This window comes from Pseudomonas sp. LS-2 (assembly GCF_003605735.1).
Classification (GTDB): Bacteria; Pseudomonadota; Gammaproteobacteria; order Pseudomonadales; family Pseudomonadaceae; genus Aquipseudomonas.
Genome location: NZ_QXTJ01000003.1, coordinates 277585 through 335095, shown reverse-complemented (window position 1 = coordinate 335095; position 57511 = coordinate 277585). Strand labels below are relative to the sequence as shown.

At 59.4% G+C, this 57511-nt stretch carries 48 protein-coding genes, 1 tRNA gene and 3 pseudogenes (1 of these 52 cut by a window edge); 27 read left to right on the top strand and 25 right to left on the bottom strand.

The genetic code is table 11. The features are described 5' to 3' along the window. Positions 1-417: 417 nt before the first annotated feature. Positions 418-1347, top strand: a complete 930-nt coding sequence (gene tagQ, locus D3M70_RS03495) for a type VI secretion system-associated lipoprotein TagQ (protein ID WP_120124361.1) — start codon at positions 418-420, stop codon at positions 1345-1347. Positions 1348-1612: 265 nt separating this feature from the next. Then, a complete protein-coding gene (locus D3M70_RS03490; RefSeq protein WP_120124360.1) occupies positions 1613-2338 on the top strand; it encodes a DUF4431 domain-containing protein in 726 nt (241 codons plus the stop codon). Between the two features lie 118 nt (positions 2339-2456). Here D3M70_RS03490 and D3M70_RS03485 read toward each other — a convergent pair. Beyond that, a tRNA-Arg gene (locus tag D3M70_RS03485) sits at positions 2457-2533 on the bottom strand. 340 nt (positions 2534-2873) lie between these two features. On the opposite strand from D3M70_RS03485, the gene gabD reads away from it, so the two are divergent. The 3 genes from gabD to D3M70_RS03470 all read left to right on the top strand — a co-directional run bounded on the left by gabD (position 2874) and on the right by D3M70_RS03470 (position 7151). Continuing rightward, positions 2874-4316: an NADP-dependent succinate-semialdehyde dehydrogenase gene (gene gabD / locus D3M70_RS03480; RefSeq protein WP_120124358.1), complete on the top strand. Its 1443-nt coding sequence runs from the start codon at positions 2874-2876 to the stop codon at positions 4314-4316. A 176-nt stretch (positions 4317-4492) separates the two neighbouring features. Beyond that, complete coding sequence (gene gabT / locus D3M70_RS03475) at positions 4493-5773, top strand: 4-aminobutyrate--2-oxoglutarate transaminase (RefSeq protein WP_120124356.1); 1281 nt, start codon at positions 4493-4495, stop codon at positions 5771-5773. A 157-nt stretch (positions 5774-5930) separates the two neighbouring features. Next, a complete protein-coding gene (locus D3M70_RS03470) occupies positions 5931-7151 on the top strand; it encodes an HDOD domain-containing protein (RefSeq protein ID WP_120124355.1) in 1221 nt (406 codons plus the stop codon). A gap of 127 nt (positions 7152-7278) precedes the next feature. Here D3M70_RS03470 and D3M70_RS03465 read toward each other — a convergent pair whose 3' ends face one another. Both D3M70_RS03465 and desA read right to left on the bottom strand, forming a co-directional pair. Beyond that, positions 7279-8256: a sensor domain-containing diguanylate cyclase gene (locus D3M70_RS03465; RefSeq protein ID WP_120124353.1), complete on the bottom strand. Its 978-nt coding sequence runs from the start codon at positions 8254-8256 to the stop codon at positions 7279-7281. A 141-nt stretch (positions 8257-8397) separates the two neighbouring features. Beyond that, positions 8398-9582: a delta-9 fatty acid desaturase DesA gene (desA, locus tag D3M70_RS03460; RefSeq protein WP_120124351.1), complete on the bottom strand. Its 1185-nt coding sequence runs from the start codon at positions 9580-9582 to the stop codon at positions 8398-8400. Positions 9583-9762: 180 nt separating this feature from the next. On the opposite strand from desA, the gene dibA reads away from it, so the two are divergent. From dibA to D3M70_RS03430, 7 genes and pseudogenes are all read left to right on the top strand, one after another. Continuing rightward, positions 9763-11685, top strand: coding sequence for a phosphodiesterase DibA (gene dibA, locus D3M70_RS03455; RefSeq protein WP_120124350.1), 1923 nt, complete (start codon positions 9763-9765; stop codon positions 11683-11685). Positions 11686-11933: 248 nt separating this feature from the next. Then, the gene (gene oscA / locus D3M70_RS03450; RefSeq protein ID WP_081565193.1) at positions 11934-12116 is read left to right on the top strand and encodes a sulfur starvation response protein OscA; all 183 of its coding nucleotides are present in this window, start codon (positions 11934-11936) and stop codon (positions 12114-12116) included. A 69-nt stretch (positions 12117-12185) separates the two neighbouring features. Further along, positions 12186-12815: pseudogene (locus D3M70_RS03445) on the top strand (sulfate ABC transporter substrate-binding protein); the annotation flags it as partial. Between the two features lies 1 nt (position 12816). Further along, a pseudogene (locus D3M70_RS32570) lies at positions 12817-13151 on the top strand (sulfate ABC transporter substrate-binding protein); the annotation flags it as partial. Between the two features lie 166 nt (positions 13152-13317). Further along, a complete protein-coding gene (gene cysT, locus D3M70_RS03440; protein ID WP_120124347.1) occupies positions 13318-14139 on the top strand; it encodes a sulfate ABC transporter permease subunit CysT in 822 nt (273 codons plus the stop codon). A gap of 10 nt (positions 14140-14149) precedes the next feature. Beyond that, on the top strand, positions 14150-15022 hold the full coding sequence (gene cysW / locus D3M70_RS03435) for a sulfate ABC transporter permease subunit CysW (RefSeq protein ID WP_120124345.1): 873 nt from the start codon (positions 14150-14152) through the stop codon (positions 15020-15022). A 3-nt stretch (positions 15023-15025) separates the two neighbouring features. Beyond that, positions 15026-16015, top strand: a complete 990-nt coding sequence (locus D3M70_RS03430) for a sulfate/molybdate ABC transporter ATP-binding protein (protein WP_120124343.1) — start codon at positions 15026-15028, stop codon at positions 16013-16015. A gap of 213 nt (positions 16016-16228) precedes the next feature. On the opposite strand, the gene D3M70_RS03425 is transcribed toward D3M70_RS03430, so the two are convergent. Continuing rightward, a complete protein-coding gene (locus tag D3M70_RS03425) occupies positions 16229-16765 on the bottom strand; it encodes a DUF962 domain-containing protein (protein WP_120124342.1) in 537 nt (178 codons plus the stop codon). 106 nt (positions 16766-16871) lie between these two features. Between D3M70_RS03425 and D3M70_RS03420 the strand changes: the two genes are divergently transcribed. Next, positions 16872-17582, top strand: a complete 711-nt coding sequence (locus tag D3M70_RS03420) for a Crp/Fnr family transcriptional regulator (RefSeq protein WP_120124340.1) — start codon at positions 16872-16874, stop codon at positions 17580-17582. 10 nt (positions 17583-17592) lie between these two features. On the opposite strand, the gene D3M70_RS03415 is transcribed toward D3M70_RS03420, so the two are convergent. Further along, on the bottom strand, positions 17593-18600 hold the full coding sequence (locus D3M70_RS03415; RefSeq protein ID WP_120124339.1) for an AraC family transcriptional regulator: 1008 nt from the start codon (positions 18598-18600) through the stop codon (positions 17593-17595). Positions 18601-18724: 124 nt separating this feature from the next. Here D3M70_RS03415 and D3M70_RS03410 point away from each other — a divergent pair, with 124 nt between their 5' ends. The 4 genes and pseudogenes from D3M70_RS03410 (at position 18725) to D3M70_RS03395 (ending at position 22781) form a co-directional block, all read left to right on the top strand. Continuing rightward, a complete protein-coding gene (locus D3M70_RS03410; RefSeq protein ID WP_120124337.1) occupies positions 18725-19801 on the top strand; it encodes a fatty acid desaturase in 1077 nt (358 codons plus the stop codon). Positions 19802-20150: 349 nt separating this feature from the next. After that, positions 20151-20732 (top strand): alpha/beta hydrolase, encoded by a 582-nt coding sequence (locus tag D3M70_RS03405; RefSeq protein WP_120124445.1) that lies wholly within the window; start codon positions 20151-20153, stop codon positions 20730-20732. A 132-nt stretch (positions 20733-20864) separates the two neighbouring features. Next, positions 20865-21692, top strand: a pseudogene (locus D3M70_RS03400) (sigma 54-interacting transcriptional regulator); the annotation flags it as partial. A gap of 303 nt (positions 21693-21995) precedes the next feature. After that, positions 21996-22781, top strand: a complete 786-nt coding sequence (locus tag D3M70_RS03395) for a MetQ/NlpA family ABC transporter substrate-binding protein (RefSeq protein ID WP_081565183.1) — start codon at positions 21996-21998, stop codon at positions 22779-22781. Positions 22782-22911: 130 nt separating this feature from the next. Here the strand turns inward: D3M70_RS03395 and D3M70_RS31870 are convergent, their stop codons facing one another. Further along, positions 22912-23064 (bottom strand): hypothetical protein, encoded by a 153-nt coding sequence (locus D3M70_RS31870; protein WP_165869727.1) that lies wholly within the window; start codon positions 23062-23064, stop codon positions 22912-22914. Positions 23065-23330: 266 nt separating this feature from the next. Between D3M70_RS31870 and D3M70_RS03390 the strand changes: the two genes are divergently transcribed. The 7 genes from D3M70_RS03390 (at position 23331) to D3M70_RS03360 (ending at position 32952) form a co-directional block, all read left to right on the top strand. Then, positions 23331-24227 (top strand): TauD/TfdA family dioxygenase, encoded by an 897-nt coding sequence (locus D3M70_RS03390; protein WP_120124335.1) that lies wholly within the window; start codon positions 23331-23333, stop codon positions 24225-24227. A gap of 39 nt (positions 24228-24266) precedes the next feature. After that, positions 24267-25148, top strand: coding sequence for an ABC transporter ATP-binding protein (locus D3M70_RS03385; RefSeq protein ID WP_120124334.1), 882 nt, complete (start codon positions 24267-24269; stop codon positions 25146-25148). A gap of 128 nt (positions 25149-25276) precedes the next feature. Further along, positions 25277-26143, top strand: coding sequence for an ABC transporter permease (locus D3M70_RS03380; RefSeq protein WP_120124332.1), 867 nt, complete (start codon positions 25277-25279; stop codon positions 26141-26143). 160 nt (positions 26144-26303) lie between these two features. Beyond that, positions 26304-27323, top strand: a complete 1020-nt coding sequence (locus tag D3M70_RS03375) for an ABC transporter substrate-binding protein (RefSeq protein ID WP_120124331.1) — start codon at positions 26304-26306, stop codon at positions 27321-27323. A gap of 309 nt (positions 27324-27632) precedes the next feature. Then, entirely contained in the window at positions 27633-28760 is a 1128-nt protein-coding gene (locus D3M70_RS03370) for an efflux RND transporter periplasmic adaptor subunit (protein ID WP_120124329.1), read from the top strand. After that, complete coding sequence (locus D3M70_RS03365) at positions 28757-29827, top strand: efflux RND transporter periplasmic adaptor subunit (RefSeq protein ID WP_120124328.1); 1071 nt, start codon at positions 28757-28759, stop codon at positions 29825-29827. Before D3M70_RS03370 ends, D3M70_RS03365 begins: the two co-directional genes overlap by 4 nt. Then, positions 29824-32952 (top strand): efflux RND transporter permease subunit, encoded by a 3129-nt coding sequence (locus tag D3M70_RS03360; protein ID WP_120124326.1) that lies wholly within the window; start codon positions 29824-29826, stop codon positions 32950-32952. The genes D3M70_RS03365 and D3M70_RS03360 overlap by 4 nt, the downstream gene beginning before the upstream one ends. Before the next feature lie 185 nt (positions 32953-33137). Here the strand turns inward: D3M70_RS03360 and D3M70_RS03355 are convergent, their stop codons facing one another. The 12 genes from D3M70_RS03355 to D3M70_RS03300 form a co-directional block, all read right to left on the bottom strand. Beyond that, positions 33138-33764 carry a bifunctional 2-polyprenyl-6-hydroxyphenol methylase/3-demethylubiquinol 3-O-methyltransferase UbiG gene (locus D3M70_RS03355; RefSeq protein WP_120124325.1) on the bottom strand — a complete coding sequence of 209 codons (627 nt, stop codon included), beginning with the start codon at positions 33762-33764 and terminating at the stop codon, positions 33138-33140. 271 nt (positions 33765-34035) lie between these two features. Continuing rightward, the gene (locus D3M70_RS03350) at positions 34036-34680 is read right to left on the bottom strand and encodes a methionine ABC transporter permease (RefSeq protein ID WP_120124323.1); all 645 of its coding nucleotides are present in this window, start codon (positions 34678-34680) and stop codon (positions 34036-34038) included. After that, positions 34670-35797 carry a methionine ABC transporter ATP-binding protein gene (locus D3M70_RS03345; RefSeq protein ID WP_120124321.1) on the bottom strand — a complete coding sequence of 376 codons (1128 nt, stop codon included), beginning with the start codon at positions 35795-35797 and terminating at the stop codon, positions 34670-34672. Before D3M70_RS03345 ends, D3M70_RS03350 begins: the two co-directional genes overlap by 11 nt. 1 nt (position 35798) lies before the next feature. Next, on the bottom strand, positions 35799-36593 hold the full coding sequence (locus D3M70_RS03340; protein WP_120124320.1) for a MetQ/NlpA family ABC transporter substrate-binding protein: 795 nt from the start codon (positions 36591-36593) through the stop codon (positions 35799-35801). A gap of 157 nt (positions 36594-36750) precedes the next feature. Further along, the gene (locus D3M70_RS03335; RefSeq protein ID WP_120124318.1) at positions 36751-38112 is read right to left on the bottom strand and encodes an LLM class flavin-dependent oxidoreductase; all 1362 of its coding nucleotides are present in this window, start codon (positions 38110-38112) and stop codon (positions 36751-36753) included. Continuing rightward, positions 38112-39332, bottom strand: coding sequence for an SfnB family sulfur acquisition oxidoreductase (locus D3M70_RS03330; protein WP_120124316.1), 1221 nt, complete (start codon positions 39330-39332; stop codon positions 38112-38114). The genes D3M70_RS03335 and D3M70_RS03330 overlap by 1 nt, the downstream gene beginning before the upstream one ends. A gap of 23 nt (positions 39333-39355) precedes the next feature. Beyond that, the gene (locus D3M70_RS03325; RefSeq protein WP_120124444.1) at positions 39356-40597 is read right to left on the bottom strand and encodes an SfnB family sulfur acquisition oxidoreductase; all 1242 of its coding nucleotides are present in this window, start codon (positions 40595-40597) and stop codon (positions 39356-39358) included. Positions 40598-41076: 479 nt separating this feature from the next. Continuing rightward, on the bottom strand, positions 41077-41811 hold the full coding sequence (locus D3M70_RS03320; protein WP_120124315.1) for a hypothetical protein: 735 nt from the start codon (positions 41809-41811) through the stop codon (positions 41077-41079). A gap of 567 nt (positions 41812-42378) precedes the next feature. Then, the gene (tcyN, locus tag D3M70_RS03315) at positions 42379-43122 is read right to left on the bottom strand and encodes an L-cystine ABC transporter ATP-binding protein TcyN (RefSeq protein WP_120124313.1); all 744 of its coding nucleotides are present in this window, start codon (positions 43120-43122) and stop codon (positions 42379-42381) included. Positions 43123-43125: 3 nt separating this feature from the next. Then, on the bottom strand, positions 43126-43794 hold the full coding sequence (gene tcyL, locus D3M70_RS03310; protein WP_120124311.1) for a cystine ABC transporter permease: 669 nt from the start codon (positions 43792-43794) through the stop codon (positions 43126-43128). Next, a complete protein-coding gene (gene tcyJ, locus D3M70_RS03305) occupies positions 43791-44588 on the bottom strand; it encodes a cystine ABC transporter substrate-binding protein (RefSeq protein WP_120124310.1) in 798 nt (265 codons plus the stop codon). The genes tcyL and tcyJ overlap by 4 nt, the downstream gene beginning before the upstream one ends. Before the next feature lie 409 nt (positions 44589-44997). After that, a complete protein-coding gene (locus tag D3M70_RS03300; protein ID WP_120124309.1) occupies positions 44998-45999 on the bottom strand; it encodes a D-cysteine desulfhydrase in 1002 nt (333 codons plus the stop codon). Positions 46000-46216: 217 nt separating this feature from the next. Between D3M70_RS03300 and epsC the strand changes: the two genes are divergently transcribed. Further along, positions 46217-47161 carry a serine O-acetyltransferase EpsC gene (epsC, locus tag D3M70_RS03295; RefSeq protein ID WP_375232914.1) on the top strand — a complete coding sequence of 315 codons (945 nt, stop codon included), beginning with the start codon at positions 46217-46219 and terminating at the stop codon, positions 47159-47161. A gap of 333 nt (positions 47162-47494) precedes the next feature. Continuing rightward, entirely contained in the window at positions 47495-49489 is a 1995-nt protein-coding gene (gene betT, locus D3M70_RS03290) for a choline transporter BetT (protein WP_120124306.1), read from the top strand. Positions 49490-49573: 84 nt separating this feature from the next. On the opposite strand, the gene D3M70_RS03285 is transcribed toward betT, so the two are convergent. Beyond that, positions 49574-50422: a LysR family transcriptional regulator gene (locus D3M70_RS03285; RefSeq protein ID WP_120124304.1), complete on the bottom strand. Its 849-nt coding sequence runs from the start codon at positions 50420-50422 to the stop codon at positions 49574-49576. A 132-nt stretch (positions 50423-50554) separates the two neighbouring features. Here D3M70_RS03285 and mgrA point away from each other — a divergent pair, with 132 nt between their 5' ends. After that, a complete protein-coding gene (gene mgrA, locus D3M70_RS03280; protein WP_120124303.1) occupies positions 50555-51592 on the top strand; it encodes an L-glyceraldehyde 3-phosphate reductase in 1038 nt (345 codons plus the stop codon). Between the two features lie 137 nt (positions 51593-51729). Here the strand turns inward: mgrA and ntrC are convergent, their stop codons facing one another. The 6 genes from ntrC to glnA all read right to left on the bottom strand — a co-directional run. Next, positions 51730-53166 carry a nitrogen regulation protein NR(I) gene (gene ntrC, locus D3M70_RS03275; RefSeq protein WP_120124301.1) on the bottom strand — a complete coding sequence of 479 codons (1437 nt, stop codon included), beginning with the start codon at positions 53164-53166 and terminating at the stop codon, positions 51730-51732. Next, entirely contained in the window at positions 53163-54248 is a 1086-nt protein-coding gene (gene glnL, locus D3M70_RS03270) for a nitrogen regulation protein NR(II) (protein ID WP_120124299.1), read from the bottom strand. Before glnL ends, ntrC begins: the two co-directional genes overlap by 4 nt. Positions 54249-54555: 307 nt before the next feature. Continuing rightward, on the bottom strand, positions 54556-55212 hold the full coding sequence (locus D3M70_RS03260; protein ID WP_120124296.1) for a DUF4124 domain-containing protein: 657 nt from the start codon (positions 55210-55212) through the stop codon (positions 54556-54558). Next, entirely contained in the window at positions 55196-55723 is a 528-nt protein-coding gene (locus D3M70_RS03255; protein ID WP_120124294.1) for a DUF4124 domain-containing protein, read from the bottom strand. Before D3M70_RS03255 ends, D3M70_RS03260 begins: the two co-directional genes overlap by 17 nt. A 122-nt stretch (positions 55724-55845) precedes the next feature. Continuing rightward, positions 55846-56415 carry a chorismate mutase gene (locus D3M70_RS03250; protein ID WP_120124293.1) on the bottom strand — a complete coding sequence of 190 codons (570 nt, stop codon included), beginning with the start codon at positions 56413-56415 and terminating at the stop codon, positions 55846-55848. Positions 56416-56600: 185 nt separating this feature from the next. Beyond that, a protein-coding gene (gene glnA, locus D3M70_RS03245; protein WP_120124291.1) for a glutamate--ammonia ligase crosses the window boundary here: on the bottom strand, positions 56601-57511 show its 3' portion. The gene runs 496 nt beyond the window's last position; only the last 911 of its 1407 coding nucleotides appear in the window; its start codon lies off the right edge, out of view; it ends in the stop codon at positions 56601-56603.

Genomic DNA, 57511 nt, shown 5'->3' with positions numbered 1-57511 from the left:
TGCGTCTGACCAATCTCAGACACACCCACAAGCAGGCGATCGAAGCCGAGGATGAAGCGGCCGCCAGGCTTTTCGCGTCGGCGATCGAGAAAGGCACCCGGGCGCTGGAAGGGACGTTGGCGATCTATATCGACAATCTTGCGATGGGCGCTCGCTATACCGATTCAGTAATCCAGACGCAGCTTCAGCGAGTCGAGGAGGAACTCGGTCATAACCCGACGTTAGTCAGTCGGGCCGCAGTATTCGTTCGTCATGTGGGGACATACCGCCAGCAGAAGCGTGTAGATCCACAGACGATTCTTAAGGAGTTACTCGCTTCGGTCACTCAGCCATGACGGCGGTGTCCAGCGAGCTTCAAGGGAGTCCGGACGGCCAATGCCGGTCCGGTGTTGTAAAACCAGGAAAGTGAGCATCACCATGCAGTTATTTCGTAACCCCGTTCAATCGACTTCCCGGTGCCGTAAGGCACTGTGGCTGGCCGCAGGCTTCAGCGCGGTGATGATGGCCGGTTGCAGCACCTCGCCGGTTACCAGACTCGGCGCCAGTACCCATGTCGAGTATTACCCGACCTGCTACGAGCCTGTGAAGCATTTGCGTGAAACCGACGCGGACGTGTCGAAGTCGGCAGTAGGCGGAGCAGCCGTAGGAGCATTGGGGGGTGCCCTGACGGGGGCGCTGGTTGGAAGCTCCAAAGACCGTGCGCGCAATGTCGCGATCGGCGCAGCCGGTGGAGCGTTGGTCGGAGGTGCGGCGGGTTACTACACCGAAAAGCAAAAGCAGATCACCGACGACAGGCAGCGCCTCGGTTCCTACGCCGTCGACATCAACAGAAGCGTCGGTGACATGGATCGCAGCACGGCATATGCCAAGGCTTCGCAGGCCTGCTACCAAGGTGAGTTCACCAGGCTGATCTCGGCGCGCAAGAACCAAACCATGAATGACACCGAAGGCCGCAAGCGCCTGGCTGAGATCGTCGCTGGCTTGAAAGAGTCCAACGATCTGATCGTTGCAGTAAACGGTCGAGCCGATGAAGACGTGAAAAATTACACCCAGGCGTATGAACAAGATCTGCAGAACGTAGGCGTTCAGCGGGCTGATGTCACCAGGGTTGCAGCGGCTCAAACCCCGCCTGCTCAAGCCACGGCACGTAAGAAGAAGGCGCCCACGAAGAAAAAGCTGCCCACTGTGCCGCAAGAAGCGGTCAGCACCGAGAAGACTTTGCTGCAAGCCAAAGCGAGGCAGGCAGAAAGTCAGCAGATTGCGGCGAGCGGCCAATCCCGCGTCAACGCCATGTGCAACCACCCGGATCTCGGCGATTGGGCCCCGGTACCTTGCCCGAATGTCTGATTGAACCAGATCTGATGTTGAAGCAATCGGCCCTGCTTACTCGGCAGAGCCGATTGTTTCTCACAACTTCATATTCATCGTAATCGGCGCCGAGGATACCTTCGTCCCCTCGGTATCGAACGCCTCCACCGACACAGCCTCATCAGCCGAAGCAACATGGCTCCCGGTCTCGGCGAGACAATCTTTTGTGAGAACGCTGGCGACTGCCTGAGTTTTCTCTAACCTTCTGCTACGTCTCTTTAGCGTGTTGCCGGATGTTGCTCACATGGATCTTTTCTCGCGCCTTCGCCATTCGCTTTTTGTCGGCCTCTGCCTGTCGCCGCTCGCTGGGGCGCAAGCCAGCGACTGCAATCAGTACGAGCCAGCGGATGCAAACCTGAGCGGAACGCTGACGCGTCAGGTCTTTCCCGGGCCGCCGGGTTTCGAGGACGTGGTGACCGGTGATGAGCCGCAGGTGGGCTTCTACCTCTCACTGGCGGAGCCCCTGTGCATGAAAGGCAACGAGAACGAGGCCGACATCGACGTCGAAGACAACGAAACCCTCGTGCAACTGGTCTTGCAGCCCACCGATTACGACAACCTGCGCCCTTATCTCGACCAGCCCGTCGTACTCAAAGGCACTCTTTTCGGCGCGGTCACCGGCTTTCATCACACCCAAGTGCTGATGCAGCAGGTGCAACTGGTCAGCGGCATGGCGGGAGCGCCTGTCGACTGCGAATTGCTCAACCAGAAAGTCGGCATGCATGAGGAAGCCTACAGCCCTTCGCTGCAAGGCAAGATCATCGGTGGCAAGGCGTGGATTTATCAAGCACCGAACCCGACCTGCACCAGCAAACACGAGTTTCTGCCGCAGGGCACGGCAGTGAGCGTCACCTCGATTGCCAGCGGCGGATGGGTGCGCGCCGAGTTCGCGGGCGCTGGGGGAAAGCCGCAATCTGTCTGGCTGGATCAGGCGCAGGTGGTGTTGGGATTGGGGGATGCGGAGGAGTAGCGTGTTCAACGCACGCCACACAGCAAAATAAATAGCAGAAACAAAAAAGCCCACACATCGGCGGGCTTCTTCATATCTGGCAGATTGTCAGAACGTATCGCACGACCTGAAATCAAAATGGCGCACCTGGCGGGATTCGAACCCACGACCCCTGCCTTCGGAGGGCAGTACTCTATCCAGCTGAGCTACAGGTGCAACGCGGGCGCCATGATACTCATCTGGCCTGCGTGCGTCCATGCTGGCGAGTGACTGTTGTCGATTTCACACATCTGCGGATGTAAAAGGGTGTGTTAAGCGGGATTTTTTGCCAAGGCGACGGCGTGCGTTCTTTTTTTCGAACGGACTATTGTCCTTTACCCCTGTTGTCCCTAGGATTCGTTTGAGATTTCAAACGCTCCCGTGCGATCACCCGCGCTTTTCGCGATCCGTGCGTGCGGGGCCCGGCGAATGTTTTCCTGACGGCAGCCTCGGCCGAGGCGCCTTTGAATAATCAATAATTCGCTCCGCCATGCGCGGTGCTGTTTAGGAGGCCGACATGCAGCTCAAAGATTCGAAGTTGTTCCGCCAACAGGCGTACATCAATGGCACCTGGGCCGATGCCGACAGCGGCCAGACCATCAAGGTCAACAATCCGTCCAACAACGAGACTCTTGGCACCGTTCCTAAAATGGGCGCTGCCGAAACCCGCCGTGCCATCGAAGCCGCCGACAAGGCTCTGCCGGCCTGGCGTGCGCTGACCGCCAAAGAGCGTGGCAGCAAGCTGCGTCGCTGGTTCGAGCTGATGATTGAAAACCAGGATGACCTCGGCCGCCTGATGACCCTGGAGCAGGGCAAACCGCTGGCTGAAGCCAAGGGCGAAATCGCTTACGCCGCGTCCTTCATCGAGTGGTTCTCTGAAGAAGCCAAGCGCGTCTACGGCGATGTCATTCCGGGCCACCAGCCGGACAAGCGCCTGATCGTGCTCAAGCAGCCAATCGGCGTGACCGCTGCGATCACCCCGTGGAACTTCCCGGCCGCGATGATCACCCGTAAAGCGGGCCCAGCACTGGCTGCCGGCTGCACCATGGTCCTCAAGCCTGCTTCGCAAACGCCTTACTCTGCCTTGGCGCTGGCTGAACTGGCCGAGCGCGCAGGCATCCCGGCTGGCGTGTTCAGCGTGGTGACCGGCAGCGCTGGCGACATCGGCAGCGAGCTGACCAGCAACCCGATCGTGCGCAAGCTGTCCTTCACCGGCTCGACCGAAATCGGTCGCCAGTTGATGGCCGAATGTGCCCACGACATCAAGAAAGTCTCCCTTGAACTGGGTGGCAACGCTCCGTTCATCGTGTTCGATGACGCAGACCTGGATAAGGCCGTCGAGGGTGCGATCATCTCCAAGTACCGCAACAACGGTCAGACGTGCGTCTGCGCCAACCGGATCTATGTGCAGGATTCGGTGTACGACGCTTTCGCCGAGAAGTTGAAAGCCGCCGTCGCCAAGTTGAAGGTCGGCGACGGTATGGCTGAAGGGACCACCACCGGTCCGCTGATCGACGAGAAGGCGGTCGCCAAGGTCAAGGAACACATCGCTGATGCGCTGGGCAAAGGCGCGAAAGTGCTGAGCGGCGGCAACAGCATGGAAGGCAACTTCTTCGAGCCGACTATTCTGGTGAACGTGTCGAAAGACGCAGCCGTTGCCAAGGAAGAAACCTTCGGCCCGCTGGCGCCCCTGTTCCGCTTCAAAGACGAAGCTGAAGTCATCGCGATGGCCAACGACACCGAGTTCGGTCTGGCGTCGTATTTCTACGCACAGAACATGAGCCGCGTGTTCCGCGTGGCCGAGGCGCTGGAGTACGGCATGGTGGGTATTAACACCGGTCTGATCTCCAACGAAGTCGCACCGTTCGGCGGCGTTAAGGCTTCCGGTCTGGGTCGCGAAGGCTCGAAGTACGGCATCGAAGATTATCTGGAAATCAAATACCTCTGCCTCTCTGTATAAGGCAGCAGTATTCAGCCTGCGTGGCGCGAGAGCGACGCTGCGCAGGCGCTTTGCAGCACCCGAACCCTATTGGTGGCTGGGAGGCCGCGGCAGTCGATCATCGTATGCTGCCGCTGTTGACCCCCGCCGCTTGATCCTTGAACCACGCCGCCCGATGAGCGGCGAATGAGGAAACCATGAGCAAAACAAACGCATCCTTGATGAAACGCCGCGAAGCCGCTGTCCCGCGTGGCGTTGGTCAGATTCACCCGATCTTCGCCGAGTCCGCGAAGAACGCTACGGTCACCGACGTCGAAGGTCGTGAGTTCATCGACTTCGCAGGCGGTATCGCGGTACTGAACACCGGTCACTTGCACCCGAAAATCGTCGCTGCGGTACAAGAGCAACTGACCAAGCTGACGCACACCTGCTTCCAGGTGCTGGCTTACGAGCCTTACGTCGAGCTGTGCGAGAAAATCAACGCCAAGGTCCCGGGCAACTTCGACAAGAAAACCTTGTTGGTTACCACGGGTTCCGAAGCCGTTGAAAACGCCGTCAAGATCGCTCGCGCCGCCACTGGCCGTGCGGGTGTGATTGCGTTCACCGGCGCTTATCACGGCCGTACCATGATGACCCTGGGGCTGACCGGTAAAGTCGTGCCTTACTCGGCCGGCATGGGCCTGATGCCGGGCGGCATCTTCCGCGCGCTGTACCCGAACGAGCTGCACGGGGTGAGCGTTGACGACTCCATCGCCAGCATCGAGCGCATCTTCAAGAACGACGCCGAGCCTAAAGACATCGCTGCGATCATCATCGAACCGGTGCAGGGCGAGGGTGGTTTCTATGTGGCGCCGAAAGCGTTCATGGCTCGCTTGCGCGAACTGTGCGACCAGCACGGCATTTTGCTGATCGCTGACGAAGTACAGACCGGCGCAGGCCGTACCGGTACGTTCTTCGCCATGGAACAGATGGGCGTCACTGCCGACCTGACTACGTTCGCCAAATCCATCGCTGGCGGCTTCCCGCTGGCCGGTGTTTGCGGCAAGGCCGAATACATGGACGCTATCGCGCCGGGCGGCCTGGGCGGCACTTACGCCGGTAGCCCAATCGCTTGCGCAGCGGCCCTGGCCGTCATGGAAGTATTCGAAGAAGAGCACCTGCTGGACCGTTGCAAGGCTGTCGGCGAGCGTCTGGTCACTGGCCTGCGCGCGATTCAGGCCAAGCACCCGGTCATCGGCGAAGTGCGTGCGCTGGGCGCGATGATTGCGCTCGAATGCTTCGAGAACGGTGACACCCACAAGCCAAACGCCGCTGCGGTATCGCAGGTGGTTGCCAAGGCGCGTGAGAAGGGTCTGATCCTGCTGTCCTGCGGGACCTACGGCAACGTCCTGCGTGTGCTGGTTCCGTTGACCTCGCCCGACGAGCAGCTGGACAAGGGCCTGAAGATCATCGAAGAGTGCTTCGCTGAAATCGCTTGATGGCGGTTATTCACAGCTGATCAAATTGTGATCAGATCGTCAGAAAAAACCTGCTTCGGCAGGTTTTTTCGTTTATTGACGTCAGAAAATTCGCTTTTAGCCTGTCTCCAGCGCCGCTCTTTGACTAATGTACGAAGACTGATGCCGGAGAGTCACGATGACCGTTGTAGAGGCGCCTGCTGTTCCTCGCGTATTGATTGCCGAATCAGATCCCTGGGCGCGGGAGATGCTCAGCGAGCTGGTGCTGGATGTGCGTTGCGATGCGCAACTGGAGGTGTGCCCGGATGGCAAGCAAGCGGTTGAACTGATGCGCGGGTTTATTCCCGATCTGGTGATTGCCTCCCGCGAGTTGGCCGGCGTCGATGGTCTGAGCCTGTTGCGTGGTGTGCGGATGCTAAAACGCCAGCCTCCGGTCCGTTTCATTCTGCTCAGCAACCGCAATGACAGCGCCAGCGTGCGAGAGGCCGTGCAACTTGCGCCGACCGCTTACCTGACCAAACCCCTGAATATCGATAGCCTGCGGCAGCGCTTGGTGACCTTGCTGTCCCCGGACGGTGCGCAGGTCGCTTGCGCGGTGCCTGCGCTGGCGCCTGGCGTGGGGCTCGATGCCTTTCTGGACAAGCGCCGCGAGCTGGCGGACGGCGGGCCGCTGTTCGTCGACGTGCGAGACGTCCTCGCCCGCAGTCGAGGGCCCGCGGGGGTTGACCTCAAGAAGCTGGAGCAGGAGCTAATCAACGACCCCCACGTCACGGCGGTATTGATCGCCGCCGCCAACAGCGCGTCTCAACATCAGGGCAAGCCGCAGCAGACCCTTGCTCAGGCGCTGACGACGCTGGGTGCCACACAAAGCGCCAATCTGGTTCAGGGGCTGGCCCTCAAGCGCGGTGCGATGCTCACCGACCCCTCGTTGATTTTGCAGGCGAGCCAGATATGGGATGTTTCACGGCGCACGGCAGGTTATGCGCGGATTCTGGCGCGCACGCTGGACCTGGATCACGAGCGTTGCTATTGCGCCGGGCTGCTCAGGGGACTCGGCGATCTCTCGGTGATCCGGTGTCTGCAGGAGTGGCTACAGGCAGGCGGTACGCTGGACGAAACCATCACCGCTCGCGCGCTGGAACAGTACGCTGCGGCCTTTGGCTCGGCGCTGCGCACTCGCTGGCGCCTGCCGCTTGAACTGCGAGAGCTGATCGCTGCGGTCTATCAGTACAACACTGGGGTCTACACCCGCGAAGTGCTGGCGATGAATCTGGCCGGGCAAATGGGGCGCTTGGGGCAGGAGGATCCGCTGGAGGCGCTGGCCAAGAGCAAGTCAGCACGACTCTTGAAGGTCAATGCGTCGGATCTGGAGCGGGTGCGCAACAAACTGGTGGCGTGATTTGCGTTGTCGACGACACTTGCAGCACGGCTAGCCGGCGATGGCGGCCGGGAAATCGCTACCGTCGGCAAGCCGGACGGCTACAGGACGGGGCGTTTGTCGCCGATCAGATCTTCGGCGGCTGGATTCAGACCAACACAATCTGATTCTTGCCCTGGCGCTTGGCTTGGTACATCGCCGCGTCAGCGCGGGCGAAGAGGGCCTCGAGGCTCTGATCGTCCTTGCCCAGATTGGTCAGGCCTTGACTGGCGGTGATGCCGAAGGTCTTGTCGTCGCGCTGGAAGGTCAGTCGCTGAATCTCCCTTTGCAGCCGCTCGGCGATCTGTTTGGCCATGTCGGGCGCGCATCCAGGAAACACCGCCGCGAACTCTTCACCACCGATGCGTCCGAACAGATCGCCCCGGCGTAGCGTCTTGCGCCCGCACTCTGCGATGCGTTGCAGGACCACGTCGCCCTCCTGGTGCCCGTAGGTGTCGTTGACCAGTTTGAAGTCATCGACATCCAGTAACAGAAAGGCCATGGGAGTATCTTGCAAGCGGGCTTGCTCGAACTCGCGCTGGGCGCATTCGAAGAAATGCCGGCGGTTGCTGCTCTGTGTGAGTACGTCGGTGGTGGCAAGGCGTTGCAGTTCGTCTTCGAGCTGCTTCTTTTCAGTGATGTCTTCCGCGATGCCCACCACGATCAGGCGCTGGCCATGCTCGGCCTGATGGCTGACGAAGCATTTGTCGCTCAACCAGCGAACCTGGCCGTCGGCGCGGATGATGCGGTACTCGCGGTCTTCGATCGAGCCCTTCTCCAGCACTTCACTGAGGCTGCGCTCCGCATAATCGAGATCGTCCGGATAGATACTGTCGCGCCACTCGTTGTAGTCGGCCAGCAACAAACCCGCCGAACGCCCGAAGATACGCTCGTAGGCGGGGCTGACGTAGATCATGCGCTGGGTTTGCCAGTCGAACGCCCAAAGCACGGCGTTTACGCTGACCAGAAGCGAGCTGAACAGTTGTTCCCGTTCGCTCAAACGGGCGACTTCAGCCTGGGCGTGCATCAAGGCCAACAGGGTTTCTGCTGCTGCCGGGATCGCGGGAGGGGCGGTCTGATTATCCATGAGCACTGCATCTCAAAATAAGGTGCGGCGCACAGCCACAACGTCTCACACAGCATAGTGCGAAGGTGCTAATGAGATTGATGTAGTGGCACTAAGTTCCGACAGGCGCACATTCAACAGAATGTGCGCCGATCAACGGCGTCAGCCGTGGTGAGGGCGTAGCGAGTAGGTTTTCAGCTGGTCGGCGAAGTCTCGCAGGGACTGGATGCCACTGGCTTCGGCTTCATGTACCCAGTCTTTGATCGCAGCGAGCATGTCATGGCCATTACTGCTGGTCTTGGCCCAGATCTGTTGCAGCGCCAGACGCTTTTCGTAAATCACTTTCAGCGCCTGACTGTGTTCCAGCATGTTCTGGATGCGCACCTGATGCTTGTCTTCCAGCAGGCTGGTTTCCCGCGAAAGCAGGCGTTTGGCGCGGCGGAACTGATGACGGACCGACTCGTCGGCTTTGGCCAGTTCCTGGGCCACCAGCGGCGCGATCACCAATTTGCGGTATTGCGCCATGATCTGGAAGCGGTTGTTGAGGATTGCCATGGCGGTGTCCATGTCCACATGGCCCTTGCCTTCGACGCGGTGCGCAATGGGCGCCACCCGCTGCACCTTGGCCAGACGCAGCCAGGTAAACAGTTTGATCCACGCCCAGCCCATGTCGAACTCCCAGCGTTTAACCGACAGCTTGGCCGAGTTGGGGTAGGTGTGATGGTTGTTGTGCAGCTCTTCACCGCCGATCAGGATGCCCCATGGCACCAGATTGGTCGCAGCGTCGCGGCATTCGAAGTTGCGATAGCCGACTGCATGGCCCAGCCCGTTGACCACGCCTGCGGCCCACACCGGAATCCACATCATCTGGATGGCCCAGACGGTGATGCCAATGACGCCAAACAGCGCCAGATCGATCACCCCCATGATCATCACGCCCAGACGCGGGTAGCGCGAGTACAGGTTGCGCTCGATCCAGTCTTCCGGGCAGTTCTTGCCGTAGATGCGCAGTGTTTCCGAATTCTCGGCTTCGGCGCGATACAGTTCGGCGCCTTTGCGCAGCACGGTCGACAAGCCCTTGATGACCGGACTGTGCGGGTCATCGACGGTTTCGCATTTGGCGTGATGCTTGCGGTGGATGGCGGTCCACTCGCGGGTGTTCTGCGCCGTGGTCAGCCACAGCCAGAAACGGAAAAAGTGCTTGAGCCCGGCGTTCAATTCCAGCGAGCGGTGAGCTGAATAGCGATGGAGATAGACCGTGACGCTGACGATGGTGATATGTGTCATCGCCAGGGTGACTGCGACCAATTGCCAGACGGAAAGGTCGAGCAGACCGTTGTTCCACATAGGCTGAGTTGCCCTCGGTTGTAACGTGAACAGATAGGGAGGTTACTTTTTGTACAGATTCAGTGAAGCAGCGCGCATTATCACTTAGCCACCAGATAAAACCAGTCGCTGTTTCAGATAAGCGTCGCAGGATGTTTCTTGTTTTATAATCCCGTCCTTTCGTAAGGTTTTTCCATTTCTATGTCGGCTATTACTCGCGATGCGCTGAAAACCGCGCTGTTGTATGGGCTGCTGTCGATTTTCTGGCTGGTGCTCAGCGACTACGTGCTGCCTCTGCTGATCGATGATCCGATTCAGCTGACGCATGCTCAACTGATGAGCGGCTATGTATGGCTGGCGATCAGCGCATTTGCGATATATCTGGCTCGTTCGCGACTGCTGGCATTCATGAGCGTCAAAGCCAACGCACGACGTGATCAGGATATGCAACATCTGCGCCTGGCCGCGGCTGTGTTCGACAGCACACTTGAAGGCGTACTGGTAACCGACGCCGGTGGCGTGATCGTGCATGTAAATCGAGCGTTCATGGAGATCACCGGTTATCAGCAGGATGAAGTGCTGGGCATGCGGCCGAGCAAATTCAAATCCGGACGTCACGGGCCTGACTTTTACGAGCGCATGTACAAAAACATTCTCAGCGCCGGGCAGTGGAGCGGCGAGATCTGGAACCGTCGGAAAAATGGCGAAATCTACCCGCAGTGGCAAAGCATCCGCTGCATCAAGGACGACAAAGGTGCGATCACCCACTTCGTCGCGGTTTTTTCCGATATTTCCTCGGTCAAGCGCTCCGAGCGTGAACTGGCACATCTGGCCCATCACGACGCCCTGACCGGTTTGCCGAATCGGCTGTTGTTCACGGACCGTGCCGAGCAGGCGCAAACCCATGCGCGGCGCAACAAACAGACGTTGGCGTTGTTACTGATCGATCTGGACCACTTCAAGCACATCAATGACAGCATGGGTCACAACGTGGGCGATGAGGTGCTCAAGGCGATCAGTCAGCGGTTGACCGGCCTGTTGGAGAAGGGCGTGACCGTGGCGCGGCTGGGAGGTGATGAGTTCGCCGTTCTGGTGGAAAACCCACAACAGGCCATGCAGGCTGCGGAGCTGGCGCAGGGTGTGCTCGATGGCGTGCGCGAGCCTTTGGTGCTTGACGGCCAATCGCTGTTTCTCACGGCTAGCATCGGCATCAGTCTGTTCCCCAACGATGCGTTGAGTGCGGAGCAGTTGCTGCGTAACGCCGATGCGGCGTTGTTTCAGGCGAAGAACCAAGGGCGTGAAAGCTATGCGCTCTACACGACGGAGTTGACGTCTCACGCCCAGCGCCGGGTTGAACTGACTGCGGAGTTGCGACGCGCCATCGCGCAGGACGAGCTGCGGGTGTTCTATCAGCCGATTCACAATCTTCGGACCCGTCGCATTGAGGGCGTAGAAGCACTTGTGCGCTGGCAGCATCCGCAGCGTGGCCTGATTTCGCCGGGGGAGTTCATTCCGATTGCCGAGCAGAGCGGGCTGATCGCCGATATCGATAACCGTGTGCTGACCCAGGCTTGCCGACAAATGTGCCAATGGCTGAAGGACGGCGTACAGCTGTCGTTCGTGGCGGTCAACGTCTCCAGTCGCCTGTTCAGCCGGGGCGATCTTGATCACCGAGTCGCCCAGGTCCTTGCCGAGACGGGCTTGGCGCCCGAGCATCTGGAACTGGAAGTGACTGAAAGCGCGGTCATGGATGATCCCGAGCACGCCATTGAGCAGATGCACCGGCTGCGCGAACTGGGCCTGAAGCTGTCCATCGATGATTTCGGAACGGGCTACTCGTCGTTGCTGCGGCTCAAGCGCATGCCGGTACAGAAACTGAAGATCGATCAGGGGTTCGTGGCAGGCTTGCCAGACGACGAAGACGACATCGCCATCGTTCGGGCGATCATCGCGCTGGCTCAGGCGATGGGCATGCGAGTGTTGGCCGAGGGCATCGAGCAGCCCGATCAGGCGAAGTTTCTGCTGCACAATGAATGTGAATTGGGGCAGGGCTACTGGTTTGCGCGGCCGATGCCTGCCGAGCAGATCGACTGGCAGCACGCGCCAGTGTTTGTGCCGGTTTAGCCGCACCTCCGCCCTCTGTAGCAGCATGGCTTGCCAGCGGGGACGGCCTCAGGATCGCTACCGCTGGCAAGCCATGCTGCTACAGATCGAAATCAATCGACGCCAAAACATGCCAAATTCTTTTTGGTTATATCTGCATTCTTAAATAGTATTTTTAAGAATAACCGCGTCTCTCTAATATCGCTCCCACGCCACAAGCAGCCGCCTTTCCCACGCCGCTGCGGGCACCCCCATCAAGGAGCACGATCATGAGCGCATCTCTACGTAGCGTCGACGGCCAGGACGAAGCAAGCATTCTGAGGGAGATTCAGAGCGCTTTGCGTGACCTGCGTTTTGGCGCGGTTGAAATCACGGTGCACAACGCGCAAGTGGTGCAGATCGAACGCAAAGAGAAATTCCGTTTGCAGAATCCGGGCAAACAGCAGGGCTGAGTGATCTTTCGCCACACCCCAAATCAAAACTAAAAAAAGCCAACAACACAAATTCCAGGAGCTTGATTCATGTCCATTCGCCGTTACGCGCTGGCGGCACTCGCCAGCGCCGTGTTTGCCGGATCCGCCGTCGCCAAGGATTACGAACTGCTCAACGTGTCATACGATCCGACACGCGAGCTGTATCAGGATTACAACGCCGAGTTCGTCAATTTCTGGAAGAAATCCCATCCGGACGACAAGGTCGAGATCAAGCAATCCCACGGCGGCTCGGGCAAGCAAGGGCGTTCGGTGATCGACGGGCTGCGCGCTGACGTCGTCACCCTGGCGCTGGCCGGTGACATCGACGAAATCGCCAAACTGGGCAAGACCCTGCCGGAAGACTGGCAAACCCGCCTGCCGGATGCGAGCACCCCTTACACCTCGACCATCGTGTTTCTGGTGCGCAAGGGCAATCCCAAAGGCATCAAGGACTGGGGCGACCTGATCAAGAAAGACGTCTCCGTCATCACCCCGAATCCGAAAACCTCCGGCGGTGCGCGCTGGAACTTCCTGGCCGCTTACGGCTACGGTCTGAAAACCGGTGGCAGTGAGGCCAAGGCCAACGAATACGTGAAAGAGCTGTTCAAGCACGTGCCTGTGCTGGACACCGGTGCGCGCGGTTCGACCATCACCTTCGTCAACAACGGTCAGGGCGATNAAGACGGCGGTGCGGACAAGTTCGACATCGTCGTACCTTCGCTGTCGATCCTGGCCGAGCCTCCTGTCGCGGTCGTCGACAAAAACGCCGAGAAAAAAGGCAACACCGAAATCGCCACCGAGTACCTGAAGCACCTGTACAGCAAGGAAGGCCAGGAAATCGCGGCGAAGAACTTCTATCGTCCTCGCAACGCTGAAGTGGCGGCCAAGTACGAGAAGCAATTCCCGAAGCTGAACCTTTTGACCATCGACAAGGATTTCGGCGGCTGGAAGTCGGCACAGCCTAAATTCTTCAATGATGGCGGCGTGTTCGACCAGATTTATCAGGCGCAGTAACCTGCACCGACTGTAGGAGCGCGCTTGCCCGCGATTGATATGTCAGACGACAGAGATCCATCGCACGGACAGACCCAATCGCGGGCAAGCGCGCTCCTACAGGGGACTTAGGCAAATAAAAGACCCGGATTTGTTTCCGGGTCACGTGTGTTAACCAAGGACACTTATGTCGCGACGCATCTCCCCCGTCATACCCGGCTTCGGGCTGACGCTGGGTTACACCCTGGTGTACCTCAGTCTGATTGTGTTGATTCCCCTGGCGGCGATGTTCGTTCACGCCGCGCAGCTGACCTGGGATCAGTTCTGGACCATTGTCACCGCGCCCCGTGTGCTGGCGGCCTTGAAACTGAGCTTCGGCACCGCGTTCTACGCGGCGATCATCAATGGCATCATCGGCACCCTGCTGGCCTGGATTCTGGTGCGCTACACCTTCCCGGGACGCAAGATCATCGATGCGATGATCGATCTGCCGTTCGCCCTGCCAACCGCTGTGGCCGGTATTGCACTCACTGCGCTGTATACGCCGACCGGTCTGGTGGGGCAGTTCGCCGCTGACCTGGGCTTCAAGATCGCCTACACACCTCTGGGGATAACGCTGGCGCTGACGTTCGTCACGTTGCCGTTCGTGGTGCGCACCGTGCAGCCGGTGCTGGCGGACATCCCTCGTGAAGTCGAAGAAGCCGCAGCCTGTCTCGGTGCACGGCCGATTCAGGTGTTCCGCTACATTCTGGTTCCTGCGCTGCTGCCCGCCTGGTTGACCGGCTTCGCTCTGGCCTTTGCCCGTGGCGTCGGCGAATACGGCTCGGTGATCTTCATCGCCGGCAACATGCCGATGAAGACCGAAATCCTGCCGCTGCTGATCATGGTCAAGCTCGACCAGTACGACTACACCGGCGCCACCGCCATTGGCGTGATGATGCTGGTGGTGTCTTTCATCCTGTTGCTGCTGATCAACTTGCTACAGCGGCGCATCGAAACCCCGAACTGAGGAGGCAGATATGTCCGGTCCATCGCTCATCGCTGCATCCTCCGCCAACGCTGCCCGTCGCGGCAGTGCGGTTTCTCGGCGCGTCCTGATCGGCCTCGGCTGGCTGGTGTTTTTCCTGTTTCTGCTGTTGCCGTTGTTCATCGTGGTTTCACAGGGCCTGAAGTCCGGGCTCGGCGCGTTCTTCACGGCGATCTTCGAGCCTGACGCGCTGTCGGCTCTGAAGCTGACAGTGATTGCCGTGCTGATTTCAGTACCGCTCAATCTGGTGTTCGGGGTCAGCGCCGCCTGGTGCGTGAGCAAATATTCGTTCCGGGGCAAAAGCTTTCTGGTGACGCTGATCGACCTGCCGTTTTCGGTCTCACCGGTCATCGCCGGTCTGGTCTATGTGCTGATGTTCGGCGCCCAGGGCTTGTTTGGCCCATGGCTGCAGGATCACGACATCCAGATCGTCTTCGCCCTGCCGGGTATCGTGCTGGCCACCATCTTCGTGACGGTGCCGTTCGTGGCCCGCGAGCTGATCCCGCTGATGCAGGAGCAAGGCACGCAGGAAGAAGAGGCGGCACGCTTGCTGGGCGCCAACGGCTGGCAGATGTTCTGGCATGTGACCGTGCCGAACATCAAATGGGGCCTGATCTACGGCGTGGTGCTGTGTACCGCACGGGCCATGGGTGAGTTCGGCGCCGTGTCAGTGGTTTCCGGCCATATTCGCGGCGTGACCAACACCTTGCCGCTGCATGTCGAGATTCTCTACAACGAGTACAACCACGTGGCTGCATTTGCCGTGGCGAGCCTGTTATTGATCCTTGCGTTGTTCATCCTGCTGCTCAAGCAGTGGAGCGAAGCGCGCATTAGCCGTCTGCGCCAAAGCGCGGCGGAGGAATAATTCATGTCGATCGAAGTCCGTAACGTCAGCAAGAACTTCAACGCCTTCAAGGCCCTCAACAGCATTAATCTGGACATCCAGAGTGGCGAGCTGGTGGCGTTGCTTGGCCCGTCGGGCTGTGGCAAGACCACGCTGCTGCGCATCATTGCCGGGCTGGAAACGCCGGATCAGGGCAGCATCGTATTCCACGGCGAAGACGTCTCCGAACACGATGTGCGTGATCGCAACGTCGGTTTCGTGTTCCAGCATTACGCGCTGTTCCGCCACATGACGGTGTTCGATAACGTCGCCTTCGGGCTGCGCATGAAGCCGAAGAACCAGCGCCCGAGCGAAAGCCAGATTGCGGCGAAGGTTCATGAGTTGCTCAACATGGTGCAACTGGACTGGCTCAATGACCGGTATCCAGAGCAATTGTCCGGAGGCCAGCGCCAGCGTATCGCCCTGGCCCGCGCCCTTGCGGTAGAGCCCAAGGTACTGCTGCTCGATGAACCGTTCGGTGCGCTGGATGCCAAGGTGCGTAAAGAACTGCGTCGCTGGCTGGCGCGCCTTCACGAGGACATCAACCTGACCTCGGTATTCGTGACTCACGACCAGGAAGAGGCCATGGAAGTCGCCGACCGCATCGTGGTGATGAACAAGGGCGTGATCGAGCAGATCGGCTCGCCGGGCGAGGTGTACGAGAATCCGGCCAGCGATTTTGTCTATCACTTCCTCGGCGACTCGAACCGACTGCACCTGGGCGAGGACAACCATGTGCTGTTCCGTCCTCATGAGGTGTCGCTGTCGCGTCATGAAGTCGAGGGGCATCACGCTGCGCAAGTCCGCGATATCCGCCCGTTGGGGGCAACGACACGCGTAACGCTGAAGGTCGAGGGTCAGTCTGAGCTGATCGAGGCTGAAGTGGTGAAGGATCACGACAGCCTGATCGGCCTGGCACGGGGCGAGACGTTGTTCTTCAAACCCAAGGTCTGGCAGAAAGTCGCAAATATCTGAAGCTGCAAAGGCGACCGCAGACTGGCTGCGGTCGTTTTTTATTCTGCCCGGAGGGCGTAGGAGCAAGCTTGCTCGCGATCTGCCAGGTACTGGCAGCAAACCCTGTAATTCCGGTGTGTCTGACAAAACCGAGGCGCTTGATTTTACTGCCGCTTTGCGCCAGTTCGCTTGCAAGCAGAGCTCCTACGCCTTCGGCAGAAGCGAGCGTTTGCCTTAAACCGCCGCCCTCTTCAAATCCCGCTTGTGCGTACGCCCCACCTTGCCTTCGATGTTGTTCTGCAACTTCCTGCGCATTCCCATCAGAAAAGCGGCCTCGGCCACCACAAACAATGGGCCGATGATCAGTCCTGTGACGTCGTCGACGAACGCCGGTTTGCGGCCTTCGTAATAATGACCGACGAACTGGATCACCCAGCCCATGACGAACAGCCCGATCCCTGAGCCGAGCCAGACCAGCGTGCTCTGTTGCGCCAGATGGGCACCGATCCACAGAAAGAGCGCCAGCACGATGCCCATGGCGATGCCGAAAGGGCGATCCAGTCGAAAGTAGAACAGTGTGGCCGCTGCGGTGGCCAGCAGGGCTGGCGACAGCCAGAGTTCGCCCAGCGACCAACTGCTCCAGCCCGGCCGTGACAACAGCACGGCCACGGCCAGCACGATCAGCGGGACACCGACAAAGTGAGTGGCGATATTGCGGGTGTCGCGATGATAGGCCGCGTATTGGCTGAGATGATCGACGAGGTTTTTCATTGTTATTCCTCCGTTGGAGCGGGGATCATGCCGCTGTTTTTTATCGGCCTGGCCCACCAGAAGGCTCAGCCTGCAATACAACGCCTACAACAAAAAGGAGATTCACATGACGAATGGAGCGCAATGGTACTCGTGGTTGATCCATGACTACTGGTTCAACGAATTGCCCGCCTCACTGCAGAATAGTCTGTTGGAAGGCATGCGGCAGCGACGGGTGACTCCCGGCAGACTGATCTTTGGGCAGGGCGAACCTGCCTGCGGTTTCTACGCGCTGCTCAGCGGTTCGATTCGCTTCAATGACGTCAGGGATCAGCAAGAGTGGCTGCCGCCTGCCCCTCTACAACGACCTTACTGGTTCGGCGAGGTTTCGTTGTTCGACGACCGGCCTCGTCGCCACGACGTGTACGCCGAAGATCACGTCATCCTGCTGCAGATGCCTCAGCGCCTCCTGGCCGAGCAGCTTCAGGACCACCCCCGCCATTGGCGCCCGTTTCGCAAGCTGCTCGAGAAAAAACTGGGGGTCGCGGTTCCGCCCGTCGAAGAAGTGACATTGCTGCCCACCAACGAGCGCGTCGCGTTTCGGCTGCTGCTGCTCGCAGAAGGCTACGGACCTGTGGATCGCTCGTCACGGATCTTTCCGGAGTCCGACGTCATGTCCGCGCGGGGATTGGGGCTGACGGCGGACGTCGTCGAGCGCGTCCTCGGGGAGTTCGCAAGGCGTGGAATCATTGAGCGCGGTGACGGCTTCATTTCGGTGTTCGATGTCGAACGGCTGCGCAAGGCTGCATGGCACCGCCTTACGGAGTCGACACTGTGATTGTGCGGCGTCAGCGGGGCATGGCGTCGCGATACTGGCTGGGGGTCATGCCGGTCCAGCGTTTGAAGGCGCGGCTGAAACTGCTGGTGTCGGCGAATCCGAGCAAATAAGCGATTTCACTGAGCGAGGTTCCAGGCTCGCGCATGTGTTGCAGCGCAAGATTCTGCCGGCTTTGATTGAGCAAAAGGTCATAGCTGCAACCTTCATCGGCCAGATGCCGTTGCAGGCTGCGAAGACTCAAGTGCAAATGCTGGGCGATGCGCTCCGCAGAGGGTTCGCCCTCGGGAAGCTGTATTTCGATGGCGCCGCGTACCTTGCGCTCCCAGGTCAGCGGGCTGAGCTTTTCCAGCGCGCGGTTGAGGACGGTTTCGTTGTGTTCGGCCAGCTCCGGATTGGCGTCGTCCAGATGGCTGTCGAAGTCAGCGCAGTCGAACGCCAGAAGGTTTTCCGAGGCACCGAAAAACAGCGGCGCGCGAAACACATCATGCCAGGGCTTCGGATCTTCTGGCTGCGGTCGCACGAGATGCACGGCCAGAGGCGCGTAATGCCGCCCCAACCGGTTGCGACAGGTCCGCACGTAGATTGCGGCGAAAGCATCCATGGCCTCATTGGCCGGCATCGGACCGCCGTCGGGGACACGAAAGCGAAACTCGTAGCGGTCGCCGACCCGCGTAAAGCTCAAGTCCAGCGCATCGCTGACCACCGGGTGATAGCGCACGATACGTTCGAACACCTCACGCAACGACCCGCTGGCAACCAGTGCGTATCCCAGCGCATGAAAGGTGGTCGGGCTCACGAAGCGCGACACTCGCAAGCCCAATGCCGGATCGCCACTGGCCTCGACCGCCAGTTGCCAAAGGCGCGTGGTCACCGTGACCGGATAGCGCGCGTTGGGATCGTCCATCAGTTGCGGGTCGAGGCCCGCAGCCCGGCTCAGCGCGAGACTGTCGAGGCCAAGGGCATCGAGTTGCTTGCGCAGGGCGCGGGTCCAGCTGGCGAGAATGCTCGGCTCAGGCATACAGATTGGCGCTTCCGGTCAACAGGTTGGCGTTCACGGCAGGGCGACTTCCGATAACACACGGCACAGTGAGGATGGGATTTCCCTGAAACATATTTCAATAATAAAACCGGAGAATGGAAGCATGCACGACACTTCTGCAAGCGCAGCCGGACTGAATGCACAGCAGCGATCAGCGCATATTCGCGCGGTGGTGATGGCACATGGTGCAGCCCTGCGCGAACGTTATCCGGTCCTCGCGCATCAGGATGCTATCGGTGTCGGGATTCTGGCTTTCGCGCTGACTGGCATGATCGGCAGCGCGGTGCTCTATCTCGTGGGCTTCATGAGCTGGTGGGTATGCCTTTTGCTCAATGCCTTCTTCGCCTCGCTGACCCATGAGCTGGAGCACGATCTGATCCACAGCATGTATTTCCGCAAGCAAAGGGTGCCGCATAACGTGATGCTGGCGCTGGTGTGGATGGCCCGCCCGAGCACCATCAACCCGTGGATCCGCCGACATCTGCATCTGAACCATCACAAGGTTTCCGGCACCGAAGCGGACATGGAAGAGCGTGCCATCACCAACGGCGAGCCTTGGGGCATCGCCCGTTTGTTGATGGTGGGCGATAACGTCATGTCGTCGGTTATCCGCATGCTGCGGGCGAAAACCTGGGCGCACAAATTCAGCATCCTCAAGCGAACGTTGCGTGTCTATGCGCCGTTGGCCCTGCTCAACTGGGGCGCCTGGTATGTGTATCTCGGTTTTCACGCAGCTAATGGCATCGCAAGCCTGATGGGAGCCTCTATCGACTGGTCGGCGAACACGCTGGCGGTCATGCACCTCATCGACATCGCGGTGGTGGTGATCGTGGGGCCGAACGTGCTGCGGACCTTCTGTCTGCATTTCGTCAGCTCCAACATGCATTACTACGGTGACGTCGAGTCCGGCAATGTGATGCAGCAGACGCAGGTGCTGAACCCATGGTGGCTGTGGCCGATGCAGGCATTCTGCTTCAACTTTGGCAGCACCCACGGTATCCATCATTTCGTGGTGAAGGAGCCGTTCTACATCCGCCAGATGACCGCGCCCGCCGCCCATCGGGTCATGGCCGAGATGGGTGTGCGCTTCAATGATTTCGGAACGTTTGCGCGAGCTAATCGGTTTAAGCCGCGAGTCGATGGCGAATCGGTTGTTGTTCCCGATCCTGCGCACGGCTGACCCTCGTAGCAGTCCGGCTTGCCGGCGGTGGCGATCTCAGAAGCGTCACCGCCGGCAAGCCGGACTGCTACAGATCGTTACCTTACATCCCTATTTTTCGCGTTAAAAAATTCTGTAACAACTCCCCCGTATTCTTTACTCATCCCCGGCGAGCTTGGGGGCAGACAGCGTGATTCTCAGGGCCACTCCTTAAGGCAGGGGGTGGCCCTCTTTTTTTGTCACGCGTTTGCCCGTGATTACGGCATATATTTTTAAGCTATTAATAAATATCTTCTTATTCTTTTTCGAATATATGTCGCGTCCCTATACTCGCCGCCATGAACGCAGAAAAATGCAGGAGGCGAAGGCCATGCATAACGAATCGATCCGTTACCTGATCGTGCCAGGCTGGCAGGGATCTGCTGATGACCATTGGCAAACTCACTGGCAGAACAGCCTGCCCAACAGCGTGCGCGTAGAACAGGCCGACTGGCTCAAACCTCGCCGTGAAGACTGGGTAGGCGAATTGCAGCGCGCTATCGCTGCCGACAGTTCTCCGGTGATCCTCATCGCCCACAGCCTGGGTTGCGTGACCGTTGCCCATTGGGCTCAGTTGGCACCGTTGGAGACGCTGCGTCAGGTGCGTGGTGCCTTGCTGGTAGCGCCTGCCGATGTCGAGCGTCCTAACTGCCCGCCTGCGATTCGCAATTTCGCGCCGATTCCCGAACACCTGTTGCCGTTCCCGACTCAAGTGGTCAGTTCCGACAACGATTCAGCCGTCAGCGCCCTGCGCGCGATGGAGATGGCTCGTGACTGGGGTGCTGAAATCGGCATTCTCAGCGGTGCCGGCCATATCAACGTTAAATCCGGCCATCACCGCTGGGAACAGGGATTTGCCTACCTGTACCGCCTGCAAGGCCGCATCGAACAACTTACCCGACGTCGCGCATGACTCCGTGCCGCACGACGTTCGACGGGTTTGATAACCCGTCGACACCCATCATTTTGGCCGCAGCGAACGCACAGGCGCTGCGGTCTTTTTTTTAACGCTCGGGTCCATGGACGGCTTGGGCGGGAGACTGCCATGAGCCATTCCATCATTCACAATCAACCCGCCACTCAACCCCTGCTGACCTTCCCCGATGCTGAAAAGAGTCCGCTGAGCATTCGTGCCAAGGCGCTGGTCTTCTTCGACCCGCGCTCGCGACGTCTGCGCGAAGAAATGGAGCAACTCGCGCCACTTGATCTGCCTGTTTTGATTCGCGGCGAGTCAGGGACCGGCAAGGAGTTGCTGGCGCGCCATATTCATCGCGGCAGCGACCGTTCAGGTCTTTTCGTTTCGGTGAACTGCGGCGCGATCAGTCCGACCTATGCCGATGCCGAGTTGTTCGGTTATGCGGCGGGCGCGCACAGCGGTTCGGCCAGCAGTCGTGCGGGCTGGTTCGGTTCGGCGACGGGGGGCACGTTGTACCTTGATGAAATTGGCGATTTGCCGCAAGCCATACAAATCAAGCTGCTGTCGGCGCTGGAGAACCATGAGGTGACGCGCGTTGGCGCACAGCAGCCCAGTCCTGTTGATGTTCGCCTGGTCGCGGCGACCAGCATTGACCTCAGTCGGGCAGTCGCGGCCGGCAAGTTTCACGAGCGGCTGTATCGGTATTTAAGTGAAGGGCGTCTGGATCTACCGGCGCTGCGTGAGCAGCCCGGCAACATTCTGCCGCTGGCCGAGTACTTCTTGGGGATTTACAGCCAGCGTCTGGATTTCCCGATGCCGCTGATCAGCGAAGATGCGCAGCGGGTGCTTGAGGAGCATTACTGGCCGGGGAACACGCGGGAGCTGGAAAACGTCATTCACTTTGCGTTGCTGGTCAGCAGCGGTGAGGAGATTCTCCCGGAGCATCTCAGTTTGCCAGGCAGGCGTTGATTTTACGGGGGAGCCTGTAGGATCACACCGGGGGCTGATAAATCGCAATCGCGGGCAAGCGCGCTCCTACGCGTCGAAATCCGCGGTTTAGCCACCTCTGTGCGAACCCGGTACTAGCAATTTGCTTCTTGAGATCGAAAAAGCATAAGCCCGCGATTAAAAAGTATTGTCTCGGCATAAAAAATCTCGGTAATGTCCGCTCCAGCCGCCACCCTGCCAAGGGTCGTACCCGCGGCACTATCGAGACAGAGTTGCCCACAAGGCGACCGGATTTTTTCTAAGGAACATCGCATGAAGAAGACGTTGTTGTTCACCGCACTGGCGGCTGCCCTATCCTTTGTCGGCGCGGCGCAAGCTGGCGAGAAACTCGTGGTCGGCGCAACCCCGGTCCCGCACGCCGAAATTCTCGAGCTGATCAAGCCCGAGCTGGCCAAAGAAGGCGTGGATCTGGAAATCAAGGTCTTCACCGACTACGTGCAGCCGAACGTTCAGCTGAACGAAAAACGCCTGGACGCCAACTACTTCCAGACCAAGCCCTACCTGGACGGCTTCAACAAAGGCAAGGGTGCAACCCTGGTGACCGGCGTTGGCGTACACGTCGAACCGTTCGGTGGCTACTCGAAGAAGTACAAGTCTTTGGCTGAACTGCCGGAAGGCGCAACCATCGCCATTCCGAACGAAGGCAGCAATGCCGGTCGTGCTCTGCTGCTGCTACAGAAAGCCGGTCTGATCACCTTGAAAAACCCGACCGACGCGCTGGCGACTCCGAAAGACATCGCCACCAACCCGAAGAAATTCAAGTTCCGCGAGCTGGAATCCGCTGTTCTGCCGCGTGTTCTGGATCAGGTCGACCTGGACATGATCAACACCAACTACGCGCTTGAAGCCAAGCTGAGCCCGAAAAAGGACGCGCTGATTCTGGAAGGCGCAGATTCGCCTTACGTGAACTACCTGGTCACCCGTACCGACAACGCCCATACCGACGCTATCGAGAAGCTGTCCAAGGCGCTGACCAGCCAGCAGGTGAAAGACTTCATCAACAAGAAGTACGACGGCGCGGTATTGCCAGCGTTTTGATGACTTGAATGCGTCGGCATGGCGCCTTCACCGTAGGAGCCCGCTTGCCCGCGATGGGATGTGTCGTCAACGAATGTTTGATGATCCAGCGAAAGCGCGGGCAAGCGCGCTCCTGCAAGATTGCGTGTAATCAATGCTGCAAGTTTTTCACGCCGACGGCTCGTACATGCGTCGGCGTTTTTGCGTGTGTGCCCAACGCACGGCGTAAGGCGATCAGCAGCTTCACGTTGTCGTCGGGCGCTTTATCATGGGGATGGTCGTTGTCGTTTCCGCGTACCGGCATGGTCGGTCTCCTCTGTTCTTATCCCTGATATCGGCTCAATTGCAGCAGTACCCCGCTGCGAGGTGCGCGATAGACACTTATCTTGTCCTCTGAGTTCGCACCCGGTGATAGAACTTTGGTATCCATCCGGTTACGGACACTGGCGTTGCAGTGGCGCTAGTTCTTTCAGCGCTATTCATATTCCCTAACGATATTTAAATTTCTGTTCTTATACCTATAAAGTTTCCGACACCTAAGCCCTATGCCTTTTTGGAGTCGGAGTTCTCATGCCAGCAGCCTCCCAAGCTTCCTTGTCCGCGCAAGCGCCGGATCAGCAGTTCGATGTGCGTCCATTCGCCGAAAAGGTGGGCGCGGAAATCGTCGGCCTGGATCTGTCCCGCCCGCTCAACGACGCAGACTTTGCTCGTGTACACCGCGCGCATCTGGACTACCACGTCGTGGTGTTCCGCGACCAACAGATCACCCCGCAACAACAGATCGACTTCAGCCGCCGGTTCGGCGTGCTGCAGATTCACGTACTCAAGCAATTTCTGCTCGCCAATCATCCGGAAATCCTGATCGTCTCCAACATCGTCGAGAACGGCCAGCCAGTCGGACTGGGTGACGCAGGCAAATACTGGCACTCGGATCTGTCTTACAAAGAACTGCCAAGCCTTGGCTCGATGCTCTACGCCCAGGAGTTGCCGAGCGAAGGCGGCGACACGCTGTTCGCAGACATGCACCAAGCCTGGGACACGCTGCCTGAGCATCTGCGCAAGGCTGTCGAAGGCCGCAACGCCGTTCACAGCTACACCTCGCGTTATCGCGACGGCCACAACGCCCAGAACTGGCGTCCGACCCTCAGCGCCGAGCAGTTGGCGCAGGTTACGGTGGTCAGTCACCCCATCGTGCGCACCCACCCGGAGAACGGCCGCAAGGCGCTGTTCGTCAGCGAAGGATTCACCACTCACATCGTCGGGCTGCCTGAAGACGAAAGCCGCGCGATTCTCGACGAGCTCTACGCCCATAGCGTGCGACCGGAGAATGTCCTGCGTCACAAGTGGCAGGAAAACGACATGGTGTTCTGGGACAACCGTTCACTGATTCACCTGGCGGGCGGCACTCCGGATCATCTGCGTCGTCGTCTGCATCGCACCACCATTCAGGGCGATGCGCCGTTCTGATTCGCGCTTGACCCTTCCCGATACGAGGAGCCCCGTTCCATGAACGCTGTTCTGCAAAGCCACACGGCTAGCGATCGCTTGACCGGGCAACAGGCCAATCAGCCTACCGCTGAAGCGCTGTTGCAAGTCCAGGGCGTAAGCCTTGAATACCGCACGCCGGAACGCGTCGTGCGTGCCACTCATCAAGTCAGTTTCGAGGTCGATCCCGCCGACCGGTTCGTGCTGCTCGGTCCTTCGGGTTGCGGCAAATCCACGTTGCTCAAAGCGGTTGCGGGTTTTATTGCGCCCAGCGAAGGGCAGATTCGTCTCGCCGGCCAGCCGGTCAAGGAGCCGGGCCCGGATCGCATCGTCGTATTTCAGGAGTTCGACCAGCTTCCGCCGTGGAAGACAGTAATCGAGAACGTCATGTTTCCGCTGTTGGCCTCGCGCACGCTCAAGCGTCGTGAAGCCGAGGAGCGTGCGCGGCATTATTTGGAAAAGGTTGGGCTGAGTGCTTTTGCCAATGCCTATCCGCACACCCTGTCGGGAGGCATGAAAGCTCGCGTGGCAATTGCCCGCGCGCTGGCGATGCAGCCAAAAATCCTGCTGATGGACGAACCCTTCGCGGCGCTCGATGCATTGACCCGTCGCAAGATGCAGGAAGAGCTGCTGGAGCTGTGGGAAGAGGTGCGGTTCACACTGTTGTTCGTCACGCATTCCATCGAGGAAGCGCTGGTGGTCGGTAACCGGATTCTGCTGCTGTCGCCGCATCCGGGGCGTGTTCGCGCCGAGATCAACAGCCACCAATACGACCTGAAAAGCCTGGGCGGCGTGGAGTTCCAGCGCTCGGCGCAACGCATCCACAACCTGTTGTTCGACGAGGGTGACGTGCCTGCGGTCGATCAGGATTTGCGGTTTCAGGATATTCGTATCGCCTATTAACACGTGCTTCCCCGTGTAGGAGCGCGCTTGCCCGCGATTGCAGAGTGACAGCCGATCTCAATGTCACAGGCACACCGCAATCGCGGGCAAGCGCGCTCCTACACTGGGGGGCCTGATGAGACACCACCATGAGCCTTTCACCTTCGATTCGCGAGGAGTACGAAGTCGCGCTGGAGCCTTTCACCCAGGAAGATCTGGCCCGCGACATTCCTCTGGCACAACGCATCTGGCAACTGAGCTGGGTGCGCAAGAGTGTGATCCTGATTGCCCTGGCGGTGATCTGGGAATTTGCTGCGCGCATTCAGGGCAATGACCTGTTGCTGCCAAGCTTTCTACAAACCTCTCAGGCTTTTATCGATGGCATCGTCACCGGGGAACTGTTGGCCAAGGTCTGGATTTCGCTGACCGTGCTGGTCAAGGGTTACCTGATCGGTATTGTTCTGGCGTTCGGCCTGACCACGCTGGCGGTGTCCACGCAACTGGGTCGTGACCTGCTTGGCACGCTCACCGCGATGTTCAATCCACTGCCCGCCATCGCGCTGCTGCCGCTGTCGTTGCTGTGGTTCGGACTTGGCGAAAACAGCCTGATCTTCGTGCTGGTGCACTCAGTGTTGTGGGCCTTGGCCCTGAACACTTACGCCGGGTTTCTCGGCGTCTCGGAAACCCAGCGCATGGCCGGTCGTAACTATGGCCTCAAGGGCTTGCGCTTCGTCTGGTACATCCTGATTCCGGCGGCGCTGCCGTCGATTCTGGCGGGCCTGAAAATCGGCTGGGCATTCGCCTGGCGCACATTGATCGCCGCCGAGCTGGTGTTCGGCGCGTCCTCGGGCAAGGGCGGTCTGGGCTGGTACATCTTCCAGAACCGCAACGAGCTATACACCGACAAGGTGTTTGCGGGCTTGGCAGCCGTGATCATCATCGGTCTGCTCGTGGAAAACCTGCTGTTCAGCAACGTTGAGCGCCTGACCGTCAAACGCTGGGGCATGCAGCGCTGAGACCAGCTCTGCAGCCGAGCGGCTTGCCGGTGGTGACGTACTTGAGATCGCCACCGCCGGCGAGCCGGACTGCTACACAACATTCCAGATAAACGCCGAGTGGACCGGGTTGCCGGACATGAAGCCAGCCAACACTTTTTGCTTCTTTTGTGAGGATTTTATGGGGACTTCAATCAAACATCCGGTGCTCACCGCACTGGCAGCCACGGTCGGCCTGGTCGGCGCACTGTTGAGCAGTAGCGCTCATGCCGAAGGCAAGATCAGCATCGCTCAGCAGTTTGGCATCGGTTACCTGATTCTGGATGTGGTGCAGCAGCAGAAACTGATCGAGAAACACGGCAAGGAGCAGGGCATCGACATCAAGGTCGACTGGAACAGCATTTCCGGTGCCACGGCGATGAACGAAGCGCTGCTGGCCGGTGCGCTGGACGTGGTATCCGCTGGGGTGCCGCCGATGTTGACGATTTGGGATCGCACCAAAGGCAAGCAGAACGTCAAGGCCATCGCCTCGCTGGGATCAATGCCCAATTACCTGCTCAGCAACAAGCCTGAAGTGAAGACGCTCAACGACTTCACCGACAAGGACCGCATCGCGGTTCCGGCCGCTGGCGTGGGCTTCCAGTCGCGCACCCTGCAGATCGAAACCGCCAAGTTGTTCGGTAACGACAACTACAAGAAATTCGACAATATTTCCGTCAGCCTGCCGCACCCGGATGCCACGTCGGCGTTGATCGCGGGCGGTTCGGAAATCAGCGCGCACTTCTCCAGCCCGCCGTTCCAGTATCAAGAGCTGGAAAATCCGAACGTGCATAAAGTATTGAGTTCGTACGATGTGCTGGGTGGTCAGGCGACGTTCAACGTGCTGTACACCACGCAGAAATTCCACGACGAAAACCCGAAAACCTACAAAGCGTTCTATGACGCGCTGGCCGAGGCCGAGAAGATCATCAAGGCCGACAAGCCTGCGGCGGCGAAGACCTACATCGAAGTCGAAAAATCCAAACTGCCGCTGCCGTTGGTGGAGAAGATCGTTTCCGATCCTGAGATCGATTTTACTGTCGTGCCTCAGCGCACATACATCTACGCCGAGAAGCTGCATGAGATCGGCGTACTGAAGAACAAGGCTGACAGCTGGAAGGATTTCTTCTTTGAAGAGGCACACGGTGGGGCGGGTAGCTGATTTGCGAACCTGACTCCCACGGCCTCCGGCCAGAATCAAAAGCGGACCTGCCTGACTCCCTGCCTTCGGCCAGAACACCGAGAGTTGATACAGCGACCCGGCCCAAATGCACACGCGTTTACCTCAAAACCGGCCCGGAAAGTGGGCGACAGGTCTTCCTCTCTTGCCCATGCGCTGATCCCCGCCAAAAACATGTTTTGGCGGCGTTTAGCGGTGAGAGGAACCCTGATCTACGCTCACAGTCGCATGATCACAGCACGACGACGCTCAGCCGTCTGGTGTGCAAAGGCATTGGCACAAGGAGCTTGCATGCCCGCCCAACCCTCGTTTTTTTGCAAAAGCCTGACTGCTTTCGGGCTGGGCCTGTGCCTCACGCTTCTGGCCGGGTGCGGCAAGGAAAAACCCACCGATCCTGTTCGTCCGCGCGTGCAGGTGCAGGAGGTCAAGACCGCCGACTTCGCCGCTGCCGTGACCCTGACAGGTGACATTCAGGCCCGCGTGCAGACGCAACTGTCGTTTCGTGTCGGCGGCAAGATCATTCAGCGCATGGTCGATGTCGGTGACCGCATCACGGCCAAACAGGTCCTGGCCAAACTTGATCCCAAGGATCTGCAGACCAATGTCGATTCGGCCATTGCCGCCGAAGCCGCCGAGCAGGCGCGGGTGAAGCAGACCGCCGCCGCCTTTGTGCGTCAGCAAAAACTCCTGCCCAAGGGTTACACCAGCAAGAGTGAATACGACTCCGCGCAAGCACAACTGCGCAGCAGCCAGAGCGCGCTGAAGGCCGCACAGGCACAACTGGCCAATGCTCGCGAGCAGTTGGGTTACACCTCGTTGATCGCCGATGCGCCCGGAATCATTACCGCTCGCCAGGCTGAGGTGGGTCAGGTGGTGCAGGCAACCATGCCGATATTCAGCCTGGCCCGCGCCGGCGAGCGCGATGCCGTTTTCAACGTCTACGAATCACTGTTCGTCCAGCCTCCCACCGATCAGCCGATCGAAGTCACCTTGCTCGACAACCCCAACATCAAAGCCACCGGCAAGGTGCGCGAAGTGACGCCGGCGGTTTCTGCGCAGACCGGAACACTGCAGGTGAAGATCGCCCTGAGCTCCCTGCCGGAAGGCATGGATCTGGGCTCGGTGGTCAGTGCTGCGCTGACGGTGCCCGCCAAACAAAGTGTCGAGCTGCCGTGGTCGGCGCTGACCAAGGGGCTGGGCGATGACCTTGGCAAGCCTGCTGTCTGGGTGGTCGATGACCAGAAAAAGGCCAACCTGCGCGCAGTGACGGTGGGGCGCTACCTAACGGGCAAAGTGGTCATCGTCGATGGCTTGAAGAACGGCGAGAAAGTGGTGGTTGCCGGTAACCAGTTGCTGCACCCTGACATGCAGGTCGAACTGGCCGACGTGTACAAGAACCTGACGGGGGACTCGCAATGAAGCGTCTGTCAGCGATTGTGCTCGCCGGGTTGATGCTGGCCGCGTGCAGCAAGGAGGAGCCGCCGCCGGAACCGGTGCGACCGGTGCTGTACATGGAGGTTAAACCCCAGGCCACGGAAAATCTGGGTCGTTTTGCCGGCAATATCGAAGCGCGCTATGAAAGTACGCTGGGGTTTCGGGTCGGGGGCCGTATCGCGCAACGTAGCGTGGACGTAGGCAGTGAGGTCGAAAAAGGCCAGTTACTTGCCACGCTCGACCCTACCGATCTGCAGAACCAGTTGCGCTCCAACCAGGGTGATCTGGCTCGCGTTGAAGCGCAGTACATCAACGCCCAGGCCAACGCCCGACGTCAGCAGGAACTGTTCGACAGAGGCGTCGGTGCGCAGGCGGCGCTGGACGTCGCCGTGACCGACCTCAAGACTACCAAGTCCTCTTTCGATCAGGCCAAGGCGTCTGTGCAGCAGTCTCAGGACCAGTTGAGCTACAGCGAGCTTCGCACCGATCACGCGGCGGTGGTCACCGAATGGAAAGCCGAAGCCGGGCAAGTGGTCAGTGCCGGTGAGCAAGTCGTGACCCTGGCGCGTCCGGACATCAAGGAAGCGGTGATCGACTTGCCGGCGCCGCTCGCCGAACAGTTACCGCAGGATGTGGTGTTCAAGGTCGCCAGCCAGCTGGAGCCCGAGATTAATACCACCGCCACCCTGCGCGAACTCGAGCCCCAGGCCGAAAGCTCGACCCGCACACGTCGTGCCCGCCTGTCCCTGGCCGATACGCCTGCGGCATTTCGCCTGGGCACGGCGATCAGCGTCACCCTCAGCTCGGCCATCGAGCCGCGCATCGAACTGCCCGCCAACGCATTGCAGGAGGTCGACGGCAAGACGCAGCTCTGGATCGTCGACATGCAGAACCAGACCGTTTCGCCGCGTCCAGTGAAAGTCGTCAGCCGCGACAACAATATGATTGTCGTGGCGGGGGGCGTCAAAGGCGGCGAGCGTGTCGTCACTGCTGGTGTGAACAGCCTCAAGCCGGGGCAGAAAGTCAAAGTCGATAAGGACAGCCCACGATGAAAGGGAATTTCAACCTCTCCGATTGGGCGCTCAAGCATCAGTCATTCGTCTGGTACCTGATGTTCGTCGGCTTGCTGATGGGCGTGTTCTCGTACATGAATCTGGGGCGCGAAGAAGACCCTTCGTTCACCATCAAAACCATGGTCATCCAGACCCGCTGGCCTGGCGCGACCGTCGATGAAACCCTGGAGCAGGTCACCGACCGCATCGAGAAAAAGCTCGAAGAACTGGACTCCCTCGATTACGTGAAAAGCTATACCCGTCCAGGGGAGTCGACGGTCTACGTTTACCTGCGCGACACCACCAGCGCCGAGGCGATTCCGGACATCTGGTATCAGGTGCGCAAGAAAATCGATGACATCCGCGGCACGTTTCCCCAAGGCATCCAGGGCCCGGCGTTCAACGATGAGTTCGGCGACGTGTTCGGCTCCATTTATGCTTTCACCGCCGATGGTCTGACGCTGCGACAGTTGCGCGATTACGTCGAGCAGGTGCGGGTGCAGATCCGCGACGTGCCGGGGCTGGGCAAGGTCCAGATGATCGGCCAGCAGGACGAAGTGATTTACCTCAACTTCTCAACCCGCAAACTGGCGGCGCTGGGGCTGGACCAGCGCCAGGTCGTGCAAAGCCTCCAATCGCAGAACGCCGTGACACCTGCGGGCGTGATCGAAGCGGGACCGGAGCGGATTTCCGTGCGCACTTCCGGACAGTTCGAGTCGGAAAAGGACCTTGAGACGGTCAACCTTCGGCTGAACGACCGTTTCTATCGGTTGAGTGACATCGCTGAGATAAGCCGGGGCTACGTTGACCCCGCCAAGCCGCAATTCCGCTACAACGGTAAGTCGGCCATCGGCCTTGCGATTGCGATGAAGAAGGGCGGCAACGTTCAGGCGTTCGGCAAGGACCTGCACGCGCGCATGGATCAGGCCACGGCGGACCTGCCCATCGGTGTGGGCGTGCATAACGTTTCCGATCAGGCGCAGGTGGTCGAGAAGGCCGTTGGCGGCTTCACCAGTGCGTTGTTCGAGGCGGTGATCATCGTGCTCGTGGTCAGCTTCATCAGCCTTGGGGTGAGGGCCGGGCTGGTGGTGGCCTGTTCGATTCCGCTGGTGCTGGCGATGGTCTTCGTGTTCATGGAATACAGCGGCATCACCATGCAGCGGATCTCGCTGGGGGCGTTGATCATTGCGCTCGGCCTGCTGGTGGACGACGCGATGATCACCGTGGAGATGATGGTCACGCGTCTGGAGTTGGGTGATACCAAGGAACAGGCAGCGACCTTTGCCTACACCTCGACCGCCTTCCCGATGCTGACCGGTACGCTGGTGACCGTGGCCGGTTTCGTGCCCATCGGCCTCAATGGCAGTTCGGCCGGTGAGTACACCTTCACCCTGTTTGCGGTGATTGCTGTCGCGATGCTGGTGTCCTGGGTCGTCGCGGTGTTGTTCGCCCCGGTGATCGGCGTTCATATCCTCAGCGACAACATCAAGAAACACGAACAGAAGCCGCCAGGCCGCGTTGCAAGAGCCTTCAATGGCTCGATGTTCTGGGCCATGCGCAACCGCTGGCTGGCGATCATCATTACCATCGCGCTGTTCGCGGCAGCGTTGTTTTGCATGCGCTTCGTGCAGAACCAGTTTTTCCCGTCGTCAGACAGGCCGGAAATCCTGCTCGACCTCAACCTGCCACAGAACGCTTCGATCAACGAGACGCGCAAGGCAGTCGACAGGCTCGAGGCGATCATCAAGGACGACCCGGATGTGGTGCGCTGGAGCACCTACATCGGTCAGGGCGCGGTGCGTTTCTATCTGCCGCTGGACCAGCAGTTGGAAAATCCCTACTACGCGCAGCTGGTGATCGTCAGCAAGGGGCTGGAGCAGCGTGGTCCGTTGATGGACCGTTTGAGGAAGCTGCTGCGCGAAGACTTCGTCGGCATCGGCACCTACGTTCAGCCGCTGGAAATGGGACCTCCGGTGGGTCGGCCGATTCAGTATCGGGTCAGTGGCGACGACATCGACAAGGTGCGTCAGCACGCCATCGAACTGGCGACACTGCTCGACAAGAATCAGCACATCGGCGAGATGATCTACGACTGGAACGAGCCTGGCAAAGTCCTGCGCATCGACATCAATCAAGACAAGGCGCGACAGCTAGGCCTGTCGTCCGAAGACGTCGCGCAGTTGATGAACAGCATCGTTACCGGCGCCAATGTGACTCAGGTGCGCGACGACATTTACCTGATCAATGTGGTCGGGCGTGCAGTGGATTCAGAGCGCGGCTCCCCGGAAACCCTGCAGAACCTGCAGATCGTCACGCAGAGCGGCGCGTCGATTCCGCTGCTGGCGTTCGCCAACGTGCGGTATGAACTGGAGCAGCCGCTGGTCTGGCGTCGTGATCGCAAGCCAACGATCACACTCAAGGCGGCGGTTCGCGACGAAATCCAGCCGACCGATCTGGTCAAAGACTTGAAGCCGGAAATCGACAAGTTCGCAGCCGATTTGCCAGTGGGTTACAAAATCGCTACGGGCGGTACGGTGGAGGAGAGCGGCAAGGCCCAGGGACCCATCGCCAAGGTCGTGCCGTTGATGCTGTTCCTGATGGCGACCTTTCTGATGATCCAGCTGCACAACGTGCAGAAGATGTTCCTGGTCGCGAGTGTCGCGCCGCTGGGGCTGATTGGCGTGGTGCTGGCGTTGGTCCCGACGGGGACGCCGATGGGCTTCGTGGCGATTCTCGGGATTCTCGCGCTGATCGGCATCATCATCCGCAACTCGGTGATTCTGGTGACCCAGATCGAAGAATATGAACAAGCAGGTTACCTGCCGTGGGACGCCGTCGCCGAAGCGACCCAGCACCGGCGTAGGCCGATTCTGCTGACGGCTGCGGCGGCGAGCATGGGCATGATCCCCATCGCCCGCGAAGTGTTCTGGGGGCCGATGGCCTACGCGATGATCGGCGGGATCATCATCGCCACCCTGCTGACGCTGCTGTTCCTGCCGGCGCTGTACGTGACCTGGTACAAGATCAAGGAACCGACCAAAGAGCAGCGTGAACAGGCCGACGCCGAGAAGCAGAAACGCAAGGAAGAACATGGCGAAGAGGGCGCGCATCCTGCGGCGCAGTGACCGTTGTCTGGCAAACACGTTTCTGTAGCAGTACGGCTTGCCGACGGCAGCGATCTCAATGACGCCGCCGCCGGCAAGCCGGACTGCTACAGGAAATCAAGACCGGACCTGCCGGGGTTCTCTGGAAGATATGCAGAAAGCCGGTTCACACGCCCGTCGGGCAGGGTCAGGTATGCATAGCCTGATCAAACCCTGCGCCAGACACTCGCAAGCCAAGGTTGCTGTTCCCTCGGCAGCCCCGCGGGCCGGTAGTAATGCTCGACTTCGACGAAACCCGCCCCGGTCAGCAAGGCGCTCCACGACTCAAGGTCATGAAACGAGCCATAACGCTCGCCTTTCCAGCCTTCCTGATTGTTTCCCCGCGGATTTGAGCTGAACAGGACGCCGCCGGGCTTCAATGCTGCGTGCAATTCCCGCAGTACGCGTGGTAGCTCTTGGCGAGGGACATGAAACAGCGACGCGTTGGCAAAGATCCCGTCGAAACGCTCGGCAGGCAGATTGAGTTCCAGAAAGTTCTGATGCAGCACATCGCAGCCGCTGTCGGCGCGGGCCATTTCGGCAAAGCGCTCCGAACCGTCGAGTCCCGTTGCGACGTGGCCCATCGCGGTGAACGTCTGCAAGTCCCGCCCCGGCCCGCAACCGAAATCCAGGATCTGAAACGGTGGCGTGCTTTGAATATTGCGCAGCAGCGCGTCGATATTCTGACTAACATCGTGATCCCGCGTACCTTCACGGAAGCCCTCGGCCACGTCGTTGTAATTGCCCAGGGTGGTGGCGGTGATCTGAGCGAGGTCCTGCGGGTCGAGTTTCATTGCTGCGGATTCTGAGCGGGAGAAGCTGCCAATATACCCCGACGTGGGCTCGTCGCGGTCTTGCTTCTGTCCGAAGGGCGTGGGAGCCGGGCTTGCCAGCGATCTGTTGCGAAGCGACAGCAACCCGGCAAATCCGGTCTATCTGACACAGCGAAGAGGACCGGTTTAGCTACCGCTGCGCGGCAGATCGCTGGCAAGCAGGGTTCCCACGGCCTTCGGCCAGAATCAACTCCGAATCAAAAGTCTGCCAGATCAGCTACGTACCCTCTGTTCATCGCTTGTTCAATCTGATCGCCAACCGATCCCCGCCCAGTTGAATCCCTGCCACCAACACCACCAGCAGCACGATCACGGTAAGCATCACCTGCGTATCAAACCGTTGATAACCGTAGCGGTAGGCGATGTCGCCCAGGCCTCCCGCGCCGATGGCGCCGGCCATGGCGGAGGAGTTGATCATGGTGACGAGGGTGATGGTGAATCCGCCGACGATGCCGGGCAGGGCTTCGGGTAGCAGGACGTGCCAGACGATGTGCCAGCGGCGGCAGCCCATGGCTTGTGCGGCTTCGATCAGGCCGTGGTCGACTTCGCGCAGGCTGACTTCGGCGATGCGTGCGAAGAACGGCGTGGCGGCGATGGTCAGGGGGACGACGGCGGCCCAGACGCCGTAGGTCGTGCCGACGATCAGGCGGGTGAAGGGGATCAGCGCGACCATCAGGATCAGGAACGGCACCGAACGGAAGACGTTGACGAACGCGCCCAGTACGCGATTGACGTTCGGTGCTTCGAAAATCCCGCCTTTGCCGCTGGTGACCAGAATCACCGCCAGCGGGATGCCCAGGATCAGCGCGATCAATGATGACACGCCGACCATCAAGAAGGTGTCGATGACGCCTTGCCACAAACGATCAAGCCACATAACCGAGTACCTTCGCGTGTTGCGCCTGTTTGCGGGCGCGAATGAGCAGTTCTTCGATGGACAGCGGTGAGTGGCTGATGGCGAGTAGCAGATGCCCCAGCGCCCGGCCCTGAATGCGCTCGACGCCGCCATGCAAAAGGCTCACTCTGCCACCGAAGGCGTTGAACAGTGCCGACAGATCCGGCTCGTTGCCGGTGCTGCCGGTGAATTGCAGATCCAGCACGACGCTTGCGCTCTTGTCCGAGGGCTGCGCGTGCAGGCGGGCGTGCAGGTCGTCCGGCAGAACGTGTTGAAGCGGCGCAAGCAGCGTCTTGCTCACCTCGTGCTGCGGGTCGCCGAACACCTGCCAGACCGGACCTTGCTCGACGATCTCGCCCTGTTCCAGAACCACCACGCGATCACAGATTTCCCGAATCACGGCCATCTCGTGGGTGATCAGGATGATGGTCAGGCCCAGGCGCTGATTGATCTCGCGCAGCAAGCCGAGAATCGATTGCGTGGTTTCGGGATCAAGCGCCGAAGTGGCTTCGTCGCACAGCAGGATCGCCGGATCGTGCACCAGTGCTCGGGCAATCCCGACACGTTGCTTCTGACCGCCGGACAACTGCGCGGGGTAGGCCTTGTGTTTGTCCTTGAGGCCTACCAGCTCAAGCAATTCGGCGACCTTGCGCTGACGCTGCTCCTTGGGCACGCCTGCGACCTTCAGCGGCAGTTCGACGTTCTGCCACACGGTCTTGGCTGACATCAGGTTGAAGTGCTGGAAGATCATGCCGATGCGTCGGCGCAGTTCTACGAGCTTGTCTTCGTTGAAGGCTGCGATATCGACCTGATCGATGAGCACCCGGCCGCTGCTCGGTTGCTCCAGGCGATTAATGGTGCGAATCAGCGAAGACTTGCCCGCGCCGCTGCGGCCAATGATGCCGAACACTTCACCGCGCTGGATATCCAGGTCAATGCCTTTGAGCGCGGCGACGGGTCCTTGCCGCCCCTCATAAACCTTGCCCAACTGGGTAAAGCGCACGTGAGCACTGGCTTTCTGCGGGTGCAGTTCGGCACGTCCGGCCAAGGGCCCGGCGCCGTGTTCAAGAGGCTGGGAGCGTTGCGCGGTGGCATTCATGTCAGTTCTTCCAGCCGACCTGGTACAGCGAGCCATTCACCTTGTCCAGTGAGGCGCGCACGACCGGCGAGTGTTGGTAGATGTCGATGAATCTGGCCAGACGCGGATCGTCCTTGTGATCGGGCCTGATCACGAACTGAATCACGTATTCGGGGTGATCCAGTCCATCGAACAGAATCGCCGAGCCTGCATCGAAGGTTTTCGCAAGCCGAATGTAGGCGGGGTAGCCCTGGACGAGATCGGCATCATCGTAGGCGCGGACCAGTTGCACCGCTTCGACCTGAATCAGCTTGAGCTTTTTCGGGTTGCTGGTGATGTCGTCTTCAGTCGCCTTGTAGCCCACGCCGGGCTTGAGCGTGATCAACCCTGCCTTGGCCAGCAGTTGCAGTCCGCGACCGCTGTTGATCGGGTCGTTGGCGATGGCAACGCTGGCGCCGGTCGGCAGTTCATCGAAGCTTTTGTATTTTTTCGAGTACAGGCCAACGTTGTTGATGATGCCCGGTGCATAAGGCACCAGATCGAAGCCCGATGCTGCCTTGGCGTTCTCCAGGAAGGGAATGTGCTGGAAATAATTCACATCGATGTCGCCGGCGTTGAGGCTGACGTTGGGAGCGATCCAGTCAGTGAACTCCACCAGTTCGACCTTGAGACCCTGTTTGTCGGCTTCGGCCACAGCGGCTTCCAACGGAATGGCGAAAGCCGCTGTGGTACCGACTTTCAGGGGTTGGTCAGCGGCTTGCGCCAGGCCTGCAAAAAGGCCAAGGGAAAGGGCAAGGGGCAGCAGTGTTCTGGTCATCTTTCGTTATCCGGTGTCAGGAGGCTGGTTCAGTATTTTTGGGGTTCGCAGAAGCTCTAGGAGCGCGCTTGCCCGCGATCACGGTGTGTCAGGCGATGAAGAATGTGTCTGATACAACGCCATCGCGGGCAAGCGCGCTCCTACGATTCATATTCGGTCAGTGGGTGGCTCTGAATCGTGCCCATGCATGTTGTTCCGGCAACCGCGCCTCACCCTCGGGGAACAACTTTTCGCGCAAGGTCCCCTGCTCATAAGCGGTCTTGTACGAGCCCCGCCGCTGCAATTCCGGGATCACAAGGTCGATGAAGTCCTCATAGCTTTCCGGAGTGACGATGCGGGTCAGGTTGAAGCCATCAAGGCCGGTTTCGGCGATCCATGACTCCAGTTCGTCCGCGACTTGTTCAGGCGAGCCGATGACGGTGATGTAGCGTCCGCCCAGGGCGTGCTCATCCAGGAGTTTCTGTCGGGTCCAGTCATTGTTCTTGAGGATCTTCGTCGCCGATTGAATCGCGTTGCCTTTGACGTGCTGGATCGGTTCGTCCAGTTCGTATTCGGCAAAGTCGATGCCGGTAGACGCCGCAAAATGAGCCAGGCCTGCCTCGGCACTGGCGTATTTCAGGTACTCGGCGTGCTTGTCCCGAGCAGCCTGCTCCGTGACCCCGACGATGACGTTGAGGCCCATGAACACTTTGATGTCGTCAGGATTGCGACCTGCCGCCACGGCGCTGGCGCGAACCTTGTCCACCTGTTGGCGAGTGGCAGGCTTGTTCTGGCCGCTGATGAAAACGCACTCGGCGTTGCTGCCTGCGAACTGCAGACCCCGGTCCGAACTGCCCGCCTGAAACAGCACCGGTGTGCGCTGCGGGGAGGGCTCGCACAGGTGATAACCCTCCACCTGATAGAACTCGCCGTGGTGCCGCACGTAATGCACCTTCTCCGGTTGCGCGTAGACCCGCGCCTGGCGATCTTCAATGACCGCGTCGTCCTCCCAACTGCCTTCCCAGAGCTTGTAAAGCACCTCCAGGTATTCGTCCGCCTGATCGTAGCGGCGGTCATGCTCGATCTGCTCGGTCAGCCCCATGGCCTTGGCTGCGCTGTCCAGATAACCGGTGACAATGTTCCAGCCCACACGCCCACGGGTCAGGTGATCGAGCGTCGACATGCGCCGGGCGAACAGATAGGGCGTCTCATAGGTGAGGTTGGCGGTCAGGCCGAAACCCAGGTTCCGGGTGACGGCCGCCATGGCCGAGACCAGGAGCAGTGGATCGTTGACCGGTAACTGGATCGACTCTTTCAGCGTCACATCGACCGACTTCTGGTACACGTCATAGACGCCAACGATGTCTGCGATGAACAACCCGTCGAACAGTCCGCGCTCCAGTAATTGTGCAAGGCGCGTCCAGTATTCCAGGGTCTTGTACTGGGTCGAGGTATCGCGCGGGTGCGTCCAGAAACCGTGGTTGATGTGGCCGATGCAATTCATGTTGAACGCATTGAGCAGGATCTTTTTCTTGCTCATCAGATCGTCCCCCGACGCGGTGGATTGACGTCGTTGAGGTAGAAGTTGCCGATGGCGTGATACTTCCAGCGCACCGGATCGTGCAGCGTGTGTACTCGCGCGTTGCGCCAGTGACGATCCAGACCGTGCTCGGCCAGCGTGGCCTGACTCCCGGCCAGCTCGAACAATGTGCTACCGGCTGCCAGCGATATCTCGGTGCTGATGGCTCGGGCTTCAGCGACGGCAATCGACGCTTGAGCGAGGTTCTCTGCGGTTGTCTCGGCGTGCGCGCGATCCAGATGTTCCCCGGCGCGTTCGAGCAGCGCCTCGGCGGCGTGAAGACGGATCGCAAGCTTGCCGAAGCTGTGCAGCGTGAGCGGATCATCGACCGCTTTTTCGATGCCCGAGTCGATCCAGGGCCGGGTGCGCGTGCGCACGAAATGCAACCCGTCTTCATAGGCGGCGCGAGCGATACCCGTGTCGATGGCCGCATGGAGAATCTGCGCCAGCGGACCGACTGTCGTGGGGCGTTCGAAAGCGGTCTTAAAGGGCACGACATCGTCGGCGCCGACGTAGACGTTTTCGAACACTACCGAACCGCTGCCGGTGGTGCGTTGACCGAATCCGCTCCAGTCATCGATCACGCTCAACCCCACAGCATCAGCCGGCACAAAGGCCAGTTGCTGGATGCCGTCGTCATCGATCACCGAGGTCGGGATGCGCTGGGCATACAGCGCCCCGGTGGAGTAGAACTTGCGACCATTGATGCGCCAGCCATTGCCGTCACGGCTCAGGCGCGTGGTGCGGTCATGGGCGGTTTTTGTTCCGAGTTCGGCAAGGGCATTGCCAAAGCGCTGACCGGCAAGCACTTCGGTATACAGGCGCTTTTGCTGTTCCGCGTCGCCATTGACCCGTAGCACTTCGAGGGCATAGAAGTGGTTCTGCGGAATCTGCCCCAAGGCGCCATCGGCAGCGGAAATGAGACGGATGACTTCGGCCAGCGTGACGTTCGATACACCTGCGCCGCCGAACGCCTTGGGGACGCTGATACCCCACAGGCCCGAACGGGAAAATTGCTCCAGTTCGACATGCGGCAGGCGACGCTCGCGGTCGCGCACGGCGCTCTGCTCTTTGAAGGCCTCGGCCAGTGCCCGGGCGATCTCCAGAGCCTGTGCGTCATCCCGAATAATCGCAGTCGCGGGAGCCGCCTGCGTTTCACGCGGTAAGGATTGAATGCTCATAAAAAGTGTTTCCAGTGGTCTGGTCAGATCCAGGAATGACGGGCAGGCAGAGTGCCGTTGAGGTGCCAGGCGCCGACGGCGTGAACCTTCCAGCGCACGGGGTCGTGCAGGGTGTGAACCCGTGCATTGCGCCAGTGCCGATCAAGGTTGAATTCGGCCAGGGTGGCGCGGCTGCCCGACAGCTCGAACAGCTTTTCGCTGGCCTGCAAAGCGATGTCGGTAGTCAGCACCTTGGCTTCGGCGACCACGATGGAAGCGCGAGCAGCCGACTGGGCATCAATGGGCGATGCGGCGATTTCGTCGAGTACACGTCCGGCCTTGTGCAACAGTGCTTCAGCGGCGTGCAGCTCCAGTTTCAGCTTGCCGATATCGGCGATCACGTAAAGGTCATCGCTGGCGCGCTCGACATTGGCTTCGATCCAGGGACGTGAACGCTCGCGCACGAAACGGATGCTGTCGTCGATGGCTTCGCGAGCGATGCCCGCGTCGATGGCGGCCTGAATCAACTGAGAAACCGCGCCCTGAATGTTGGGCGACTGCCCCAGCTTCCAGTTCTCGATCACCAGATCTGCGCTGACTCGCACGTTTTCCAGCAACACGCTGCCGCTGGCTGTGGTGCGCTGCCCGAAGCCGGACCAATCATCGATGATGTGCAGCCCCGGCGTTCCACGGGGGACGAAAACCAGCACCTGCTTGCCGTCATCGTTGATCGCCTTGACCGCGACCCAGTGGGCGAACAGCGCCCCGGTCGAATAGAACTTACGGCCGTTGAGCAGAAAATGATCACCGTTTGCGGTCAGGCGGGTCTTCACGTCGAGGGTGTTTTTGGTACCGCGCTCCGGTCCGCCGTTGCCAATCCGAGCGCCGTTGAGCACGCTCTCGAACAGGACTTTCTTCTGCGCGTCACTGGCGCTGCCGATCAGCGAATTGAGAATGCCGAAATGATTCTGTGGAATTTGCCCGACCGCAGGGTCAGCGGCCGACAGAATGGCGAATACCTTGGCGACCGTAACGAACGACACCTGTGGGCCGCCGTAAGAATGGGGTACGCAAATACTGCCCAGACCGCTGCGGGTGAACTGCTCGATTTCGCTCCACGGCAGTTGCCGATCGCGATCACGCGTTGCGGCGGTCGGTCGAATGAGGGCGGCCAGCTCATGCGCTGCGGCGATGGCTTGTGCATCGTTGCGCAGCACGGTGGCGGGCAGAAGGGGAGGAGCAACGTCCAGAGATTGCTGGATCGGCAGAGCGCTCAGGTCAGTCATGATGGCGACCTTCAAGAGCATGTGCACTGGGGTAGTTGTGCGTGACCATTCGAACCTCGAATCAAAACCGCGATGGCGGTAGAAAAAGCGACGATGGTCCGGTGGTCCGGTGCATATACCCTAAACGTTTATAAAAATTAAATAAACATGCATTTAGGAATAAGCATAGAAGGCGAACATGATTGCCCTGGTCAGTCAAATGGCTTGCGTGTACGCCAGGCATGTCCCGAAGATCAGCGTGAGGATCAGGTACTTGAGGATGGCTCGGCTTGGCATGGGAAACGCCTCCTGAGGGATTTAACCGCAGGCTAGCAGCGCGATTTCATCGGAGGCGGGCACATTCTGTAGGAGGTGATGGGAGATGCTGTGGGAAATGTCTTTGTTGTCTCGGACCTGTGCAGTCGCTCACGTAATGAGTTTTGCTCGGTCGCGGCACAGTCTGCTTGCACCGCGACAACATCGGCCACTGTCGGACAGCATCAGGCCTCCAGTTCGTACCATCGCTCTGTGCTGACCCTGATCGATCGCGGCGGGGCCCAGCGCGAGTTGTTGCCCACGCGGTCTATGACGCAATACGTCACTTCCTGATGGAGGTCATCGCCCGCTTCCTCGATCAATGACGCGGGAACCCGAAACGTGATCGTCTTGCCCACGTCGTTGTCGGTGAGGACAGGTAGATCCATGCGCACGTCCCCCCAACGCAGGGTTATTTCGTCATAGGCCTCCATGTTCGGATAGCACTCGATACGGATCTCCACACCCTCCCTGAGGTGCTGTCGGCCCAAGCCGTGCAGCATGATTGCCTCGGGAAGCGACACCGGCGCCAACCCCTGGTTTTCGTCCCCTTCAGCGCTGACCAGATGGCCTCCCGGTGTTTCCAGTTTGACCCATAGTTTGCAAGAGGGTGATTTCACTGGCGCGCAGCCAATCTTCGTGACCTTGTAGTAGGTCTTTACCTTGCCGCTTTGAAGGAAGCTCTCCGGCACATGTAGGACGGATATATTTCCGATGTCGGACTCAGTCAGCAGTGTTGATGCGACATAACAATCTCCCCAGAACAATTCGATCAGGTCCCCAGGTTCCATGTCGGCGTAAGGCGGGATGTTCACTGATAGATCGGCAGCCGCCAGGGCGCCGATTCCCTGCTTGTTGGCCTGCGGCAGACAAGGAGCGAAGAGCTCCAGTAGCGGGTTACTGACGGGTGTCTGAATCATCTTCGAATACTCAATGAATGTGGACCTGAAGTAGTGCGTTCGGTGACGGTGGCGCTCGCGAACGCAACGTTGAATCAATGCCGTTAGTACATGCCTGATGCACAGTCATGGCAAACATTACAAACAGTGGCAATTTGGATGTTGTTATCGAACTCGGAAGTTGGCCGAAGTTGAATTTGAGCTAATTGTGTTGCTGCATATCTGTCAACAGAAAAGAAGACGTAAATGTTTATGTGCAGAATTAACGGACGTTTCCTACAGCTGAATGCAGAGGGCTGAGGCTACGGCCGAGTGTCACGTCCTACTCCGCAGGTGCGCTCGTCTGGATCGGTTTCGATGAAAGGGGGAAGGCAAGTGAGGCGTTATTTTGTCGGAGCCGGATCAGTCAAAGTACGCCGGCAGGGCGGAAAGTGCTGGGTGCTGTGTTATATGGAAAAAGTTGATGGAATAGGCGGGGCTCTAGGGTCTGAACATAGAAATACTTTCGGTTAATGCAGATTTTTCTAAATATTGAAGACAAAGAAAACGGCGCTTAATAGCGCCGTTTTTGGGACGTGTGATGTAGGACTAATTCCTGCTGCGCTCCAGAAACTGTCGCGTTCGTTCCTCTTTCGGATTGGCGAACAACGCCTTGGCTTCGCCCTGTTCCACAATGACCCCCTTGTCGATGAACACGACCCGGTTCGCTACATCCCGAGCAAAACTCATCTCGTGGGTGACGATGACCATGGTGCGGTTCTCTTCGGCCAGTGCGTGAATCGTACTGAGCACCTCGCCCACCAACTCAGGGTCGAGCGCCGATGTCGGTTCGTCGAACAGAATCACTTCGGGTTCCATCGCCAACGCCCTGGCGATCGCCACACGCTGCTGCTGCCCTCCGGACAAGCGTCGTGGATAGGCGTCCTCCTTGCCAGCAAGACCAACCTTGGCCAGCAGTTTACGGCCCAGTTCGATGGCTTGTTCGCGCGGCATCTTCTTGACCACGATTGGGCCTTCGATGACGTTTTCCAGCGCCGTACGATGAGGAAACAGGTTGAAGTTCTGGAACACGAAGCCGACATGCTGACGCAGTTGCCGGATCAGGCCTTGCTGCTGACTCAACGGTTTGCTGCCATCGACCTTGATGTCCCCGACCACGATGGTTCCACTGGTGGGTTCTTCCAGGAAGTTCAGGCAACGCAGCAGGGTCGTCTTGCCGGAGCCACTGGGCCCGATAATGGCGACCACTTCGCCGGGCTCGACTTTCAGATCGATGCCCTTGAGTACCTGATTGCCCTTGAATTGCTTGGTCAGTCTTTCAACCGTGATCATGCCTCAGGACTCCAGATCGTGGCGATTGGCCCGAGCTTCCAGACGGTTCTGGAAGTGCGCCAGTACTGTGCACAGCACCCAGTAGATCACCGCAACGGTGAAATACATGGTGAAAATTTCCAGTGTTCTGGATGAAATCAGCTGTGCCTGTCTGAACACCTCCGGCACCTGAATGGTGGCGGCCATGGCGGTGTCCTTGACCAGCGAAATGAAGCTGTTGCCCAGCGGCGGCAGCGCGGTACGCGCAGCCTGCGGCAGGATCGCCCGACGCATGGTCTGGGCGCGGGTCATGCCGATACTCGCAGCGGCTTCCCATTGCCCTTTGTCCACGGCGCCAATGGCCGAACGCAGGATCTCGCAGGCATAAGCCGCCATGTTCAGCGACAGCCCGATCAGGGCCGCGGTTATGGCGTCGAGTTCGATACCGAAATCAGGCAAGCCGTAATAGATCACGAACAGTTGAACCAGCAGGGGCGTGCCGCGAAAGAACGACACGTAGACTCTGGCGATGGCGCTGATGATCCAGACCTTCGACAGACGCATCAGTGCCAGGCCGAAGCCCAGCACCAATCCGAAAAACATCGCTCCGAGGCTGAGGCCCACGGTGTAATACACGCCTTGAAGCAGGAACGGCGCGGAATCCAGCGCGAGCTGCAGTTTCTCTCCAATCATTTGGTCACATCAGCCTGGAAGTACTTCTGCGACAGCTTGGTCAGCGTGCCGTCGGCGCGCAGTTTATCGATGGCCTTGTTGATCGCGTCCAGCAGTTCAGGTTCGCCTTTGCGCAGCGCGATACCAGATTCCTGACGAGAGAACGCGGGACCGGAAACGGCCAGGTTGTCTTTGGTCTTGGTGATCAGATCCAGTGCCGCCAGGCGGTCCACCAGAATGGCGTCGATACGGCCAACGCGCAGATCCGCATATTTGGTCGGATCGTCGTCGTAGGTTTTGACCACGGCGCCGGGCACGTTGGTCTTCAGCCATTCTTCGTAATTGGTACCCAGACCGACACCGACTTTCTTGCCGTCCAGGTCTTTGGGCTCGGGGAATTTATTGGCGTTTTCTTTTTTCACCAACGCCTGAATACCCGACACGGTGTAGGGCTCGGAGAAGTCGTACTTCTTCTTGCGCTCGTCGGAGATAGTCACCTGGTTGACGACAACGTCCAGACGCCTGGATTCCAGCGCGGCCAGGATGCCTGCCCATGGAGTGGCGGTCAGCTTGACCTTGACGCCCAGCTCCTTGGCGAGGGCTTCAGAGAACTCGACCTCGAAACCCGTGAGCTTGCCGTCTGCGCCGACGAAGCTGAAGGGTGGATAAGTGCCTTCCAGGCCGACGTTGAGGGTGCCGTTTTTCTTGATGGTTTCCAGTTGCTCGCCAGCGACGGCCTGGGTCACCAGACCGGTGCCCAGCACCAGGCTGAATGCCGACAGCAGGAAAGTGCGGCGGATTGCAGACATGTTCATGAGAGTCCCCTGTTTTAGTTGGTATGTCAGGCAAGCGTCAGACCTGACGAAGCTACTGTGACGTCGCAGGTTTATCCAGCTTTTTCAGTGCTCTGCCGGGTCTGCGCCGGTTGCTGGCGGCGATGATAGAAGCAGGCGTTTAGGATTAAAAATAATTAAAAACGAATCGCTAGTTTGTTTTTTGCATATACAGCGTTCACCAAACCTGGGTGGCGTAGAAACCTTTAGCAGTCCGGCTTGCCGGCCGTAGCTGCGAGGTCTAACACCGCCGACAAGCCGTGCTGCTACAGATCTCGCCATGTTTGATCGGCGTCTGTCGCCCCCCGCCCTGTAGCAGTCCGGCTTGCCGGCGGTTGCTTTGAGGTCCAATACCGCTGGCAAGCCGTGCTGCTACAGAGCCAAGGCTATTTCACTGCCCGGAAAAAGCATCGGGATACGCAAACAACGCCGGAGCCCCGCCGGTGTGCAGGAAGATGATCGGGCCGTCTTCGAAGCGTTGGCGACCGATTCCGTCCAGCAGTCCGGCCATGGCCTTACCTGTATACACCGGGTCCAGCAGCAGACCCTCCTGGCTGGCGACCAGCTTGATCGCCGCCAATGTGCCTGCGTTTGGCTCGCCATAACGCGGGCCGTAGTATTCGTCCCACAACTGCACTTCGAACGCCCTCGGCATCGGCGTACCCAACAGTTCGGCCGTGCGCTCGGCCAGCCCTCGAACCTTCGGCGCCTGAGTTTCTTCGGGCCGTGAAACCGTCACACCAATCACCGGCAACTGCGGCAGGGCTTCGGCCAACGCCAGCGCAAGCCCGCTGTGGGTACCGGCACTGCCTGAGGCCAGCACCACTGCCGCAAAGTCCACGCCGGTTTGTTTGATCTGCCCGGCCAGTTCGAAACCCGCACGCACATAGCCCAGAGCACCCACGGGGCTGGAACCACCGATGGGCACCAGATACGGTTTCTTGCCGCTGCTGCTCAGCCGAGCCGCGAGCGCTTGTAGCAACTCGTCGGCATTGTCCAGATTCTCCACCAGCTCGACCTTCGCATCGAACAGATCCAGCAGCAGTCGGTTGCCGTTACCCAGGTAATTTCGGTCTTCGGTGCCGATGGGGTTTTCCAACAGGGCGACGCAACCAAGGCCCAGCTTCGCGGCCAGCGCGGCCGTCTGCCGAACATGATTGGACTGGATGGCGCCCGCTGTAATCAGCGTGTCGGCGCCTTGCGCCAGAGCGTCCGCCGCGAGGTATTCGAGTTTGCGCAGCTTGTTGCCACCCATCGCCAGCGGGGTGATGTCGTCGCGTTTTACATAGATGTCGCGACCGGCCCAGACTGACAGGCGTTCGAGTTTTTCCAACGGGGTTGGCGCGCCCAGCAGTTCCAGGCGATTAAATCGGTCCAGCTGTTGTTTGATCATGGCGATGTCGGTAGGTCTTCAAGTAAGTCGCTGGACTATAGGCAGACGGTTCGGACAGGGCAACCAATGGCTTTCACGGCGGTCCTGAGCTATAGCCTCACTAAAATTGTTATTTTTTCGCCACAAATGATTGCCGTACAGTGGCTCATCCTTCGGCCATGTCCAGCCTGACGAGCCGTAGAACTGAGGAGAAATCTGCGTGAGCACTATTCCCGAACTGTCCCCGAAAGCCTGTGCCGAGGGCGTGACCGGTCACTGGCAATTGCAGCGAATCGTGGGCGAGTTGCGCGCCGCGCGTGATGACTGGCGAACCCAAAACGGTCGTGTCAGCGGAGAAAAGGGTGGTCGCGAGTTGCCGTCCCGCGAGGCCTTGCGGGATATTCTCGAAGCCCTGTCTGGCGCGTTGTTTCCGATGCGTCTGGGCCCGGTGGACCTGCGCGAAGAAAGCGAGGATTTTTACGTCGGCCATACCCTGGATGTCGCGCTGAACTCTTTACTGGCGCAGGCGCGACTCGAGTTGCGCTATGTCGCCCGCCAGCGAGGCGAAGACGCCAGTTGCGCGGATGTCCACGCCGAGCGGCTGATCCAGAATTTCGCCAGCGCGTTGCCGCAGATCCGCCGGATACTCGACACCGACGTGCTGGCTGCCTACCACGGTGACCCCGCTGCGCGTAGCGTTGATGAGGTGCTGCTGTGCTACCCGGGCATTCTCGCGATCATTCACCACCGTCTGGCCCATCACTTGTACAACAACGGCCTGCCGCTGCTGGCGCGGATCAGTTCTGAGCTGGCCCATTCGGCAACGGGAATCGACATCCACCCCGGCGCGCAGATCGGCCCGAGTTTCTTCATCGATCACGGAACCGGCGTTGTCATCGGCGAAACCGCGATCATCGGCGAGCGCGTGCGCATCTACCAAGCGGTGACCTTGGGCGCGAAACGTTTCCCGGCTGATGAAGACGGCCAATTGCAGAAGGGGCACGCCCGGCATCCGATCGTCGAGGACGATGTGGTGATCTACGCCGGCGCGACCATTCTTGGGCGCATCACGATTGGTCAGGGGTCGACCATCGGCGGCAACGTCTGGCTGACCCGCGGTGTGCCAGCGGGCAGTAACGTCAATCAGGCGAATCTGCAGCATGACGATGGGTCGCAGAAGTAGGTTTTTGGCCGGCTCTTTGTTCTGCCGCTTCGACGCCGGTAAACATCTGTAGTAGCCCGGCCGGGCTGCTACAGGTTTTTGGCGGAGTCGCGCTGTTTTTTACCTGCTCCGAGTCCCTTTAGGCCTGCGTAGCCAAGCCCTGCATTCGTGCGATCTGCCCCTCTGTGAACTAGCGTCCAGAGGCCGCCAATTAGTCCTTCGTCCCGTATTCGTGTTTTAATTGAACGTTCAATCAAGTTAAACCGGTGGTTCGCTGCCCCTCACATCAGGAGGCTTACCCTTGCCGTATCAGCCTTGCATGAACGTTTCTACCGCCCACCAGGCGGTCTTCTCATGAATGTTCCGAGCGCGCAAAATAGCGCGCCGGTGCGCATGAACGCTCCCGTTTTCTACTTTGCCGCCACCTTCATTCTGATTTTTGGGCTGGTGGTTATCAGCTTCCCTGGAGCAGCAGGCCAGTGGCTGCTCGCCGCGCAGAACTGGGCGGCCAATACAGTGGGCTGGTATTACATGCTGGCCATGACGTTGTACTTGGTGTTCGTAGTGGTCACTGCGATTTCCGGGTACGGCAAGATCAAACTCGGCGCCGATCACGACGAGCCCGAATTCAGCTACCTGTCGTGGGCGGGCATGTTGTTCGCTGCCGGTATCAGCATCACGCTGTTTTTCTTCTGTGTCTCGGAGCCATTGACTCACCTGATGCAACCGCCACAAGGCGAGGCCGGCACCACCGAAGCGGCGCGTCAGGCCATGCAGCTACTGTTTCTGCACTGGGGCCTGCACGGTTGGGGCGTGTTCGCTTTCGTCGGCATGGCGCTGGCTTACTTCGCCTATCGACACAACCTGCCGCTGGCACTGCGTTCAGCGCTGTATCCGCTGATCGGCAAACGCATCAATGGCCCTATCGGTTACGCCGTCGATGGGTTCGGCATCATCGCCACGATTTTCGGCCTCGGCGCCGACATGGGTTTTGGCGTGCTGCACCTCAACTCGGGGCTGGATTACCTGTTCAACGTCCCGCACACCCAGTGGGTTCAGGTCGGTCTGATCACGCTGATGATGGGGGCCGCGATTCTGGTGGCCGTGGCAGGCGTCGATAAGGGCGTGCGCGTGATGTCCGACATCAACATGCTGCTGGCCTGTGCCCTGTTGCTGTTCGTGCTGTTCGCCGGGCCTACCCAACATTTGCTCAACACCCTTGTGCAAAACATCGGCGATTACCTGGGCGCGCTGCCGACCAAGAGTTTCGACGTCTATGCCTACAACGCCCCGAGTGACTGGCTGGGCGGCTGGACAGTGTTCTACTGGGCCTGGTGGATTGCCTGGTCGCCGTTCGTGGGGCTGTTCATCGCGCGCATTTCCCGAGGCCGTACCATCCGCGAGTTCGTCTGCGGCGTACTGCTGATTCCCTTGGGTTTCACCCTGGCGTGGATGTCGATTTTCGGCAACAGCGCGATTGACCAGGTGCTCAACCATGGCATGACGGCGCTGGGGCAATCGGCCATCGATGACCCTTCCATGACGCTGTACCTGATGCTGCAAAACTACCCGTGGAGCAAAACCGTCATCGCGGTCACGGTGTTCATCAGCTTCGTGTTCTTCGTCACCTCGGCCGATTCGGGAACCGTCGTGCTGTCCACACTTTCGGCCAAGGGCGGCAGCCCGGATGAAGACGGGCCGAAGTGGCTGCGGGTGTTCTGGGGTGTGATGACTGCACTGATCACCAGCGGACTGCTGTTTTCCGGCAGCATCGATGCGTTGAAATCCGCAGTGGTACTGACCTCGCTGCCGTTTTCCCTGATCTTGCTGACCATGATGTGGGGCTTGCACAAGGCGTTTCACATGGAGTCCCAGCGCCAGATTGCGCAGCTGTATTCGCTGGCTCCCGTCTCGGGATCGCGACGTGGAGGCTGGCGTCAGCGGTTGAGCCAGGCCGTGCATTTCCCGTCCCGTGACGAGGTGTACCGTTTTCTCGACCAGACCGTGCGTCCGGCCATTGAAGAGGTGACGGCAGTGTTCGTCGAAAAGGGCTTGAGCGTGGTCACTCAACCGGACCCGACCAACCACACGGTCAGCCTGGAAATCGGGCACGGCGAGGAACGGCCTTTCATCTATCAGGTGGCCATGCGCGGCTATTTCACACCTTCGTTCGCGCGCGCAGGCATGGGCTCCAAACAGCTGAACAACCGGCGTTACTACCGCGCCGAGGTTCATTTGAGCGAGGGCAGTCAGGATTACGATCTGGTGGGTTACACGAAAGAGCAGGTAATCAACGACATCCTCGATCAGTACGAGCGGCATATGCAGTTCTTGCATCTGGTGCGTTGAGGGTTAGAGAGAGTTCTGTGCTGTAGCAGCATGGCTTGCCAGCGGATGCGTCTGCAAGTTCGCCACCGCTGGCAAGCCGGACCGCTACAGAGCCGTCACGGTTTTGAGGGCCGGACTGTCCTGCAAATGCCCATGCAGCAGTCGGAGCGCGGGCTTATCCAGCGCCTGGGCGGAATAACACAGGCCAACCCTGCGAATGAGTTTGGGCGTGCGCGCAGGGCGAGTGATGACGCCTGCGTGATGATCGGCCATGGATTGAGGCAGCATCGCCACCCCCGCGCCTGCCGCGACCAGGCGCAGCGTCAGTGTCATCGAACCCGCTGTAGCAACCACCGAGCCCATGCTGCGGTTATACAACTCCATCAGGCGCTGGTGAGAGGGATGGGAAGGGCAAGTGATCCACTGCACGCTCGCAAGATCGGCTTCGTCCAGACGGGTCCGCGCCGCCAGCGGATGACGGGCTGCCAGCGCCAGCACAAAGGGTTCTTCCCACAGCGGGAGAAACAGCTCGTCCTCGCAGCAATCTTCCTCTACTGAAAGCCGCGCATCACCGCTGCAACCCTCCTGTAGATTGAGCAGCAGATTCGGCACGACTCGATAAGCCGTCTCCAGAAACGACTCCAGATGACTGGCCGCAATTTCACTCTCGACACCCAACTCCAGCGTGAGCCGGTCATTACGCTGACGAAACTGGCTGCCCAGTGCGTGAGCTTCTGCCAGTAATCTGCGCGCCTGTGGATAAAGCGTGCGCGCGTCATCGGTAACCTCGACACCGCGCGGCAGGCGCTGGAATAACGTCGTGCCCAAGGCCTCTTCAAGCTGGCGAATCGTGACCGAGAGGGTCGGCTGGCTGGTGAAAAGACGTTGCGCCGCCGAGGTGATGTTGCGCTCCTCGAACACCGCGATAAAGGCGTTGAGTTGACGAATATCCATATCAGAAACCGATGTCAGCCAAAGGAATAAAGCATTTTTCTGCTACCCGGAGCGCTGAATATACTCGCTTTACCGCTTATCCATTGGCGCTTCTTATCGCTCCTTTGGCAACAGACAAGAAGAGAGGATTGCATGGCTTACATTGCTGCTGAAAACCGTTATGAACGCGTTCCCTACCGTCGTGTGGGTCGTAGCGGCCTGGTGCTGCCAGCCTTGTCGATGGGCCTGTGGCACAATTTCGGCGACAGTACGCCGATGGACACCCAGCGAGCGATGCTGCGCACCGCGTTCGACCTGGGCATCAATCACTTCGACCTGGCCAACAACTACGGCCCGCCCTACGGCAGCGCGGAGATCAACTTCGGCCGTTTGCTGCGTGAAGACTTCAAGCAGTACCGCGACGAGTTGATCATTTCCACCAAGGCGGGCTGGGACATGTGGCCGGGGCCGTACGGGCAGGGCGGCGGCTCGCGCAAATATGTGCTCGCCAGTCTCGATCAGAGCCTGCAGCGCATGGGCCTGGATTATGTGGACATCTTCTATTCCCACCGCTTCGATCCAGACACACCGCTGGAGGAAACCGCCAGCGCACTCGCCACCGCGGTGCAGCAAGGCAAGGCACTGTACATCGGCATCTCTTCGTATTCAGGGGCCAAGACGCGCGAAATCGCCGGCCTGCTGAAAGAGTGGAAAGTCCCGCTGCTGATCCATCAACCGGCTTACAACCTGCTCAATCGCTGGGTCGAAAAGGATCTGCTGGACACCACTGAAGAGCTGGGTTCGGGCGTCATTGCTTTCACGGCCCTGGCGCAAGGATTGCTGTCAGACAAATACCTGAATGGCATTCCCAAGGATGCGCGGGTCAATCGTCCGGGCGGTGGTTCGTTGCAGGCCTCGCATCTGTCCGAGCAGAACATCGAACATGTGCGTGCGCTGAATGAAATCGCCAAACGTCGTGGTCAGAGCCTGGCGCAGATGGCGCTCGCATGGACACTGCGGGATCCGCGAGTGACCTCGGCGTTGATTGGTGCGAGCCGTCCCGAGCAAATCGTCGAAAACGTTGCCGCGCTGGACAACCTTGAGTTCAGCAAGGAAGAACTGGCTGAAATCGACCGGTTCGCGGTCGAGGGCGGTATCAATCTTTGGGAGAAGCCGTCGTCGGCTGAGTGACTCCACTCCGGATGACGACGGGCCTGTAGGAGCGCGCTTGCCCGCGATTGCAATCGATCTGCGATCAATCTATCGGCTGACACGGCGCTATCGCGGGCAAGCGCTCCTACAGATAAAGAGGTGCGACTTAGAGAGTCTTAACCCTCATCCCCTTCATCATCATCCCCACCATCGATCTTCATGCCCAACTCCTTGATCTTGCGGGTCAAGGTGTTGCGGCCCCAGCCCAGCAGCACAGCAGCGTCGCGACGGCGGCCTGCGGTGTGCTTCAGCGCGGTTTCGATCATGATGCGCTCGAACGTTGGCACCGCGCTGTCCAGCAGGCTGGACTGACCCCGAGCCAATGCCTGGTCGGCCCACTGGCGCAGGGCTTGTTCCCAGTTGGTGACCGGTGCCGCGTCCTGCGGCAGGCTCAGCAGTTCAGGCGGCAGGTCGCTGATATGCACTTCGCGGCCCGAAGCCATGACCGTGATCCAGCGGCAGGTGTTTTCCAACTGACGCACGTTGCCCGGCCATGGCAGATGCTTGAGGTATTCCTCTGTCTCGGCCTTGAGCAGTTTCGGCTCCACCGCCAGCTCTTGCGCGGCGCGGCTGAGAAAGTGCCTGGCGAGGGTCGGAATGTCTTCGCGACGATCCGACAGGCGCGGGATGTGGATGCGGATCACGTTCAGACGGTGGAACAAGTCTTCGCGAAACTTACCCGCCTGTACCAAAGTTTCCAGGTTCTGATGAGTCGCCGCGATGATGCGTACGTCGACCTTGACCGGCACATGACCGCCGACGCGGTAGAACTCGCCATCGGCCAGTACACGCAACAGACGGGTCTGGGTGTCCGCAGGCATATCACCGATTTCATCGAGAAACAGCGTGCCGCCATCGGCTTGTTCGAAACGACCACGACGCAGGTTGGCTGCCCCGGTGAACGCACCTTTTTCATGGCCGAACAGTTCGGATTCCATCAGGTCCTTCGGAATCGCTGCCATGTTCAGCGCAATGAACGGCGAGGCCGAACGAGGGCTGTGGCGATGTAGCGCATGAGCGACCAGCTCTTTACCCGTCCCCGATTCCCCGTTGATCAGCACCGTGATGTTGGAGTGGCTCAGACGCCCAATGGCGCGAAACACTTCCTGCATCGCTGGTGCTTCACCGATGATTTCCGGCGTGCGGGTCAGCGTTGGCGCAACGTCCATGCCCTGTTGTTCCTGGGCATGCTGGTTGGCGCGTTTGACCAGTGAAACGGCCTCGTCCACATCGAAAGGCTTGGGCAGGTATTCGAAGGCGCCGCCCTGATACGAGGCCACGGCGCTGTCCAGGTCCGAGTGTGCGGTCATGATGATGACGGGCAGTCGCGGGTGCTGCTCGCGAATACGCGCCAGCAAGTCCAGCCCGCTTGCGCCGGGCATGCGAATGTCGGAAATGATCACGTCCGGTTGCTGGCGGGCCAGGCGACTCATCACGCCATCGGCGCTGTCGAAGCTTTGTGTGGTCATGCCTTCTTGCTGCAAGGCCTTTTCCAATACCCAGCGGATGGAACGGTCGTCATCGACGATCCAGACAGTTTCACTACGGCTCATGTCGAAGCTGCTCCTTGTTCCAGCGGCAAGAAGATCGAGAAAGTTGTGTGGCCAGGATGGCTGTCACACTCGATCAGCCCCTGGTGCTGACTGATGATGTTCTGGGTGATGGCAAGGCCTAGCCCGGTACCGTCCGGGCGGCCACTGACCATAGGGTAAAAAATGGTTTCCTGTAGTTCCGGCGGAATGCCGGGACCGTTATCGATGATTTCGATCTTGCTCACCAGGCGATGGCGCACGTGGCCAATCGTGAACTGGCGCATGGCGCGGGTGCGCAGACTGATGCGACCCAGGCGAAGTTCGTTTTGCCCGCTGATGGCCTGCATGGCATTACGCACGATATTGAGCACGGCCTGAATCATCTGCTCGCGGTCGATCAACACATCGGGAATGGACGGGTCATAATCGCGCACCAAAGTGATGCAGCCCTGGCTTTCGGCTTCGACCAGGCTGCAGACGCGCTCCAGCACTTCGTGAACATTGGTCATTGCCAATGAAGGCAGCTTGTTGGAGCCCAGCATCCGGTCGACCAGATTACGTAGGCGGTCGGCTTCTTCGATGATGACGTTGGTGTAGTCCTTGAGGCTTTCTTCCGGCAGTTCGCGGGCCAGCAATTGAGCGGCACCGCGAATCCCGCCCAGCGGATTCTTAATTTCGTGAGCCAGGCCACGCACCAGCATCTTGGTGGTTTCCTGTTTGGACAGCTGAGCCTCTTCCTTGGTGATGCGCAGCAGGCGATCACGGGGGTGTACCTCCAGCAGCAGCATCGTTTCGCCCTGGGACAGGATCGGTGTCACGGCGTAGTCCACGGTCAGCGTCTGGCCGGTGAGCGCCGTCAGCATCGCTTCACGCTTGGTGAACGGATGCGCCTGTTCCACTGCCTGACGAAGCGAGCTAAGCGCTTCGGCCGATTCCGTGAACAGCTCACTGATGAACTGTCCGTGACTGCGCTGACCGCTGATGGCCAGCAGCATTTCGGCCGCCGGATTCATGTACTCCAGACGCAGGTCGGAGTTGAGCAGAATCGTGGCAGTGGTCAGGTTGTCGAGTAACAGTCGGTGCAACGTATCGCTGATTGTCATGAATCTCGTTGACCTCTTTTGGCTCATTGCACTCGGGGCGGGCCCAGGAATGCAGGCTCTGGTTGGTCTTCGCCAGCTTTGGAAAGCCGCTCAGACCGGGCTGTCCATTGCTTATTTGTTAGAAAATGCAAGAACCAAACCAAGGCTCCGAAAAGAAGCGTTCTGCGAGACGTTTCGGGCTTTTTTTGGACAGCCAGCCCGAGGAGGGCACAACTTTGACTCGTTCGTGAACCAAAATGGGAATTTTACGCGCATGGTTGTTCAGGTTGTGCACCATTATGGAGCTTAGACGCTTTGGAGGCGGGCATCAGAGAAACGGCAGGATGCTGCTTTCTTCTTCGGGGGGCTTGTCTTTGATCGGACACTCGAGGCGTACGCCGTACTCTTCTGTCTTGCAAGGCTGAGCCTGGCGTTTCTGAGACAGGGAAATACGCATCATGTGAAAGGGTTGGTTGGGCGTTCGCTCGGCGACTCGGCCGAACTCGTCGACTATCTCGATCGACAGCTGATGCGTGCCGCGATCAATGTTGGTCAGGGAAAAAACCGGACTGCGACCGAATTCTCCATGAGCGCTGCCGTCCAGCAGAAGCCGATAGCGATGCCCCTGTTGCAGCTGCGGGTCATTGGTGACAGTCACGATCAGGTTGCCCTGCACATCGCGGACGGTGCTGTCCGGTTCAGGCGCAAGAATGCGCAGCAGTTGGTACCGAAACAGCGGACCGGGTCTGGGCTTGGCGCTGGAGGCCTGGCTTGACTTACGAGGCGCGGAGTTCATCTGGTTGCTCGGCGCGATGTCGACCTTCTTGGCATTGCGGCGAGGTTGATCGGTGTAGACCCGGTTACCCTCGGCATCGATGTAGGTGTAGACCTCGGCGATTGCCGGCTGGCCGATCAGCATCAGCAGGCACAGCAGCAGGCCCCTTGGCCTCACGCGCAGTCTCGCGAATTCAAGGCTTGCCGACATGGACTCGCTGCACTGTCAGGGAAACCGTCTGGCTTTGCTGGATGGAGTCCGGCCCTTGCAGCACCTGTACGGCCAGGCTGTGTTCGCCGCGGTCCAGTTCCACGAGCTGGAGGCGGGGCACGTTGGTAGGCTGGCCGTAGGGCTTCCCGTCCAGAATCAACTGCAGCAGATGGCCGGGTTGCAGGCGGGGTTGAATCGCCACCCCCACGGTGAACGTGCCGTTATTGGCACGTAGCGCATCGCCATTGGGCACGTCGGTCAGTGCCAGTAGCTGATAGGCCGCAGCGTTCTGTTGTGGCTCACTCTGATTTTGCGCAGGGATTGGCGGGGCTGGAGCTGGCGCGACGGTCTGCACGCTGTTGAGTGGCGGTAGATCGACCGTTTCGGCCTGGGTCCCATTGGGCGGCTGATTGCTGTATGCCGTGTTGCCGTTGGCGTCCGTGTATTTGTAGATCTGCGCGACGGCGGGCAACGCAAACAGCAGCAGGACGAGGGCAAGACTTTGACGCATGAACACTCCAGTACCACGATCAGGAGAACGACAGCTCGCACCGCGCTACTGCAGTAGCGCCAGGCACAGGGGGCAGCATAGAGCAAAACCGGACCGGTAGTCTCATCCGCGCTCCCACAGCATCAATCAGACTTTTGCTCCGTTTTGCACAGGCCATCGGTTGCACGCTGCAAGCCGCTGAGCATGACAGCGTCTGCGGCCTTGCGTCTGGTCGTCGACTGCAGCCAGCGTTGGCATTCACTCTTGCTGCCATAAGGCAGGAACGCAGCGTACTTGTGCATCAAATCCGGTTGCAGCGTATCCAGACGGGTGCGAACGCCCTGCGTCAGGCTGGTAGCGGGTGGTTGGGGAGCCTGGCCGCTCTCGTGCCACTGGGCTATCCGCGCGTACTGCACCACCTTGTTGGCTTCCATCTGTGCGGTCATGAACGCGTGGACGTCGTCCCTGTTCAGGTTGAATGCCTGGGCTTGGGACTCGGCATTGAGGATCACCTGGCGCTCGCGATCACTGTCCTGCACAGGCTTGCCGCTGTACCACTTGCTCACGGCAACGTCGTTTGCAATGTCCAGCCTCTGCTCGATCACTGCAACCAGCGACTCCACGGCATCGGGGGCCGTTTGAGGGGTAGGTGAGTTGAGGCAGCCCGCCATGAGCGGGGCGATCGAGAGCATGAGCCAAGGGGGCCGGGGCATTGGACATCCTTATTATTGATAACGGCACTGGAGAGCAGTGGGAGTGGTGGAGTATCTAGTCAATGCTATTAGAAAAACGATAACTAAATACCACCACTCGCTAAACACTCGTTTTTCGTAGCCACAAAAAAGGCCTCCCGAAGGAGGCCTCTTTTATTCACGCAGCTTTCGCTGGCGCGACTGGATCAGCAGCTGTAGTACAGCTCGTATTCCAGTGGGTGTACGAAAGTACGTACTTTGATTTCTTCTTCCGATTTCAGAGCGATGTAAGCGTCGATGAAGTCGTCGCTGAATACGCCGCCCTTGGTCAGGAACGCACGGCCTTTGTCCAGGGATTCCAGGGCTTCTTTCAGGCTGCCGCAAACTTGTGGGATCTCTGCAGCCTCTTCAGGTGGCAGGTCGTACAGGTTTTTGTCAGCTGCGTCGCCAGGGTGGATCTTGTTCTGGATACCGTCCAGACCGGCCATCAGCAGAGCTGCGAAAGCCAGGTACGGGTTAGCTGCTGGATCCGGGAAACGCGCTTCGATACGGCGGCCGCGTGGGCTGGAGACGTAAGGAATACGGATCGACGCGGAACGGTTGCGAGCCGAGTAGGCCAGCATGACCGGAGCTTCGAAGCCTGGAACCAGACGCTTGTACGAGTTGGTTGCAGGGTTGGTGAAGCCGTTCAGTGCCTTACCGTGCTTGATGATACCGCCGATGAAGTACAGGGCGGTGTCGGACAGACCGGCATAGCCTTCGCCAGCGAAGGTGTTCTTGCCATCTTTGGCGATGGACATGTGTACGTGCATACCCGAGCCGTTGTCGCCGTACAGAGGCTTAGGCATGAAGGTCGCGGTACGGCCGTAAGCGTCGGCAACGTTGTGTACAACGTATTTCAGGGTCTGAACTTCGTCAGCCTTCTTGACCAGCGTGTTGAACTTCACGCCGATTTCGTTCTGGCCAGCGGTTGCCACTTCATGGTGGTGAACTTCGACGACCTGACCCATTTCTTCCAGAGCGTTGCACATTGCGGTGCGGATTTCGTGGTCGTGGTCGAACGGTGGAACAGGGAAGTAACCGCCTTTGATGCCAGGACGGTGGCCCTTGTTGCCGC

Bases quoted from the DNA above. Each gene is read 5' to 3' on its own strand.
- tagQ (WP_120124361.1), top strand. From the start codon at position 418: ATGCAGTTATTTCGTAACCCCGTTCAATCGACTTCCCGGTGCCGTAAG.
- D3M70_RS03490 (WP_120124360.1), top strand. From the start codon at position 1,613: ATGGATCTTTTCTCGCGCCTTCGCCATTCGCTTTTTGTCGGCCTCTGC.
- gabD (WP_120124358.1), top strand. From the start codon at position 2,874: ATGCAGCTCAAAGATTCGAAGTTGTTCCGCCAACAGGCGTACATCAAT.
- gabT (WP_120124356.1), top strand. From the start codon at position 4,493: ATGAGCAAAACAAACGCATCCTTGATGAAACGCCGCGAAGCCGCTGTC.
- D3M70_RS03470 (WP_120124355.1), top strand. From the start codon at position 5,931: ATGACCGTTGTAGAGGCGCCTGCTGTTCCTCGCGTATTGATTGCCGAA.
- D3M70_RS03465 (WP_120124353.1), bottom strand. From the start codon at position 8,256: ATGGATAATCAGACCGCCCCTCCCGCGATCCCGGCAGCAGCAGAAACC.
- desA (WP_120124351.1), bottom strand. From the start codon at position 9,582: ATGTGGAACAACGGTCTGCTCGACCTTTCCGTCTGGCAATTGGTCGCA.
- dibA (WP_120124350.1), top strand. From the start codon at position 9,763: ATGTCGGCTATTACTCGCGATGCGCTGAAAACCGCGCTGTTGTATGGG.
- oscA (WP_081565193.1), top strand. From the start codon at position 11,934: ATGAGCGCATCTCTACGTAGCGTCGACGGCCAGGACGAAGCAAGCATT.
- cysT (WP_120124347.1), top strand. From the start codon at position 13,318: ATGTCGCGACGCATCTCCCCCGTCATACCCGGCTTCGGGCTGACGCTG.
- cysW (WP_120124345.1), top strand. From the start codon at position 14,150: ATGTCCGGTCCATCGCTCATCGCTGCATCCTCCGCCAACGCTGCCCGT.
- D3M70_RS03430 (WP_120124343.1), top strand. From the start codon at position 15,026: ATGTCGATCGAAGTCCGTAACGTCAGCAAGAACTTCAACGCCTTCAAG.
- D3M70_RS03425 (WP_120124342.1), bottom strand. From the start codon at position 16,765: ATGAAAAACCTCGTCGATCATCTCAGCCAATACGCGGCCTATCATCGC.
- D3M70_RS03420 (WP_120124340.1), top strand. From the start codon at position 16,872: ATGACGAATGGAGCGCAATGGTACTCGTGGTTGATCCATGACTACTGG.
- D3M70_RS03415 (WP_120124339.1), bottom strand. From the start codon at position 18,600: ATGCCTGAGCCGAGCATTCTCGCCAGCTGGACCCGCGCCCTGCGCAAG.
- D3M70_RS03410 (WP_120124337.1), top strand. From the start codon at position 18,725: ATGCACGACACTTCTGCAAGCGCAGCCGGACTGAATGCACAGCAGCGA.
- D3M70_RS03405 (WP_120124445.1), top strand. From the start codon at position 20,151: ATGCATAACGAATCGATCCGTTACCTGATCGTGCCAGGCTGGCAGGGA.
- D3M70_RS03395 (WP_081565183.1), top strand. From the start codon at position 21,996: ATGAAGAAGACGTTGTTGTTCACCGCACTGGCGGCTGCCCTATCCTTT.
- D3M70_RS31870 (WP_165869727.1), bottom strand. From the start codon at position 23,064: ATGCCGGTACGCGGAAACGACAACGACCATCCCCATGATAAAGCGCCC.
- D3M70_RS03390 (WP_120124335.1), top strand. From the start codon at position 23,331: ATGCCAGCAGCCTCCCAAGCTTCCTTGTCCGCGCAAGCGCCGGATCAG.
- D3M70_RS03385 (WP_120124334.1), top strand. From the start codon at position 24,267: ATGAACGCTGTTCTGCAAAGCCACACGGCTAGCGATCGCTTGACCGGG.
- D3M70_RS03380 (WP_120124332.1), top strand. From the start codon at position 25,277: ATGAGCCTTTCACCTTCGATTCGCGAGGAGTACGAAGTCGCGCTGGAG.
- D3M70_RS03375 (WP_120124331.1), top strand. From the start codon at position 26,304: ATGGGGACTTCAATCAAACATCCGGTGCTCACCGCACTGGCAGCCACG.
- D3M70_RS03370 (WP_120124329.1), top strand. From the start codon at position 27,633: ATGCCCGCCCAACCCTCGTTTTTTTGCAAAAGCCTGACTGCTTTCGGG.
- D3M70_RS03365 (WP_120124328.1), top strand. From the start codon at position 28,757: ATGAAGCGTCTGTCAGCGATTGTGCTCGCCGGGTTGATGCTGGCCGCG.
- D3M70_RS03360 (WP_120124326.1), top strand. From the start codon at position 29,824: ATGAAAGGGAATTTCAACCTCTCCGATTGGGCGCTCAAGCATCAGTCA.
- D3M70_RS03355 (WP_120124325.1), bottom strand. From the start codon at position 33,764: ATGAAACTCGACCCGCAGGACCTCGCTCAGATCACCGCCACCACCCTG.
- D3M70_RS03350 (WP_120124323.1), bottom strand. From the start codon at position 34,680: ATGTGGCTTGATCGTTTGTGGCAAGGCGTCATCGACACCTTCTTGATG.
- D3M70_RS03345 (WP_120124321.1), bottom strand. From the start codon at position 35,797: ATGAATGCCACCGCGCAACGCTCCCAGCCTCTTGAACACGGCGCCGGG.
- D3M70_RS03340 (WP_120124320.1), bottom strand. From the start codon at position 36,593: ATGACCAGAACACTGCTGCCCCTTGCCCTTTCCCTTGGCCTTTTTGCA.
- D3M70_RS03335 (WP_120124318.1), bottom strand. From the start codon at position 38,112: ATGAGCAAGAAAAAGATCCTGCTCAATGCGTTCAACATGAATTGCATC.
- D3M70_RS03330 (WP_120124316.1), bottom strand. From the start codon at position 39,332: ATGAGCATTCAATCCTTACCGCGTGAAACGCAGGCGGCTCCCGCGACT.
- D3M70_RS03325 (WP_120124444.1), bottom strand. From the start codon at position 40,597: ATGACTGACCTGAGCGCTCTGCCGATCCAGCAATCTCTGGACGTTGCT.
- D3M70_RS03320 (WP_120124315.1), bottom strand. From the start codon at position 41,811: ATGATTCAGACACCCGTCAGTAACCCGCTACTGGAGCTCTTCGCTCCT.
- tcyN (WP_120124313.1), bottom strand. From the start codon at position 43,122: ATGATCACGGTTGAAAGACTGACCAAGCAATTCAAGGGCAATCAGGTA.
- tcyL (WP_120124311.1), bottom strand. From the start codon at position 43,794: ATGATTGGAGAGAAACTGCAGCTCGCGCTGGATTCCGCGCCGTTCCTG.
- tcyJ (WP_120124310.1), bottom strand. From the start codon at position 44,588: ATGAACATGTCTGCAATCCGCCGCACTTTCCTGCTGTCGGCATTCAGC.
- D3M70_RS03300 (WP_120124309.1), bottom strand. From the start codon at position 45,999: ATGATCAAACAACAGCTGGACCGATTTAATCGCCTGGAACTGCTGGGC.
- betT (WP_120124306.1), top strand. From the start codon at position 47,495: ATGAATGTTCCGAGCGCGCAAAATAGCGCGCCGGTGCGCATGAACGCT.
- D3M70_RS03285 (WP_120124304.1), bottom strand. From the start codon at position 50,422: ATGGATATTCGTCAACTCAACGCCTTTATCGCGGTGTTCGAGGAGCGC.
- mgrA (WP_120124303.1), top strand. From the start codon at position 50,555: ATGGCTTACATTGCTGCTGAAAACCGTTATGAACGCGTTCCCTACCGT.
- ntrC (WP_120124301.1), bottom strand. From the start codon at position 53,166: ATGAGCCGTAGTGAAACTGTCTGGATCGTCGATGACGACCGTTCCATC.
- glnL (WP_120124299.1), bottom strand. From the start codon at position 54,248: ATGACAATCAGCGATACGTTGCACCGACTGTTACTCGACAACCTGACC.
- D3M70_RS03260 (WP_120124296.1), bottom strand. From the start codon at position 55,212: ATGTCGGCAAGCCTTGAATTCGCGAGACTGCGCGTGAGGCCAAGGGGC.
- D3M70_RS03255 (WP_120124294.1), bottom strand. From the start codon at position 55,723: ATGCGTCAAAGTCTTGCCCTCGTCCTGCTGCTGTTTGCGTTGCCCGCC.
- D3M70_RS03250 (WP_120124293.1), bottom strand. From the start codon at position 56,415: ATGCCCCGGCCCCCTTGGCTCATGCTCTCGATCGCCCCGCTCATGGCG.